The sequence below is a fragment of the Haloarcula sp. H-GB4 genome (assembly GCF_030848575.1).
Lineage (GTDB): Archaea > Halobacteriota > Halobacteria > Halobacteriales > Haloarculaceae > Haloarcula.
Window position 1 is genome coordinate 1 of record NZ_JAVDDX010000005.1, and the last position, 57,671, is coordinate 57,671.

At 53.9% G+C, this 57,671-nt stretch carries 52 protein-coding genes and 4 pseudogenes (1 of these 56 running past the window's edge); 24 read left to right on the forward strand and 32 right to left on the reverse strand.

Translation table 11 applies throughout. The annotated features are described in order from the left end of the window. The 8 genes and pseudogenes from RBH20_RS19285 to RBH20_RS19320 form a co-directional block, all read left to right on the forward strand. Positions 1–357, forward strand: a pseudogene (locus RBH20_RS19285) (hypothetical protein); the annotation flags it as partial. Next, the gene (locus tag RBH20_RS19290) at positions 354–1,202 is read left to right on the forward strand and encodes a hypothetical protein (RefSeq protein WP_306711747.1); all 849 of its coding nucleotides are present in this window, start codon (positions 354–356) and stop codon (positions 1,200–1,202) included. The pseudogene RBH20_RS19285 and the gene RBH20_RS19290, both read left to right, overlap by 4 nt. 2 nt (positions 1,203–1,204) lie before the next feature. After that, on the forward strand, positions 1,205–2,914 hold the full coding sequence (locus tag RBH20_RS19295) for a hypothetical protein (RefSeq protein WP_306711749.1): 1,710 nt from the start codon (positions 1,205–1,207) through the stop codon (positions 2,912–2,914). Further along, positions 2,914–6,168 carry a VirB4 family type IV secretion system protein gene (locus RBH20_RS19300; protein WP_306711751.1) on the forward strand — a complete coding sequence of 1,085 codons (3,255 nt, stop codon included), beginning with the start codon at positions 2,914–2,916 and terminating at the stop codon, positions 6,166–6,168. The genes RBH20_RS19295 and RBH20_RS19300 overlap by 1 nt, the downstream gene beginning before the upstream one ends. A 5-nt stretch (positions 6,169–6,173) precedes the next feature. After that, complete coding sequence (locus RBH20_RS19305) at positions 6,174–6,551, forward strand: hypothetical protein (RefSeq protein ID WP_306711754.1); 378 nt, start codon at positions 6,174–6,176, stop codon at positions 6,549–6,551. Further along, positions 6,548–7,012 carry a hypothetical protein gene (locus RBH20_RS19310; protein WP_306711755.1) on the forward strand — a complete coding sequence of 155 codons (465 nt, stop codon included), beginning with the start codon at positions 6,548–6,550 and terminating at the stop codon, positions 7,010–7,012. Before RBH20_RS19305 ends, RBH20_RS19310 begins: the two co-directional genes overlap by 4 nt. After that, positions 7,009–7,764 (forward strand): relaxase/mobilization nuclease domain-containing protein, encoded by a 756-nt coding sequence (locus RBH20_RS19315; protein ID WP_058992357.1) that lies wholly within the window; start codon positions 7,009–7,011, stop codon positions 7,762–7,764. The genes RBH20_RS19310 and RBH20_RS19315 overlap by 4 nt, the downstream gene beginning before the upstream one ends. Then, on the forward strand, positions 7,761–9,980 hold the full coding sequence (locus RBH20_RS19320) for a type IV secretory system conjugative DNA transfer family protein (RefSeq protein ID WP_306711758.1): 2,220 nt from the start codon (positions 7,761–7,763) through the stop codon (positions 9,978–9,980). The genes RBH20_RS19315 and RBH20_RS19320 overlap by 4 nt, the downstream gene beginning before the upstream one ends. Positions 9,981–10,610: 630 nt before the next feature. On the opposite strand, the gene RBH20_RS19325 is transcribed toward RBH20_RS19320, so the two are convergent. The 8 genes from RBH20_RS19325 to RBH20_RS19360 all read right to left on the reverse strand — a co-directional run bounded on the left by RBH20_RS19325 (position 10,611) and on the right by RBH20_RS19360 (position 17,622). Then, on the reverse strand, positions 10,611–10,901 hold the full coding sequence (locus RBH20_RS19325; protein WP_058992359.1) for a hypothetical protein: 291 nt from the start codon (positions 10,899–10,901) through the stop codon (positions 10,611–10,613). 124 nt (positions 10,902–11,025) lie between these two features. After that, positions 11,026–11,574: a hypothetical protein gene (locus RBH20_RS19330; RefSeq protein ID WP_306711761.1), complete on the reverse strand. Its 549-nt coding sequence runs from the start codon at positions 11,572–11,574 to the stop codon at positions 11,026–11,028. 177 nt (positions 11,575–11,751) lie between these two features. Beyond that, positions 11,752–12,147, reverse strand: coding sequence for a hypothetical protein (locus RBH20_RS19335; RefSeq protein ID WP_306711763.1), 396 nt, complete (start codon positions 12,145–12,147; stop codon positions 11,752–11,754). A 38-nt stretch (positions 12,148–12,185) separates the two neighbouring features. Next, on the reverse strand, positions 12,186–12,419 hold the full coding sequence (locus tag RBH20_RS19340) for a hypothetical protein (RefSeq protein WP_050038651.1): 234 nt from the start codon (positions 12,417–12,419) through the stop codon (positions 12,186–12,188). A 138-nt stretch (positions 12,420–12,557) separates the two neighbouring features. Further along, positions 12,558–13,127, reverse strand: coding sequence for a hypothetical protein (locus RBH20_RS19345; protein ID WP_306711766.1), 570 nt, complete (start codon positions 13,125–13,127; stop codon positions 12,558–12,560). A gap of 160 nt (positions 13,128–13,287) precedes the next feature. After that, a complete protein-coding gene (locus tag RBH20_RS19350) occupies positions 13,288–15,135 on the reverse strand; it encodes a hypothetical protein (protein ID WP_306711768.1) in 1,848 nt (615 codons plus the stop codon). A 59-nt stretch (positions 15,136–15,194) separates the two neighbouring features. Further along, entirely contained in the window at positions 15,195–16,571 is a 1,377-nt protein-coding gene (locus tag RBH20_RS19355) for a hypothetical protein (protein ID WP_306711770.1), read from the reverse strand. A 52-nt stretch (positions 16,572–16,623) separates the two neighbouring features. Further along, positions 16,624–17,622: a hypothetical protein gene (locus RBH20_RS19360; protein WP_306711772.1), complete on the reverse strand. Its 999-nt coding sequence runs from the start codon at positions 17,620–17,622 to the stop codon at positions 16,624–16,626. A 95-nt stretch (positions 17,623–17,717) separates the two neighbouring features. Between RBH20_RS19360 and RBH20_RS19365 the strand changes: the two genes are divergently transcribed. The 3 genes from RBH20_RS19365 to RBH20_RS19375 all read left to right on the forward strand — a co-directional run bounded on the left by RBH20_RS19365 (position 17,718) and on the right by RBH20_RS19375 (position 20,710). Beyond that, on the forward strand, positions 17,718–18,446 hold the full coding sequence (locus RBH20_RS19365) for a S16 family serine protease (protein WP_306711774.1): 729 nt from the start codon (positions 17,718–17,720) through the stop codon (positions 18,444–18,446). An 80-nt stretch (positions 18,447–18,526) separates the two neighbouring features. Then, positions 18,527–18,880, forward strand: a complete 354-nt coding sequence (locus tag RBH20_RS19370) for a hypothetical protein (protein ID WP_306711776.1) — start codon at positions 18,527–18,529, stop codon at positions 18,878–18,880. A 438-nt stretch (positions 18,881–19,318) separates the two neighbouring features. Next, the gene (locus RBH20_RS19375) at positions 19,319–20,710 is read left to right on the forward strand and encodes an Ig-like domain-containing protein (protein ID WP_306711778.1); all 1,392 of its coding nucleotides are present in this window, start codon (positions 19,319–19,321) and stop codon (positions 20,708–20,710) included. Positions 20,711–22,060: 1,350 nt separating this feature from the next. Here the strand turns inward: RBH20_RS19375 and RBH20_RS19380 are convergent. From RBH20_RS19380 to RBH20_RS19390, 3 genes are read right to left on the reverse strand one after another with little or no spacing between them, the layout of a single operon-like run. Further along, positions 22,061–24,457, reverse strand: a complete 2,397-nt coding sequence (locus tag RBH20_RS19380; protein ID WP_306711780.1) for a VirB4 family type IV secretion system protein — start codon at positions 24,455–24,457, stop codon at positions 22,061–22,063. Between the two features lie 7 nt (positions 24,458–24,464). After that, entirely contained in the window at positions 24,465–25,586 is a 1,122-nt protein-coding gene (locus tag RBH20_RS19385; RefSeq protein ID WP_306711782.1) for a hypothetical protein, read from the reverse strand. Positions 25,587–25,590: 4 nt separating this feature from the next. Beyond that, positions 25,591–26,088, reverse strand: coding sequence for a PrgI family protein (locus tag RBH20_RS19390; protein ID WP_306711784.1), 498 nt, complete (start codon positions 26,086–26,088; stop codon positions 25,591–25,593). A 1,659-nt stretch (positions 26,089–27,747) separates the two neighbouring features. On the opposite strand from RBH20_RS19390, the gene RBH20_RS19395 reads away from it, so the two are divergent. The 3 genes from RBH20_RS19395 to RBH20_RS19405 all read left to right on the forward strand — a co-directional run bounded on the left by RBH20_RS19395 (position 27,748) and on the right by RBH20_RS19405 (position 29,650). Then, entirely contained in the window at positions 27,748–28,428 is a 681-nt protein-coding gene (locus tag RBH20_RS19395) for a nucleotidyltransferase domain-containing protein (RefSeq protein WP_306711786.1), read from the forward strand. Next, positions 28,421–28,921: a hypothetical protein gene (locus RBH20_RS19400; RefSeq protein ID WP_306711788.1), complete on the forward strand. Its 501-nt coding sequence runs from the start codon at positions 28,421–28,423 to the stop codon at positions 28,919–28,921. The genes RBH20_RS19395 and RBH20_RS19400 overlap by 8 nt, the downstream gene beginning before the upstream one ends. 423 nt (positions 28,922–29,344) lie before the next feature. Continuing rightward, on the forward strand, positions 29,345–29,650 hold the full coding sequence (locus RBH20_RS19405; RefSeq protein WP_306711790.1) for a hypothetical protein: 306 nt from the start codon (positions 29,345–29,347) through the stop codon (positions 29,648–29,650). 10 nt (positions 29,651–29,660) lie between these two features. On the opposite strand, the gene RBH20_RS19410 is transcribed toward RBH20_RS19405, so the two are convergent. From RBH20_RS19410 to RBH20_RS19420, 3 genes are all read right to left on the reverse strand, one after another. Next, positions 29,661–29,813, reverse strand: a complete 153-nt coding sequence (locus tag RBH20_RS19410; protein WP_306711792.1) for a hypothetical protein — start codon at positions 29,811–29,813, stop codon at positions 29,661–29,663. A gap of 716 nt (positions 29,814–30,529) precedes the next feature. Continuing rightward, positions 30,530–31,132 carry a hypothetical protein gene (locus RBH20_RS19415; protein WP_306711794.1) on the reverse strand — a complete coding sequence of 201 codons (603 nt, stop codon included), beginning with the start codon at positions 31,130–31,132 and terminating at the stop codon, positions 30,530–30,532. 42 nt (positions 31,133–31,174) lie between these two features. After that, positions 31,175–31,537: a hypothetical protein gene (locus RBH20_RS19420; RefSeq protein ID WP_306711796.1), complete on the reverse strand. Its 363-nt coding sequence runs from the start codon at positions 31,535–31,537 to the stop codon at positions 31,175–31,177. Positions 31,538–31,863: 326 nt separating this feature from the next. Here RBH20_RS19420 and RBH20_RS19425 point away from each other — a divergent pair, with 326 nt between their 5' ends. Then, on the forward strand, positions 31,864–32,040 hold the full coding sequence (locus RBH20_RS19425) for a hypothetical protein (RefSeq protein WP_306711798.1): 177 nt from the start codon (positions 31,864–31,866) through the stop codon (positions 32,038–32,040). Between the two features lie 216 nt (positions 32,041–32,256). Here RBH20_RS19425 and RBH20_RS19430 read toward each other — a convergent pair whose 3' ends face one another. Together RBH20_RS19430 and RBH20_RS19435 are read right to left on the reverse strand one after the other, a co-directional pair. Further along, entirely contained in the window at positions 32,257–32,766 is a 510-nt protein-coding gene (locus RBH20_RS19430) for a hypothetical protein (RefSeq protein WP_306711800.1), read from the reverse strand. After that, positions 32,763–33,359 carry a helix-turn-helix domain-containing protein gene (locus RBH20_RS19435; RefSeq protein ID WP_306711802.1) on the reverse strand — a complete coding sequence of 199 codons (597 nt, stop codon included), beginning with the start codon at positions 33,357–33,359 and terminating at the stop codon, positions 32,763–32,765. The genes RBH20_RS19430 and RBH20_RS19435 overlap by 4 nt, the downstream gene beginning before the upstream one ends. 146 nt (positions 33,360–33,505) lie before the next feature. Here RBH20_RS19435 and RBH20_RS19440 point away from each other — a divergent pair, with 146 nt between their 5' ends. Then, positions 33,506–33,631 (forward strand): hypothetical protein, encoded by a 126-nt coding sequence (locus tag RBH20_RS19440; protein WP_306711804.1) that lies wholly within the window; start codon positions 33,506–33,508, stop codon positions 33,629–33,631. A gap of 103 nt (positions 33,632–33,734) precedes the next feature. Here RBH20_RS19440 and RBH20_RS19445 read toward each other — a convergent pair whose 3' ends face one another. Together RBH20_RS19445 and RBH20_RS21395 are read right to left on the reverse strand one after the other, a co-directional pair. Beyond that, on the reverse strand, positions 33,735–34,814 hold the full coding sequence (locus tag RBH20_RS19445; protein ID WP_373567988.1) for a PQQ-binding-like beta-propeller repeat protein: 1,080 nt from the start codon (positions 34,812–34,814) through the stop codon (positions 33,735–33,737). 364 nt (positions 34,815–35,178) lie between these two features. After that, a pseudogene (locus tag RBH20_RS21395) lies at positions 35,179–35,406 on the reverse strand (hypothetical protein); the annotation flags it as partial. A 16-nt stretch (positions 35,407–35,422) separates the two neighbouring features. Here RBH20_RS21395 and RBH20_RS19450 point away from each other — a divergent pair. Together RBH20_RS19450 and RBH20_RS19455 are read left to right on the forward strand one after the other, a co-directional pair. Next, on the forward strand, positions 35,423–35,743 hold the full coding sequence (locus RBH20_RS19450) for a hypothetical protein (protein ID WP_306711809.1): 321 nt from the start codon (positions 35,423–35,425) through the stop codon (positions 35,741–35,743). Positions 35,744–35,777: 34 nt separating this feature from the next. Next, positions 35,778–36,143, forward strand: coding sequence for a hypothetical protein (locus RBH20_RS19455; RefSeq protein WP_306711811.1), 366 nt, complete (start codon positions 35,778–35,780; stop codon positions 36,141–36,143). A gap of 10 nt (positions 36,144–36,153) precedes the next feature. Here the strand turns inward: RBH20_RS19455 and RBH20_RS19460 are convergent, their stop codons facing one another. Continuing rightward, positions 36,154–36,306 (reverse strand): hypothetical protein, encoded by a 153-nt coding sequence (locus tag RBH20_RS19460; RefSeq protein ID WP_306711813.1) that lies wholly within the window; start codon positions 36,304–36,306, stop codon positions 36,154–36,156. Between the two features lie 260 nt (positions 36,307–36,566). Between RBH20_RS19460 and RBH20_RS19465 the strand changes: the two genes are divergently transcribed. Both RBH20_RS19465 and RBH20_RS19470 read left to right on the forward strand, forming a co-directional pair. Then, positions 36,567–37,397: a type IV toxin-antitoxin system AbiEi family antitoxin gene (locus RBH20_RS19465; RefSeq protein ID WP_306711815.1), complete on the forward strand. Its 831-nt coding sequence runs from the start codon at positions 36,567–36,569 to the stop codon at positions 37,395–37,397. A 5-nt stretch (positions 37,398–37,402) separates the two neighbouring features. After that, positions 37,403–38,206: a nucleotidyl transferase AbiEii/AbiGii toxin family protein gene (locus tag RBH20_RS19470; RefSeq protein ID WP_306711817.1), complete on the forward strand. Its 804-nt coding sequence runs from the start codon at positions 37,403–37,405 to the stop codon at positions 38,204–38,206. 692 nt (positions 38,207–38,898) lie between these two features. Here the strand turns inward: RBH20_RS19470 and RBH20_RS19475 are convergent. From RBH20_RS19475 to RBH20_RS19505, 7 genes are all read right to left on the reverse strand, one after another. Beyond that, positions 38,899–40,038, reverse strand: a complete 1,140-nt coding sequence (locus RBH20_RS19475; RefSeq protein ID WP_306711819.1) for an SOSS complex subunit B family protein — start codon at positions 40,036–40,038, stop codon at positions 38,899–38,901. A gap of 1,537 nt (positions 40,039–41,575) precedes the next feature. Next, a complete protein-coding gene (locus RBH20_RS19480; RefSeq protein WP_306711821.1) occupies positions 41,576–42,226 on the reverse strand; it encodes a restriction endonuclease in 651 nt (216 codons plus the stop codon). After that, positions 42,226–44,253 carry a hypothetical protein gene (locus RBH20_RS19485; protein ID WP_306711824.1) on the reverse strand — a complete coding sequence of 676 codons (2,028 nt, stop codon included), beginning with the start codon at positions 44,251–44,253 and terminating at the stop codon, positions 42,226–42,228. Before RBH20_RS19485 ends, RBH20_RS19480 begins: the two co-directional genes overlap by 1 nt. Before the next feature lie 67 nt (positions 44,254–44,320). After that, a complete protein-coding gene (locus RBH20_RS19490) occupies positions 44,321–46,108 on the reverse strand; it encodes a DEAD/DEAH box helicase (RefSeq protein ID WP_306711826.1) in 1,788 nt (595 codons plus the stop codon). A 212-nt stretch (positions 46,109–46,320) separates the two neighbouring features. Continuing rightward, entirely contained in the window at positions 46,321–46,458 is a 138-nt protein-coding gene (locus RBH20_RS19495) for a hypothetical protein (RefSeq protein WP_306711828.1), read from the reverse strand. Positions 46,459–46,753: 295 nt separating this feature from the next. Then, positions 46,754–47,902 (reverse strand): hypothetical protein, encoded by a 1,149-nt coding sequence (locus RBH20_RS19500; RefSeq protein WP_306711830.1) that lies wholly within the window; start codon positions 47,900–47,902, stop codon positions 46,754–46,756. Positions 47,903–49,226: 1,324 nt separating this feature from the next. After that, positions 49,227–49,877 carry a metallophosphoesterase gene (locus tag RBH20_RS19505; protein WP_306711832.1) on the reverse strand — a complete coding sequence of 217 codons (651 nt, stop codon included), beginning with the start codon at positions 49,875–49,877 and terminating at the stop codon, positions 49,227–49,229. A 664-nt stretch (positions 49,878–50,541) separates the two neighbouring features. Here RBH20_RS19505 and RBH20_RS19510 point away from each other — a divergent pair. Both RBH20_RS19510 and RBH20_RS19515 read left to right on the forward strand, forming a co-directional pair. Further along, the gene (locus tag RBH20_RS19510; protein ID WP_306711835.1) at positions 50,542–52,011 is read left to right on the forward strand and encodes a hypothetical protein; all 1,470 of its coding nucleotides are present in this window, start codon (positions 50,542–50,544) and stop codon (positions 52,009–52,011) included. Positions 52,012–52,211: 200 nt separating this feature from the next. Beyond that, positions 52,212–52,637, forward strand: a complete 426-nt coding sequence (locus RBH20_RS19515) for a hypothetical protein (RefSeq protein WP_306711837.1) — start codon at positions 52,212–52,214, stop codon at positions 52,635–52,637. 125 nt (positions 52,638–52,762) lie between these two features. Here the strand turns inward: RBH20_RS19515 and RBH20_RS19520 are convergent, their stop codons facing one another. Beyond that, entirely contained in the window at positions 52,763–52,996 is a 234-nt protein-coding gene (locus RBH20_RS19520; RefSeq protein ID WP_306711839.1) for a hypothetical protein, read from the reverse strand. Between the two features lie 157 nt (positions 52,997–53,153). After that, positions 53,154–53,519 carry a hypothetical protein gene (locus tag RBH20_RS19525; RefSeq protein ID WP_306711842.1) on the reverse strand — a complete coding sequence of 122 codons (366 nt, stop codon included), beginning with the start codon at positions 53,517–53,519 and terminating at the stop codon, positions 53,154–53,156. 192 nt (positions 53,520–53,711) lie between these two features. Here RBH20_RS19525 and RBH20_RS19530 point away from each other — a divergent pair, with 192 nt between their 5' ends. Further along, on the forward strand, positions 53,712–54,260 hold the full coding sequence (locus RBH20_RS19530; protein ID WP_188854077.1) for a hypothetical protein: 549 nt from the start codon (positions 53,712–53,714) through the stop codon (positions 54,258–54,260). Between the two features lie 12 nt (positions 54,261–54,272). Here RBH20_RS19530 and RBH20_RS19535 read toward each other — a convergent pair. Continuing rightward, positions 54,273–54,634: pseudogene (locus RBH20_RS19535) on the reverse strand (hypothetical protein). Positions 54,635–55,210: 576 nt separating this feature from the next. On the opposite strand from RBH20_RS19535, the gene RBH20_RS19540 reads away from it, so the two are divergent. Beyond that, positions 55,211–56,089: a hypothetical protein gene (locus tag RBH20_RS19540; RefSeq protein ID WP_306711845.1), complete on the forward strand. Its 879-nt coding sequence runs from the start codon at positions 55,211–55,213 to the stop codon at positions 56,087–56,089. 27 nt (positions 56,090–56,116) lie between these two features. Here the strand turns inward: RBH20_RS19540 and RBH20_RS19545 are convergent. The 3 genes and pseudogenes from RBH20_RS19545 to RBH20_RS19555 form a co-directional block, all read right to left on the reverse strand. Next, positions 56,117–56,368 (reverse strand): annotated as a pseudogene (locus RBH20_RS19545) (hypothetical protein). Then, a complete protein-coding gene (locus tag RBH20_RS19550) occupies positions 56,365–56,655 on the reverse strand; it encodes a hypothetical protein (RefSeq protein WP_306711847.1) in 291 nt (96 codons plus the stop codon). The pseudogene RBH20_RS19545 and the gene RBH20_RS19550 overlap by 4 nt, the downstream one beginning before the upstream one ends. A 33-nt stretch (positions 56,656–56,688) precedes the next feature. After that, positions 56,689–57,671, reverse strand: the 3' portion of a protein-coding gene (locus RBH20_RS19555; RefSeq protein WP_306711848.1) for a PAS domain S-box protein. The gene runs 1,531 nt beyond the window's last position; 983 of the gene's 2,514 nt are visible here — the last part of the coding sequence; the start codon falls outside the window, past its right edge — the gene reads right to left on this strand; the stop codon is at positions 56,689–56,691.

Sequence of the window (57,671 nt, forward strand, 5' to 3'; positions counted from 1 at the left end):
ATCGAACCGAAGGCTGGCTTCCCGATTGCGGCAGGGAACGTCACTGTCGCAACGGGACAGTCTCGGGTCGAGCGATCACTCTCTGGCGATGATGAGATTACGGTCACCGTCGACCAAGGCGAAGTCTCCTCGGCGATAGTCACCTATCGTCCGACCCAAATCTGGTGGGAGCAAGGGCGTGCTGTCCCGGTTCGGGACACGCAAGAACGCGTTGCGTATGAGGTGGATCTTCCGGACCTATCGGAGTTCATCGACCTCGCTGTAGTGACGCTCCTGACGCTGTTGCCGGCTGTGCTGGTACTGTACGGCTACGACGTCTGGACAAGAGGCAAATTCATCGGTTGGTATAATCCATGACAAAGCAAGATATACCACGAAATAGCAGTATCGACCGCAGAACCGTGCTTGGACTCCTCAGCGGGGGTCTTGCCACGCTTGCAGGATGCAGTGGCGGGCTGTTTGATGACAGTGGCGGAGACGGCGGAAGCGCCAGCCCGCCAGAAGAGCAGTCCGACTACATCGAAGAAACATCGATTGAGATTGTCGAGAACGGCCGCCAATTGGCTCTGGAAGTGGCTGTGACCGATGAGATCGAGCCGTCATCGGTCAGCCTCATCACAGAGTCCGGGCGGGAGTTCTCCAGCGACTATTTCAGTTCTGGTGAAACCCGGATACGCCTCTCACTAACAGAAGGAGAGGACTCGAATGAACCGCTGCCTCGGGGCCAGCACACACTCTATCTCCGTGGTGACGGCGTCGAAACTAAACTCCCACTCGAACTGGGCACCACGTTTGAGTTTGAAGAAACTGTTCCTGGGACTGAGCACAAAAATATCCGCGACGATAGCTTAGGGGTGGTTGTCCGGAATGTGGGCCAGCGAACCGGCGCAGCAACGCGGACAATCCTCAATGGAGAAAACAAAGACAGCGATCCGTTTGAACCAATAGAACCTGGTGAGACGGGAATTGTCGAATTTACTTTTCTCCTCGCCAACGGCTCACACTGCGTAAAAGTTGAAGAAACGACGGTAAGGGAGGAGGAATTGACTGTTGGATTCCTCTGGAGTGACCCGGTTATCGTCACCCAACCTATCAAGTATACCGACAGGTTTGACAGCACCGGTAACGGGTGCAAACGAACCCTAGCTGGTGAGCCAGAAAGGGTCACCACAACCCCGAGAAAGACGGAGACGGAGACGTAGCAATGCAGTCGGAAATTGGTGAAGAAATCGTTAAGGAAATCGTTGAGAGGGCGATTAGAGAACTCGCGTCGGCAATTACAGCTGGCATCAGTGGTTTCCTTGCTCAAATTAAAACGCAGATAATCGATTATCTTGACGGGTTTTTCGAGAGCATTATCGACCCAATGGTGCGGACGCCTGCTCCAGAAGGGCCGAATTCAGCGGCCCCCGTCGACATTGCATTTGAGTCTGCGAGCAATGCCCCGTGGGACGCGTTAATCTCAGGCATCTACTTCGATGCAATCGTTGGGCTAGCACTCGGTATCCAGTTTTCTGTTCTAGCGATGATTGGGCTCAGGTACGGGTCGATGAACCCTGTTATCCGGAAGAAGCTCCTACGTCGCCTCGGAGTGGCATTTCTTTCGCTGTTCTTCTGGCTCCCAGTGGCCTCACTGGGGACGCAATTCTTCGACGCTATCGGAAAAGCAATCTACCGCTCCGGTCAGTCGAAGACTGAGGCAGCCGCACTAATCGGCTCAGTCCAGACAATTGCGGATCTCAGTCTGGGGATATTCATTGTTCTGATGATCGTCGGACTGTACGTCTACCTGAAGGCGGCGTTCATCTTCATCACCAGGTGGCTGCTGGTCTTCCTGATGACCCTCTCGATGCCGCTGGTCGCGACATTCTGGGCAGTGGAAGTCTGGCCGCTGAACCGCTTCTCGGGACTGGCGAAGCAGGTCGCCGGCGCGTATCCCGGCGTCCTCGCTGCGGGCATTCCACCTGCAATCCTGATCCGGATGAGCTTCGAGGCGACAAACTGGGGACTGGCCTCTGACCTGTCGCTGTTCATTAGCCTCGTGACGCTGTACCTGGCGGCAAAATCACAGAAGGTCCTCATCCAGCGCAGTAGCCGCGTTGCGATTCAACTCAGCGAGCAGGCCCTTGCCGGTGGCAAAAAGCCACTCAAGGTGGGTGCGGCGGCCACTGGTGCAGCGGCGACGGCTGGCGCTGGAGCGGTCGGTGGACCCGGCACAGCGATGGCGACCGGGGGCACGATTCGAGCGGCTTCAGGTGCCGCAAAAGGACGCGTTGGAAGCGCTGCCACGGGTGCCCAAATGGTCCACCGTCAGATGGCGGCCAACCCAGCCGGCATGAAGAGCGGTTCCAGTAGCAGTGGCTCCGGGAGCGGTGGTAGCGGTGGAAGCGGAACCAACGGCTCCGGTGGTGGCGGAAGCAGTGGCGGCGCAGGCGGTTCCGCCCCGCCCTCTGGTGGCAGTGGTAGCAGCGGGTCCGGTGGTTCAGGCGGTTCAGGTGGCTCCACTTCCCCCGTCAGTGGGGGCGGCGGGTCCAATGGCGCGTCTGCCGGAAGTGCCCTTGACAGCCGGTTCACCAACTCCAGTAACGGGAGTGCTCCATCTGGAGACTCCGATAGCGATGCTGACCCGATAGAGGAACGCCAGACAGAGGTTGAGCGGCAAACAGAACTGGAGCCTCAGACCAAGATCGAGCGCCAGACACAGGTCAACTCCGGTGACACCAGAGTCTACGAGTCTGGCTCGGACCCGCCGTTCTCCGACGAGGACAGTGCTGCAACCGGGACCGACACCGACAGTGGGTCCGATGGCTCTGAGTCGTATGACTCGCTGCAGGACGTGTTTGCGACTGATGACGATGTATTAGGGCCGGATGTGTACCGCGACGGCCTGCCCCACCGGGAGGATGACGACTAATGGCTGACTCACAAGACGAATACAACACGAACATCATTCACGAATCTCTCGGAGATACAACCAACTTCTGGGGGGACTACACGCTGGGGGAACTCATTCTGTTCCTCATCCCACCGTTTGGCTTCCTCGTTGCGATGGGGATGCCATTCGTGCCAGCAGCGCTGTTCTTCCCAACGTTGGCTCTTACAGCGGTCATCGAGGTCTTCCTCTACATCCTGCATAAAGTCCGCCCGGACCACTACCGACTGACTGAGTGGTTACGAGTCAAACTGTTCTGGCTCGTCAAAAAGCGTCAGTACACTCACGGGCAGGGCAATCAGGACACTCGTCAGGTCACACGCCTTGAGCGGATCATGCCCCACGGCGTTGAACGCGTCGACGGAGCATACCTCGGAGCAGTCGAGGTCGAACCCGCCAATATGGCCCTGCAGGATGATGAGAAGTGGCGCAAAGCCGTCAAGTCACTCACACGCCTGTCAGAGTCGCTGACTGGGCGAGCGAAACTCCACGTCACGACGGCAGAGGTCGACAACGAATCCCATATCCAGGCACACATCGACCGGCTCGAAGATCCTGACGCGAAGAGCCACTCGATCTTCCGTGGGGTATTAACCGAGTTCGTCAACCGCTACACCGACGATAACGGTAGTGTCGAGACTGAGACCGAGATCCAGCGCAAGTACTACATCATCGTCTGGGTGACCGACGATGATATCCACGACCTCCAGATGGAAGGTGACTCTGTCACGGATTATCTGGCTGGGATTCCGGTTATTGGCCGACTGTTCGGCCGGTTCGACAGTGACACACTCACCGATGCCGAGCGAGAGGAATTCAAGGCCAAGAAACTGCACGACCGGCTCCAGACTGTCGACAGGGCGGTCAACAACATGTTCCGGTGCCGCAGTCGGTCGGTCAGCCCGCACGAGCTGGCACATCTGACTGAGGACTACTGGGCCTGTGAAACCCGGTCGGAACGTGAGTACGAAGAGGCGGCCTCGGTCTCCACGGTGACGTACTCCGCACGGGAACTCATCAAGCACGGCGAGGGTGCTGCAGCCCACGACGCTGCGGAGGGCATGGACACTGACGACGTTGGCGGGACCGACTACGAGGTCGACGAGACAGACTTCGTCTCCCAACTGCACCGGCCCGGTGAAAACCACCGGTCGCTGGTCGCACCGACAGATATCGAATGGGAAGCCGAGCATGCTCTGATCGATCAAGAGACCTACACCCGCTGCTTCTGGATTGAGACCTACCCAGAGCATCCGACCAGTGGTATGCTGGAGCAACTGCTACTCGATACGGACCTTGCCGTCGATGTCTCAATCTACATTGACCCTTACGACTCGGATGCAGCGGTCTCAGTGATGAAAGAGTGGATCTCGTCGCTGAAGATGCTGCAAAACGACAAGGGGGAGCTGGAAGCGGAAGACATCGAGCAGGAGGTCAATCAGGCGAAGTACATCCGGCAGATGGTCCGGCGCAACCACACGTCGCTGTTCCGTGTCGGCGCGTTCATCCGGTTGACTGCCGAGACCGAAGAGGAACTCCGAAAGCAAACGAACCGGCTCGAAACGCTGCTGCGAGATTCACCATCGAATTGCGGGGTCAAGCGAACGACCCGCCGGCAGGAAGCAGGACTGGTGACAGTCTCGCCGATCGGGGCGAACGAACTCGGGCAGAACCGGCTCTCGTCGATGACCGGGGAAGCGCTCGGGTCGCTGTTCCCGTTCTCGTCGAACTACCTGCGGATGGACGACGGCATCGAGTACGGACTGCACGGGCACAACGACTCCTCGCTGCTGATCGACCCGTGGGAACTGGAAACCGGCCACTCAGAGCTGGTGACCGGAATGCCCGGCGGCGGCAAAACCCACGGTACGCAGGCTCGGGCGATGCGGATGCTGAAAAAGCGGTCGGACGTCAAGCAGATCTACGTCGACCCGGTCGGGGATATGCACGGCAGTGCGAAGATGCTGGATGCAAAGACGATCACAATCAGCGGCGAGACGCCGCTGAACCCGTGCGAGATGCATCCGACGCCGGACCATGTGCTCGAACAGTCTCCGGATATGCAGCCCGTCTCCGCCAAGAAAGACGAAGTGTACGGGGTCATCGAAAACTTCCTGCAATCGCGGGATGTCGATCTGGAGATGCACAGCGGCCTGATCACGTTCCTGATCGACAAGATATTCTCGGAGTCCGATATTGACCCGGCTGACCCGTCGACGCACACGCCAGAGAACTCGCCGGACCTGAGTGACTTCTTGGAGGTCGTTGACCGCCTCCAGGAAGACCCGGGAATGTTCCCGGGAGCGACAACGGAGTCCTCTCAGGAGAAAATCCAGCAGTACGCAAACGAACTCTCGATTGCGCTGCATCCGTTCCGTCCGGGGAGTACGTTCGGCAATCTCTCGAAAGAGTCTGACTTGCGGCTGATTGATGACAGTAGCAAGGCTGTCTATCTGGATCTCCAGCAGGTCGAAGGCTCGGGGAGCGGCCTCGGCAAGCAGTCGTTCATCATGCAGTTGCTGTTGTCGACGCTGTACCAGCAGGCGAAAAACATGGAACAGAAGGTAGAAATCATCATCGACGAGGCCCACTATCTGTTCAACGACGACGCGAACTTGGAGTCGCTGAACCAGATTGCCCGCCACCAGCGCCACGCCGGGCTGCGGCTGGTGATGCTGTCTCAGACTCTCTCGGAGTTCGAGGACAAGGGCGCAGCCGAGGAAATCGCGGGGATGTGCCCGATCAAGGTGCATCACCGCGAGCCAGAACTGGGCGACGAGACAGCGAAAAGCGCTGGACTGACGAGCGAACAGCAGTCCTACATCCAGCACGCGGAAGCCGGGAAAGAATCACTGGGCGACGGTCAAGGCTACTCACAAGCGCTAGTCCGCGTCGACGAACACGGCGACTATCCGTTGACGATCAAGATGTCGTGGGAAGAGAAGCAGATTATCGACCTCGACGCTGATGCGGAAGATGCGCTGGACGTTGTTGCTCACGAGGTTGATCCCCACGTTGCTGACTTCGAAGAGTTCGTCCATTCCAAAGCAGTCGAGCAAGAGCTAACGAATCACGGATTATCGCCTGAGAAGGCTGAACACGTCCTCAATGATCTTAGCGAAGACGAGTTGGTGGACGTGGTGTCTGTAGCACTCGACCAGGCAGAGCCGGATGCAGTTATTGCCGATGGTGGTATCGAGTCGCAAGAGAGCTCGGAGTTTGACAGTACGGAGTGATTCATATGAGTGATGTCATCTCGCTACGGCTGAGTGAAGAAGAGAGAGATCAGATAGTACGGCAGGCTCGGAAGGTAGATGAAGAGCCATCGGAATATGTTCTGAACGCTGTTGAACAGCGAATTGACCGTGAGTTGAAAGAGCAACGAGCCAATGAGTTGAATCTTGAGTCGGAACTTGGTGATCTAGCAGATATTGTCGCGGCAGAGGTTGACGGGGCAACAGACATCGACACGGATCAGGAACTGTTCTACTCGGTAGCGCTGTGGGACTTAATTTCATCTGAGTTCCCAGCAGACAAGCGCGCTGCTGCGATGGAAGGTGCGTCAAAGAAAGTCCAAGAAGAGGTTGCAAACATCCGAAACAAGGAGGGTCAGGAATGACTGAGAGAGATACCCTACTCCAGATTTATACGACCGAAGCGTACAAAGAGTGGTTTGACCAGTTGGCTGACGAAGCGGGCACGTCCACCTCGAAATACGGACACGAGGTAATTGAAGAACACATCGACCGAGAAACTGGGGAGGACCAGTATCGCCGGTACAACACTGACACGAGCATAGAGCTACTGCTAGAAGAGGCACAGCGCGAGGTGAAAGAGCTGTTAGCGGAGTTTGAGTCTGGAACGATGGAGGAGGTGAAGACCATTCAGGAGGTCAGAACAGCATACACCATCGCGATCTGGAAACTGCTCCAAGATGACTACTCAGCTGAAAGGCGACGGCTAGCGCTGAAATTTGCTGGTGAGCATGTTGGACAAGATCCGTGCCTCGAATCAAGAGAGGAAGGCAACTCTGAGTCAGCTTCCCCGTCTGCTGTTGAATCGGCAGGTGAGAGCGCATGATGCTGAAAACAGACTATCAAGAAGGTGGTGCAGGGAACCTCGTCGATTACATTCAGCGTGATCGTGAACAGGACGCCGGAGCAACAGTTGACCTACGGAATCCCGCTGGCCGAGAACTGTCCGATCCAGAGGTGAATCGGTTTGTCGACAAGAGCCGAGAGTTCGGATTCCAGCGGCACATGATCGTCTCTCCTGACCCCACGGGACAATATTCGCCAGAAGAAGTCCGTGCCAACACCCGGGAATTCATGAACAGTGAGTTCGCCCAGCAGCCGACGACTGACTACGTGTATGGGGTCCACCGGGACACAGAGTTCCCACACGCACACATCGCGGCGACTGGCGAGCGCGCAGAGTTGGAGATGGACCGGGAAGACATCCGACAGCTACGCGAACAAGCAGCCACCGCATACGAAGAGCCCGCTCGAACGCGAGACCCAACGGCCGCTGCTCGTGACTCACCAGACAGTCCCGTCCGAGTCGTAGATCAAGAGGCCCGGGAGCAATACCACGAAGCGGAATTGTCGCTGAACCCCGAAGCTGAAAAAGCGCTCAAGCGGGCGACTGAGAAGAGTCAGCAGAAAGACGCCGGACAGCCCACGGCTGAGAAAGCGACTGGTGAGCGCCAAACTGAGCCACTCTCAGAACGTGCTGCGGAGAGGGCCGAAGAACAACCGGAACCTGAACGCGAACCCGAAGTTGATCTTGAACGCGAGCAGGAACCCGAGCGCGAAGTTGGGTGGTGGCAGTGAGTTCGAGTTCCTCTGCGCCACTAGGACAACGCTCTGGGGAGGTTCCGAATAGTCTCAAGTACGACAACGTCGTTGGGTTCGTCTGGGCCGGGTTCATGCTGCTGTTCCCGCCGATGATTGTCGATAGCGACAAGATCCTCCCGAAGCGGTTCTGGGCGTGGCGCTACATCTACCTCGGGTTCGGACTGATTAGCGCGGCATTCTTCTATGACGTGCTGGTCCAGACACCCAGCGTCGCACTGCTGTTCCCGTTCGCACACGTTCTGGCTGCTATCTCGGTCGGGACACTGTTCGCTGACTTCACCGTGCCCGGATTGTCGCTGCCGATGGTCTCGTACTCGACGACGGTGATTCTGTATGCTATTTCAGTCGGCATCGTGTTCTCCGGAGAACTGCTCCGCCGGACCTCGCCGGAAATGCTCGCGATGAACCGGTGGGACCACGACGACGGGGAGTCTGTCGTTCCACTGGAAGAGGTCTCTCACGAACACAACGAGGCTGAGATGCCGTTCACGCTCGATCAGGATGTCTCTACAGCCGTTGTGGGCGAGACTGGTTCGGGGAAGACGTCGATGATGAAGCTGCTGGCTTACCAGTTCCCGTACTACAGCGACACGGCGGTCATCGCCCACGATACCGGCGAGGACTTCCAAGAGTTCTACGCGGAATTAGGCTTTGAGGTTCAGCGCATCCGCCACGAAGATAGCGATGTGGTCTGGAATCTGTTCAAGGATGCTGATTCGGAGTCAGACTTCCGTGAGGTCGCCGGCGCGATCTTCGGTGAGGCCGACGGCCATGACCCGTTCCACCGACCCGCCAAACAGACCTTCGCAGAGATGCTGATGTATCTCCATCTCAGTGCGAAAAAGAACAATCGCCGCCATGCGCTCTGCCATGCCGATATCGTCTCCTTGCTCAACGAGGGCCACATTGCCCTCAAGAAAGCCCTCGACGAGTTTGACCGGCTGGACTCGGGTCACATTGACCCTGACAAGGGGAAAGGCGCACAGAATGTCTACCAGACGATCAAGGAGAATGTCGACCCTGTCTTCACTGGCGACTTCGGGGAGTACGGGGAGTTCTCGCTGCAAGAGTACATCGAGAACCCGGAGGGGCGGGTCCTCATCATCGACTCGAACCCAACGGAACTGGAAACGCTCGGGCCGATGTACCAACTGCTCGTAGACTGGTCGATCCGCTATGCGATGAATTCTTCAAACCCGACGGTCCACATCCTCGACGAGATTGACGCGCTGCCGTCGCTCACGCAGGTAACGAACCTCACGGCCCGGGGACGGAAGCATAAGGCTCGCGCACTGGTCGGCGTCCAAACCATCGGCCAGCTCAAGGACACGTACAGTACTATCTCTGGGATTGTGGGCAACTGCCCACAGGGAGTCTATTTCGGCCCGGGTGACACGGAGTCGACGGACTTTATCCTCGACGAACTTGGCGAGAGTCGTCAGTACGACCGTTCTGAGATGGTGTCGATGAGCCACCAGGGGCGCGGCGAGAACCCACGAACGCAGGCTCGGGACACGTACAAAGAGAAGGATAAGACGCCGATCACCTCTGGTCTGCTCCGAGACTTCCAGCCCGGTGAGTGCGTTGCCGTCTCTCGAACGACATGGGTCCACGGCCAGTCGTATGAACTGGAGGACGTTCGCGATAGTCTTCCGGAACAGGGTGCGGAGTCACCGGGCAGTTCGGAACCGGAACCTTCCGAGGATGACACCGAACTGGAAGAACATGACAGTTGGCTCTCGCTCGCTCAGTCGCAACTCGGGGAATTGGTTCGTGAGTCAGACGATGAGATTGAAGACGACGACTCGACGAACAGTGAGCCGGATCGTGACCATGACGTCGAGCCGACTGTCGACGCGACAGATGGGTTGGGCGACGACGATTCGAGCGACCCACTCGACCAGACAACAGCAAACACTGCTGTCACGTCTCCGGATGCAGACCACTCAAACCTATCAGATTCAGAAGACAAATCTACTGGTGTCGATCAAGGCCCAGACTCGGACGACAACACTGGGGGACTCTTCTCTGAGTCGGAGCCAAATCCCAGCATAGGCGGAACGGAATCTGCCGAGCAGGAAGGCGGTGAATCACCAACTGAATCAGACGCAGAGGGAGACTCAGATGAGACTGAAGATCGGGACGAAACCGAATCGAGAGAGCAGGGGCGAGACGTATCTGAGTTTATGTAACCGATCACTGCTATTGGCTCTTCTCTTTTGATAATAAAGCTAACACTTAGCTACCATTCTACGATCAGAATATCTGCCCTCTTCCTCATAATCAAATTTGTTCTGGGCGACTCTCCGCTCAAATATCAAAATTTGGTAAATTCCTTTATTTCTATCACTATCACCTCGAAATCGCAAGATGGCGTCGGTTTTGCCCGGTTTGAATCACCGGCACTGAATTATCACCCTCCGACTGAACTAGTACCAAATCGCAAGACGGCGGCGGGGTAATTCACCGATATACCCGGATTGTTTACACTCTTTATCTTGTCCGCAGGGATTCAGTCGTGAGGCGGATGAGTTTGACGAGAATACATAAGAAATAGAACATAGATATCGGTGGCGCATCGCGGAACTCGGATGGGGTGAGAGCTGCCCGCACAGTCCTCGCAAGCACCTATTGGAATACAGATATATCTCGGCACACCTGGCAGTGTCTGAGTGGAACTGCACACGACGGGCCAACCCACACGAGAGTCATGCGATTCCGGTGCCCCAAGCACGCCATCGGTTCACCGACGTCCAGCGCCACGCCGATCACGGACCCATCCGAACTGAGCCAGAGTTGGCAGACCCACGTTCGAGTCGCGCTCACTTCGAGCCTTCATGGCGCACAACTCGCCACTCACTGACTGAGGTCCACACCACCTTGTCCGGAGCTTTGTATCTGAATCCTAATAGGTTAACCTCGCATTGGTTTCGTCGCAGATATTCATCGTAATTCGGGAGTTCGTTTGTGATGCCATTCCGGTTCTGGTAGTCTTGGTTGGCGTATTTATTGAGACCAATGGACTTGGCGACTCCGCTCTTGAAGCCGCCTGCGCCGCCGATGGCTGCAGCGGCGGCGATGGCGGGGAGGCCACCACTAGCCGTCCCAAGCATGAGACCTGTACCACCACTCGTTGAGGTGGCTAATGGGTCCTGAACCGTGGTATTGGTCGCTGATGAACGGACACGAAACGGTCGCTGACACCGGTTTGGAATGGTTGCCGTCGTATTTGGTGCTCTATGTTGCACCGATACCATCGCCGACGATGTTGAGTTTCCCGATACCTTCGACGCGATACTCTGCCGGTGGGTCTTCGCCCATGTTGAGGTAGATATCCCGAATTTGGGCCATCAGGTGTGACATAATCACATCAGCGAATTCTTCTTCATACTCGAACCCGTCAGCGAATTCCAGTTCCGGCATCGCAAAGATGAGCTCCTTGTTGGGGTACGACGGATTCGAGCCGATGCGGTGCTCACTACCATCGGTGAGTTTGTAGTCGATAACCACGTCTGACACGTCGAGTACTTCGCTATCATCGAAGTGGACGGCTAAGTTGACGATAATCGACTCTTGGTTGACGGGACTATCGTCGATGTACTGCATCGGGTTTCTGAGCGCTTCGTAGTACTCCCGGAAATCTTCTAAGAATTGTTCCATGGGGTAGTTGCTGAATGCCTCGATACCAGCCTTGATGTGTTCTGGCCGCCACATCGGGCTCAGGATATCCGCCTCCGGGAACTCCTGTTGGGCCGCGAACCGTGCCCGAGCTTCGACCTGAGTCATTATTCGCTGCTCTTCATCGGTTCGTTCTTCTTTTTTATGTGGGTAATCTTCATTCTCATGACCTCGGACTGTACCATCCCACATTACAACTATCCAATGCCGTGAACCGTTTTCATCATATACCTCTACTCCAATTCCCTGTTCTGAGTCAGAACCAGTTATTTTTGTTTTCATGAATTATCGAAGCTCATCAGTATCTGTTGTGCTACCGAAACCACTGGCACTCTCAGCAGCCCCTTGCGCTTCTTCGGCAGCCACTCTGGATTGAGCCATGCTTTGCTTGAAGTCTGAGTAGGCGCCAACGGTCAGGTCTGAGACAGCAGAGGCCGTGTTGGAAATGCCGTCCCGAAGGCCTTGCTTGTTCATTTGTTTTCCAGCGAAGGTGATTGTTCCGGCGAGGGCGACAGTCCCGGCGGCAACGGCGAGACCGCCAGAGAGTCCGACTGCGGTGGCAGCGGCTCCGGCCACTGCGCCCCCGGCTGGCCCCATCATCTCCCCGAGGAGTTTGCGGCCCGACTGCATTGAATCCTGTTCGTAGTCTCCCACGCCGACCGCATCGTGATTTGAGTTCATTAATCACTGGTGTCTCAAACGGAGCCGTTGGTTCACTATTACTCCATATGCCTGTCATCCCAGACGTTGGTCACCGCCCCTCCAAGCATGACGAGAACCGCCCATTGAAGCGTCCAGATAAGCCCGATTACAGTGCCAGCGATGATCAATAAGAGCGAGACAATCATGTCGGGCACCTCGGGCCTGTCAGTCAAGTGCCGAACGTACATTCCAGTCCCAATAAACTGTGCCACTGCAAGCAGCCCGAATAGCCCCCAACTGTATTCGACCATTAATTCAATACAGCATTTATTTTGGAATATAATTTCTGATATTATCCTGCTAAAAACTCTGATTGCGTCTGTCTCTTTGCATCAGTGCCAACGAGTCGGCCAGTCAGTGTTGGACTCTTCGCTTGTTCAGGTCTTGTATCAGCCATCCGGCCGGGAGACAAGGCCATCGTGAAGGGTCGCCGTTTTGCCGATGCCTTCGACCTGGTATTCGGTGGGTGGTTCTTCGCCCATGTTGAGGTAGATGTCCCGAATCTGGCACATGAGATTGCTGACGACGAGTGCTTGGAATGACTCGGGGAACTCGAAATCATCACGTTCGAACGTTAGTGCTGGGAGCGTGACGACATGCGAGTCAGCGTGTGCAGGTTCATCAACATCTCGATTCGTTACCTGCGTTTCCCCATTCTTGTCCGTGTATTGAATGGTTGTTGCTGAGGAGCCGATAAACTCATTATCATCTGAAATGTGGATGAGTTTTCGAACCCGGTCAACGGATTGGACATCGTCGTTGATGCGCTCGCCCGTGTGGTCCCGAACGGCATCGTAATACTCGCGAAAGTGTTCAGCAAATGTCTCCGTGGGCAGGGTACGCATAACTTCCATCGCTCGCTCTATCTCGCCCGGGAGCCAGGCCGGGTCTTCAATAATGTCTTCGTCTTCGAAGTGAGCGTGTGCCGCGTATTCAGCGCGTATGCGGACCTGCTGCATGATCCGCTCTTGTTCGTCCGTGCGCTCTGAAGCCTCAAGAGGGTATGTCTCTTGTGCGTGATTGAGTACTGTCCCATCCCAATTTATTCTGATTATGTGTCTGTCGCCGTTATTATCGTATACTTCTACACTGCAATCTTCCTCGTCATGGCCGCGTATTTCAGTTTTCATAATCTTTCACATTTTCACTGTCGAAGCCACTACCAGCTTCAGCATCGCCAGTCGCTCTCTGAGTGTCTTTCTGGCCCGGTGAGAAGCCAACCCAATCGCGGACACTGTCAGCGACATTGCTGGCGTCTTTCGGAACTTCGTTTTTGATACCATCCAAGCTCTGGTAGTCTCTGTCGAGCTTATCGAGACCAATGGACTTGGCGACTCCGGTCCCGAAGCCGCCTGCGCCGCCGATAGCCGCAGCGGCGGCAATGGCGGGGAGGCCACCACTAGCCGTCCCAAGCATGAGACCTGCACCAGCAATCCCGCCTTTTGCGATTGACTTGAACGCACCTTTCTTGCCGCCGGCTTTGAGGTGGTCGCTGAAGTCTTTGTCGCCAATTTCGCCGATGCCTTCGCTCAGCGCATCGATGTTGTCATTCTCGAAGGCCTGTTCGATAATTTCTTGTTGGACCTCCTCTGATTTCTGGCGGAACTCGTAGCTGCTCATCCCGTCGAGGTCATGTTTCTGGGCAGGGTCCTCATCCGTCCCGTGGCCCGGTTTATCTCTGATGTCCCGCACGGACTCCATCTGGTATGAGGAGTCGCTGACCGACGGCTCTGATGGCTGTGAGTCAGCACTGCCACCATCCGGAGCCACTGCTGAGGTGGCTGACAGCTCCTGGGCCGTGGTATCGGTCGCTGCTGAACCCGGCTGGCCGTCATCAGATCTCCCACCCGTTGGGTCGGTCGAGGGGACAACGCCTCCAGACGACGGCCCGGAGCCGCCACCCCCACTGCCACCGATGCCGACCGCGCCAGCAACTGTGTTTTTGCCCTTCGACAGGCCCTTCGAGGCACTCCCCATAGCCATCTGGGCAGCGCCACCCAGCGAACCAGCGAACATCGACAGGGTGTACATTATGGTCAGGCCAGCCATCGCAGCAATTGTCATGGCTGGCATTGCCATCTGAATCAATGGGTTCGGACCGCTGGCGAAGACCGCTGTGGTGGTCCCACCTGTTGCTCCGCCGCTGAAGGTTGAGAGTGTTCTGGAGGTGAATTTTGTGCCAACGGCGAAGATACCCGCGATGAGTATCCCACCCGGAATCAACATCCCGGTTGCTTTGAACAGTTTCTCGGCCAGTTCTTTCCCGTACTTGAGCGGCCCAACGTCAGCCACCCAGAAGAGTATCAACAGCGGGAACAGCCCGTATGTGAGACACACCACCACCTGTCTGGCGACCAGGACGACGAACAACAGGACCTGTGAGAGCACCACGACGAGCAAAATCGCGATTCCGTACAGCAACAGCACAAACGACCCTGCGGAGGTCTGTGCAACAGGATTGCTCGGCAAGTTAGCGTTCAGACTGACGCCTTTGAGGAACAGGTCGATACTCTCATTCGAGATCGCAAACGCCCACGCGAAGGCGCCACGACTAAACAGCGTGCCAGACCCGGGTGGGTTGACGATGAACAGCGACAGTGTCGCCGCCAACGCTCGTGACATAAACCGATACGGGTCCATCTTCTCGTTGTCAGGGAACAACTGGAACAGTCCCAGATATGCCAGTCCGAAGACTCCCAACAACGAGAAGTAAATCACCATCGAGAGATCCCACATGCTCTGGAACTCGTCAAGCAACGACGGCTCCAGTTGTAGCATCTCGGAAAGGACGCTCGAAAACAGGATCTCGATCAGCTCGAACACTGCTTTGAACAGTTGTTCATTAATCCACGTGATGAGACTCTCAAGCCCGATGTCAACGACCAGAAGCGGAGCTACGAGTGACACAGCCAGCCGCTGACCGTGCGTTGACTCGTCCTCCAGACGCCCTGGCCCCGACCCTGCCATCTACTTCATTTTTATATTTCTTTGTATTAATATTTTCTATACAATACTAAAATAATTCCTCAGTCGGATGTCCTTCGCTGTGATCGTGAGCCTGTTTCGGAGTCCGCCGCGGAATCACCTGATTCGGCCTGCTGTTCGGATTGAGCGGTCGAGACATCCGTCAGCGATTGTGCGCTTGGGGACATGGTACTGGCAGACCTACCCGAGGCTTGATTGCCAGCAGTTCCACCCGGCTTAACGCCAGCCTTCGCTCGCTTCTTGACGCCTTTTTTCGCTTGGTTCATCCCTTTCTTTGCAGTCGCTTTCACGCCCTTCTTGACTCCCTTCTTTGCAACCATTTTCCCGCCCTGTCCAGCGAGTGATGCGGCAGCGCTTGCACCACTTGTTGCAACCGCGGCACCGACCTGTGCGATGCCTGTGACAGCACTTCCCACAACGCCTAACATCTGTGTCAGCATCAGTGTCGGGAGGACGAGAATCCCGATGATGATGACGGCTTTGATAAGGAAATTAAGGATCACATCGCCACCACCTGAGCTAGCGAACACACCGCCCTGGACAGGCGGTCCACTTACTGCTGATTGAGCCGGTGGCGTTCCACCAGCGAATATTTGACTACTTCCACTGATGAGGCCGAGTCCGACGGTAAATACGGCCGCTATGAGGATACCACCAGCAAGAAGCATCGTCGAGGTCTTGAACATTTTCGACGCGAGCTTACTCCCGTATTTGAGCGGCCCATGGTCGACTACCCACAAGATAATAAGTACCGGATACAGCCCATATGTGACCAGAACTATCACTTGTCGTGCCACGAGCAGGACTAGCAAAACGATTTCAGCAAGAAGTATTACCTTGCCGATGAGGATGCCCGCTGCAAGCAACATAAAGGGACCGCTCAGCGCACCAGCGATTGTGCCACTCTGGAAGGAAATAGATGTGCCAACCTGACTGAGATACCATTCGGAGAGATTATTTGTGACGACAAAGGCCCACGCAAATGCTCCCTTGCCGAAGAGATTCGCACCCCAGCCCGGTGGATTCACAATCCAAATTGATGTCGTTGCAGCGAGAGCACGAACACCAAACCGGTAGGGATCCGTCTTCTCTGTACTGGGGAACAACTGGAACGACCCAAAGATTGATACTGCATACAACGAAAGCAGCGCGAGATGGATTGTCACGCTGACCTGATATATTGATTCGAACTGCTGGAGGTACGAAGGATCGATCCGGAGAAACTCTTCTATGATATCTGAGAATAGCTTCACTATAAGATCGAATATGGCGGCGAATACGCTGTTAGCGAAATCTCGAAGGGGATCTCTGAGACCGGCAAGAACCAGTGGGACCGGCTGGTCGGTAGCGGCGGGGAAGACAGTTAGCGGCAACTGAGTGTGTTCTAGCACAGACCTGATTTGAAAGGTGAAACTCATTGTCTTCCCCCGGAGCAGAACTGTCGATACGCGCTGGCTGCACAGGTACCTGTCATAATAGATCCATGACTAGTTTGAACCCGATGAAGTCGATTATCAGTAAGGGTGTGATGAGGAAAAAGAAGTCCTCAATATACTGTATGAGCTGTCCATGAGTCGAGAACTGTCCATCAGGGACAGAATCATTGACCGTGGCCCCACCGGCAAACGTTCCGCTGGAGGCACTATCATACGTGCTGAAATCAGTTAGCAGCGTACTTGACCAAATTAACGCAGTCACTAGTATGCCAAACAACATTAACTTTGCACTCACTTTGATGAATTTTTCACCCATGGCATTGACACGCTTCCATGGCCCGACGCTCACGAGTTTAAATGCAAGTAATAGCGGCAACAGCGCGTACGTTACGTAGATAATCAACATACGCAGAACGAGTATCAGTATCAGGCCAAGTCCAGTGATGAGCATAAGACCTGCAGCAAGTAATCCCCAGTTGTAGCCGACGTACAATCCGACTTCGTCCATTACAGCCCGGGTAATTGTTACGCCAATACTGAGATCATAGGATGTTTGATAGTACAGCCCAGTGAGTGTGTGCGTGAACGCAACAAAAAACGCTATCAGCTCACGTGACATCAAGATTGCTACGAAGTACTTTGTCACCTTTTCCAGATGCAACTGTAGATCAGCTGAATCCGCTCCTGGGAAATACTGCGCCATCAAGAGGATATACAGAAACGACAGGCCAGCCACTGCCACATACGCACTGAATGATATCTTCCAGAGCGTATTTAATACGCTAACGTTCGCCGGATTGGGGTAAAAAAGGAACATCTCATAACCGAGAGAGAATATCATCGACAGAGTGTCCAGAAGCCCCGAAACGGCGTTCGTCAGAAACCATTCGATTCCGTTTTTGAACAGTTGGTATAGGTCGGGGATGCCCGGGAAGTCAATCTGAAGTAGCAACAACGCAGCCACTACCCCACGAGTGACAGTGGCTTGCTCTGCAGTCCCTTCCGATTTTTTTCTCCTCCCGTCAATTACCATTTCAAATATTCGGTCCGTGAATTTAGATGTTTATTCCACTAAGGTAAAGGTTATTATATACCAGATACTTCTTTGTATATGCAGAGGATTGTCCTGTGAATACGGACCGTACACTCATCCTATTGCTGGTTGGCATCGTTGTTCTGAATCTGAGCTGGACAGGCGCAGTCAATAACCGGACCGGATCGCTTGAAAGTCGCGTTGAGACTGTTGAACAGGATCAAGAATCTATGGCCGTCTTTGCAGGTACGAACCAATCACGCAGTGATACGACATCTGCCACGGCGTCATTGTATGCGTACAACACAGCCACAGGCAAGGCAACGGTCGTGCCGGCGGAAATAGATGCTGTCCCAGCCAGCGGCGTATATCTGGACGTAGCGCCGGTCGCACATACTGCTACGGTTCAGCGTTCCATCGTGCATGCATGGTCAGTAGCCAACGAGAGCCAGTCTCCGCCACCATATCGTGGCACTGTCATCAGGATCAACCCGCCAGAGAGTTGGGATACCGTTGGCGGTGGGAGTGCTGCACTTTCATTGGCATCTGGATTTGCTGCAACGAACCCCTGTATTGAATTGAACGGAAGCGTCGCCATGACTGGCGGTCTGACGCGGTCTGGGACGGTTATTGAGGTGCAACACGTGCGTGAAAAGGCCGTTGCAGCAAAAGATCGGGGCGTTACTGTGTTTGTGGTTCCACAGGGACAAGCAGTGGATGTGGATGGCATTCGAGTCGTTGAGGTCGCAACCTTCGCCGAAGCGACCAACTACACTCTGGGACGAACTCCCGTATGCCGGTCTGAGGCGGCAAAACTAAATTGAGTATGCCGGATAAATGTTAATGCATGCATGATAGTTCAAAAACCACTAGACTTATTTTATAGCAGCAAAATCTGTATAATATGGCACAGTGGAGTGCTGGTATGGAAAGAATTGACACGAAAGAAATATTCAAGATCATGATACTGACATTCGTGGTCTTGAACGTCTTCGTAAGCCCCGTCGCAGCAGATACCGCCGATAAACAGAAAAAAGAGCTCAAAAACCAAATGAATCAGGTCGGTGATTTCCTTGCGATTGTCATCGCTGCAGTCGCAATTCCGAACGGTGCTTTCGGTGTGTTCCAGTACATGACAGCTGGCACCGACAGCGAACAGAGCGACACGGGACGGAAACGAATCCGAAACTCCTTCATTGGCGTGGCAGGGGCTACCGCTGTGATGACAGCTGTACAGTTGTTGAACGCTCTCATCTAAGGTGTAGTAAGCGGTCACGTCAGTTTCAATATCATGCATCAACTTATCTGGACCTCAGGAATCATTTTTTTCGTGGTCCTTGCCCTGTCGCTACCTGCACAGGGGACGTTATCAGGGGCAGAAGAGCGAGTTTTCCTCTCCGGAGATGTCGACAAAGACCCAGACTCAGTGTCCGGTGACCTGAGTGACGGGGGCAAGACATTTGCGAAGATTGGCGATTTGACATTCCGTACAAGTAAGCCCCAGTACGAAATTACGGACACCACTTTGCATGATTACCAACGGAACAGCTTAGATCGGTTAGACACCGGTGTGCGCCACGCACGGGCCATGCCGCAATCCGATCAGCGAAACACTGCACTAATAAAAAATGCACACGTAACGTTACTCGGGATTCACGGTGGTGCACAACCGCAATTCAGTTCCAGGTCATCACCGATGTTTATTGGCGCCGACGGAACTGTCCTGAACCACGCTGACTACCGCGTTCCAGAAGACATTCCTAGAGACGGTAGCTGTTCTGGCAAAGATTACGACACTTCTGACTGGGATGTTGACGAAGACGGGAGAGACGAGGAAGTCTACATCGATGGCTCCCAGACGTGCTGGGAGTACGAACTGCACACAGAGATGAAACGCTGGGTTACTGTTGATGGGAGGCGCATATCCGGAGGTGATACGATCTCTTACAGCGGCCTATCGTCGAATTCACCCCAACAACTCACTGTCCACGCCGAAATCTCAGTCAGAGTTGAACGCACAACAAAAAAATACAACTGGGATCCACACGATGGATATGGCGATGCTCCATCTGATGGAACTTGGCAGCGATCACAGACGGATGTTGATGACCGGTACCGGTTCGATCAGATCCAGGTTAGTGATAGTCAAGAAGTCGTTGTGACAGACGCGGGCGAGATTGAGGTGGAACAGACTGTTGTTGAAACCGATGGAAATATGAAACATCTTATTCTCACGATACAGGGACCACGGAACGGGCAGACTGTGTCTCCATCGAAACTCGAAGACCGGAAACTCTGGAGCTATCTGGCGATGGGTTCCGACTATTCAGTAGATGGCACGTGGCGGACGTATTCAACGCGCCAGTATGATTCAGTGAATCTATATGAGCCAGATGGTGATGTTTCGATGGATTCGAACCCGCCACACGTTCCACAGACGCAGCTGGTTGGGATGGACAGAAAACCGACAGTGACAGCGGTCGGATCTGGCTCCGCTAAGACTCAGGTTATCGGATATCAAGGGCACAACATCGATGTTTCACAATCCCTCCAATCCGGCGTGGAGATTACACCAAGACAACCAGTTGCATACCACCGCATTGTCATCACCAATGCTGAACAGCCTGTGACAGATCTAGTCACGATTCATGGACAATCGGTACCCGTAGATGTTGATAAGCGAGTGGAACGGCGCAAACCGAGTGTGAAAATAAGGCAAGTCGGCTCCGGTAATTCGTTACAGATTCACGTTGAGGACCCTGAGACAGGCCACCCCATCTCAGGCCGCAAAGTGAACCTTCAGGGAGCAGTCCCTAAGTCACCTACTGCCTCAGGCAATGCTGTAACAGACGCAAACGGAGATGTGGAAGCCACCCGTGTGAACGCATATGTCCAAGCTACTGTTGACCACGACGACTTTCAGTCCGTCTCGAATAGAGCGTTCTATGACAAGTCGACAGCGGCAAGGACATTCCTTCCGGATGTCCTCTTGCTGTCACGGCTCCATTCGCTTGTATTGACGCTTTCGTTGATAACACCGCTTCTGTTCTTGTACGGTTACATCCGGCACTTTGGCTTCTTCGAGTGAGTTGTCTCAGGACATTACTCACCCAGTTCACACACGGCTGAAAGCGGGGTCAAGCGTTCATTCGTTTCTCGTCAGCTCATGCGACAACCCGGCTACACGGACGAGTATAGTCTTCTTACTGCGACCGGCCTCAGACGCCTTCTTCAGAACGTACATGTCGCGACTTCCTGTATCGAAGTTAGATACGTTTGATGATATGGTATCCAGCTGGCGGGAGCTAACCTGTGACAGTGGGGGCTGCATAAGTTCTGAATAAATCGGGAGAGATGACGTGAGCACAACTATCCTGGTAGTCTGCTGGTTTCCACGCACTGCTGTCGGCGTTTTTCATTGGGTCTAACAGTCGCACTAATCACTCAAGCGGTAATTCCCGATCGAGCTGACTCACTGGCAGGAGATTCATACTATCCGTTCGCGTTCATCAGTGCCTTCACAGATGACTGGATATATTCGACAGTCTCTACGAAATACAGGTGGCCATCACTGGTTGACAGTCGAAACTCTGTGAGAGACAACGCCGCAGCTACTGGATACCGCCGGTTGTATCGTAAACGGACGAGACGACGTGGTTGCCAAAGGATACGCTGAGGATTTACTTCCTGATACAGTGGTCGATCAAAGGTTCGCCACTGTGTCTGTGGCTGATTTTCTAGATGTTCTCTCAGTGCACTGGTGCCCCAATTCGGATCCAGATATCCCTGTGGGTCTTTAGCAATTATACGCTGTTCGGTGTGATCTGTACTGTTGCATAACGGTACCTGAATGGGGAAGCGGTAATTAAGCCGCCGTGTGCCCGGCTGGGACTTATTCTTTCAAAACTGGTATCACTTCACTCTGGCTCAGAGGTCGCGTTTCAACACAGCAGCGTGCTCCGCTGAAAAATATACCATTTGACGGTAGTAGCAGACACTAACATACCAAACTTCTCGGAGTGTATTAGGTAAGCAAACACGGAGTGTGTGAATGACGTGTGTTGGTATCTCTACCGGCGGAGTGGGTGAGTGGACGGGGCTTGACCCGGAGCAGTTCATAGGCGCCTCTGGTATGCTGGCCGGTATGCGTTTCACATACGTCGTGACGGTAAACTGACGAACGGGGAGTTTGCTGAATCGCTCTACCTGTGGACCGCAGGTGCATGACTATACTTAGTCGGAGATTTCACACTGCTACCGGGAGATAGTCGCTCCCAACGAAGGCCAACCACTGGACTATTAACACAGAAACGATGCCATCCTGGGTATGTTCTGACTGCCATCGCTACTAGAAGAGTAACACCTGTGAAAGAGTGTGAACGTGTCGAGCGTTGCTCCAAGTCAGTGCATACCGACGAGTGGTCATCGCCATTATTTTTCAGGAGAGAGCGCTTGAAGCATTCACATTGAGTATCTGTTCGACTGCCTGCTCTTCGTGGTCCGGAATGTCGCTCCATTCAATAAGATCGTTATCGTACAGGAAAGCCCACACGTTCATATCACCATCTATGACGTGGTGCTCGAAGTCATTCGACATCACCCGCATACGCATTTTCCCAGCATCAGACACGGAGAGAAGTGATTCGGAGTAGTCTGCCGAGTTCCCGGCCTGAGCTTGGAGCACGAAGTCCCGTTCACGAGGTGTCAAGTCAAGAGCATCGATGGCTTCTTCGCCGATATCTTGATGTCGCATCAGTGCCCGAATATCACACTGGTCGTAGATTTCTTTCGCCTTCGGATCAGTCATGAACTCATCGACAGTCTGACTGATAAGCGTCAGGCCACTTCCGTAGTGGCGGCTGTGCCGGGCAAACAGGTTCAGCATATCCAGCGCCTGTTCATGACCGAGCATATAGTGTGCCTCGTCAATCATCACGACCATCTTCCCAGTACTGGCCTTCGCCCGCTGGAAGAGCCAGTCAAGCACGATGTGCATAATCAGCCCTTCGTTTGACCCATCAGCAACGCTCGAAAGATCAAACTGAACAACCCGGTCTTGCAGATGAACGTTCGTGTCTCCATTGAGGTTTGCGCGCTGTCCACCCTTCTTGAACTCTTCTAATCCAAGGAGAACACTTTGGGCATAGTCTGCGAGCCGTTCAGCTTGTTCGCGGTCCTCGATACTAGTTTCAGTATTGATCGTTGTAATTTCTGACTGAACGGTTTCTGGCACGTTGAGGAACTCACCAGGTGGTGATCCATTTGCCATTCGTGCAAGAACGTCTAACACATCCTGAATTACAGGGCTTTGCTGATTGTGCGTACTCACGTCTTTAGTAATACCCTGCTCAAGGTACGCGTAGCGGATTGCACGGCGGAGTACGCCCTCCTCCTCTTTACTGAGTTCTCGTTTCCCCTGGAAATGTGACTCGAACAGCCCCATTACACTCCGGATTTTGTCATCGTATGGGTCTCCCTCAACGTCATCAATATTATCGACCTGTTTGATGTCTAAGGGGTTAATTCGCGACCGCCCGTCAATGGTCACGCGCTGGCCGTCTACAGCTTCGACAACATCGCCGAAACCACCGACGGGATCGATAATCAGGACTTCTGTCTCCGGATCCATCATTAGGCGCCGCCACAGAGTAAGCTTGGCCAGATATGACTTCCCAGACCCGATCTTTCCGGATATCAGCATATTATGGCCCGACTGTTCGAACCGGTCCACAACAATAGGCGCATTTGTCGACATATGGAACCCCATCAGAACACCGGTCGATTCCACGACTGATCGATCAGTGAAGGGGAATGCAGTACCCAATGCATCAAGATCCATAATCTGTGTGTTCCGGATCTGATCACTCGCTAACGGCGCCATTGACTGTTGTGCCTGTAGCTGCCGGTCGTAGAGTGTTGTCACCTTTGCGTTCACTTGTGAGAGAATCTGCTTGAGTTCCTGCGTGCCTTCGTTGAGAGTGTCTTCGTCGTCAGCCAAAATCTCGAAATACACGCCGAAGTCGAATAGCTTTGTAGATCCCTCTGTTAGTCCCTCTCGGAGTCGTTCAACGTGTTGCAACTGGTTTTCTTCTTCGATGGTGTTGAGTTTCCCATCGTTCTTTTTCCGCCGGATCTGCGAGGTAAGCCGTGTCGCCCGAACATTGAGTTTCTGTTGCATCTTGTCAGAGCTTCGAGGAAAAATGTGGTATGACACACGGAGTTCTGTTCCATTAACTGACAGCCCGTTAGTGAAGAGCTTATCCAGCCAACCGGGGGCCACACGACTCGGGTAATCCGCGATAATAAGTGATCGAGCATACTTTTCAGTTCCTTGATCGCCGAGCCGTTTGATGTAACTCTTTGACTCGATTATCCGCTCAGGAGACACGGCCAACCCGGCCGATTCAGAGCGCTCGATGGGGTCATTGATTACCCCAGTCCGCCCGTTTTTGACGCTGTTTTGGTCCCGCTTGACGTTTTCAATATATTGTGCCAGTTTTTCTTGAGTGATTGTTTCGCCTGACTGCTGTAGCCGGCGTGCGGCCTCAGTCACTACGTCATCGTCAGCAGTATCCACTGACGTGTTAGAGTCGTCAGAGCTTAGTATTGAGGAAAGTGTGCTATCCGTTGGCGCGGATTGGTTCCCATCCCGAGATAAGACGGCTGATATAGCGACACCCGCTGTTCCAAGTACCATCGCCCCGCCAAACAGCAGTCCGAAGGATGGCCAGACGCCATACGTGCTAATCACCCATTCGAGCCCAAGCAGTGCATACACGGATTTTGTCATTGATGCGATGCCACCGATCTGGAACAGTATTAGCAGTTGTTGCATCGGAACTTCAGTTATTCATGTAGGTCCTCAGTGTTTGCTCATCCCCCGACTCAACAGAGTACGGACCATTCAGGAAGACGTCGTTGAGTGGTTGTTCGTTGTTGTAATAGTGGTATAGCACGCTCATGACTTGATCACGGTCGTCCAGGCGCTCAGTCTGCACATCGAACCGTTGGAGCGCTCGCTCAACTCGATTTAGGCGCGTATCAAGCTCCCGAAGGCATTGTTGCGTACTGATGTCTGTGTTGTCTGAACTGCTGAAGAAGTCGGCTATTGGCGCCAATGGACCGAACTTTTCAGCGGCCATGTCCAGTAATCCTGAGTCAGTGTTCTGGAATTGGTTTATCTGTTCGGCCGATATTGGAATCACGATGAAGAATCGTCGCTGTTTCATATCGTTATCGAGAATAAAGCGCTCAAGCCAATTCGGATACAGCCGACGACCAAGATTCACCAGTTTGCTATCAGTCGATCGGTGTCGACCCTCAGATATTACATCGTTGAGCCGTTCAACGTGATCCGAAATATCGAATTTTGTCGGATACGCAACGATTTGTATCGGGAAGTCAAGTGTTGCAAGGAAACTTGACTTGAACGCCTCGATAATTTCGGACTTCTTTTCCCCCGTGTGTATCGACCATGAACGGGGGCGAACCTCAGTAATACCGACGTACTCATCCTCACCCTTGACAATCATTCCAGCACCATCAACCCCAGTTGGGAGAGTGTCGTCTTTGGCTTCAAGTACAAACTCGAAATCGATCAAATCCTGCGCGTAGTTTGGTATCGATAATGCACCTAGCTCTGTTGGATCGGTCTGCTGAGGTGGTGCAATTCCACTCGTCTGTGTCGCAGAGTCCGCACCCTCAACTGCCCCGAAACTGTCGGCCTCAGTCGAACTCTCTTTTGATCCTCCGGACGCTGAGTTTGCCGAATTTGACCCATTGTGAGATTGACTGTCAGTGGCTTCGGATACTCCGTCGAAACCGGTTCTGGTTTTTTCAGATATGGCCTCTTGTACTTCCGTGCCACTGTCCATAGCTGCTCCATCCCTACCGTGCTCTTCTGATTTCTCGGTCACCGTTTTTTCCTCCCCTACAAATCCCGAATCTGACTCATTGGCCGTCATAGTGTTATTGTGTCTTGTCGCCGCTAATTGTGCCTATCTGCTGTGCCCTATCTGAACTCTCTTCATTGGCAAAAGCACCTGTCGCATCTTGGTAAGGAATAGGGGTCCCGTCAGACACGGATGTATCCCATTCAAAATCTTCCTCACATGTTTCTGACTGAATTCGCGAGGCTGTGTGAACCCTATTTTCGATTGAAACAGAATCGCGCTCACGCGTCCGTGGTTTCAAATAATACTCGTTTGGTGTAAGTCGACGCTTAACCGCAGCAGGTGCCCATTCTAGTGGTTGCTGGCCCTCAGGTGTCCTGATTACGACTGCAATTACACCAAGAAGCGACACCCCGATCAATGCTAGGGTTGCCACCAGCGGAATTTGGTCTATGAACAAACTGGGAAATACCATTACAAGCGGCACTGCTCCAAGTATGACTAACTCGTCAAATGTCAGTCCCATAAAAACATCTGTCCGGAGTATCTCTCCTGGAATCGGTACCGCTTTCATCTATACTCTTCTAGAACATACCTAAATTAATAAAATCTTCTGTTCAATTTATCCCATTTCATTCAGAGGGATTATCGCTAATTCGGTAGAGGACATGGGAGTGACAACCCGATAGCGTAGACGCCCGGTGCTGTCTCTGTACTATGTTATTATCCGTAATCTCCTGAGCAATCGGCACAATCTCGTCAGTGAAGCGGGAGATTTGCGTCATGGACAACCGAATCACCCTGCTTCAACTCCTTCGATTTAGCCAACTATACCGACGGTATCTAGTGATTCAACAGAGCCGACGAGAATGAAGATCGGGACGAGACTGAGTCAAGAGAAGAGCGACATAGACCATCGGAGTTCATGTAACCCATATCAATTAGCTCGCCTTCTAAACCTAAGAATTTCTATACATTCCTATTTCTGTGACGTTGTGATGCTACTCTTCAAGTTGGTAACTGGGTACTGTCGAGACTGCGGTATTCCAATTACATCAGAAAAATTGAAATTACCTTATTCCGACCTATATATGCGAAATCGCAAGACTACGTGGGTATAAATCGTGCAAAATCCGACACAGACTACACTCTTTACCTTGCCATGCACATCTCGGCGGAAGCGCGATAATCATGAGCAAAAATCCATAAGATGTGGAACATAGAAGTAGGTGGTTGATCGCGGAATCCTACCAGAGCGAAGACTGGCAGACTCACCCCCTCAAGAGAACCTATTAGGAGAAGGATATGTATCCCACAACCCGGGACCCTCATCGTGACTTGGACACCGTGGGCAGCCCTCACATGAGGCCGTCCGATCTCACTGAGTCACGCGAGTGACCGACTCACAGATGTCCAGCGCCACGCCGATCACGGTCCCATCCGAACTGAGCCAGAGCTGGCAGACCCACGTTCGAGTCGCGCTCACTTCGAGCCCTCGTAGCGCATAACTCATCGCTCACTGACTGGGGACCACACCACCTTGTCCGGAGGTTTGTATCTGAATCCTAATAGGTTAAAATCACGTTGCTTTCGTCTCCTTCTGCTATCGTAATTTAGAGCGCTATTCAGCCGGGACCCGGACAGTTCTCGGCAGGGATCGCGCCCGCTACTGCAGGCACGATTGGACCGGCGTGAGGCGCGCGACCGCGCCGAGCGCAGCGCCCCGTCGTCCGAGTGAATGCAAGCGAACGAGGGCACGACAGACGAGCATCGCGAGTCTGTCAGTGGCGTCGCGCGCTGTCGCGACACCCACTGTTCATTCCAGTTGGTCCCAAGGCAGTGGACTCATGCCTGCAATTCATTTCACCCACTCCGAGACTGTCGACTCACTAGGTATTAGCTGGAGGAGCCACGAATCAGCAACTGGTTCCTGATCTGGGAGCGTAAATAACGGAGCAACGACCAAGCTGATCGTCTCCCTCGCAGACCCACTCGGGATCGATCCTCCCACCCGCAAAGCTCTCGTCGAGTTGTCTAGGAGTCGGGACTCTCTGCTGGTTCTGACTCAGTCTGAAACTGGCCCAAGCAGTAGCACGTATCGTCTCCAGATCAGTGTCGAGCCAGCGACGCTGGAACCGACAGCGGGCTTGAATTACCCGTATAGGATACCGCCCTATTACTCGACGCCGCCACTTATTTATATGCTGTTGCACAAAATCAGATAGTGTCTGAAATGGCGAAACGAGATATAACGGTCAGCATCGATGCATATCCTGACCCGGATACCGATGTCTTTCGTATCAGTGCCGCAGACGACATCCTACGACTGCTCGTCGATGCCCACGATACGGAGTTTACGATTCCCGAACTCGTCGACGCCACAGGAGTCACCCGCTCGACAGTCTGGCGGGCTGTCAGCCTCCTCGACAGTATTGGGGCTATCCAAATTCGAGAGACGCCACAACGAAACTACATTACAATCAACCCAAACCGACTCCAGAAAGACGACCCAATCCTCGCCATTCCGCAGTCTGAGTTCCATGCACCGATCCGGACATTCGTTGACCGCGCGCAAGCCGCGCTGACTGACGCCGACGACGTCGACGAACTACTCGGCATCGTTGTCTTTGGGAGCGTTGCTCGGGGCGAGGCTGATCGCCAGAGCGACATCGATTGTTTCGTTGTTGTCGATGGTGATCGGACGACAGCACGCCGGCGGATTACCGACGTTGTTGGTGATCTCCAGTCCGACCGCTTCGACGGTGAGCGGTTCGCGTTCGAGCCGTATGTCGAATCTGCGGAAAGCGCATATAGAGCCGGGTCAAAACTCCGTGAAATCTTCGCCGAGGGAATTACGGTGTACGGCAGCGACCAACTCGACTCAGTCCGAAAAGAGGCCGTCGCCGATGAGTAGTACGCGAATCGAGCAACTCATCGATAACGTGCAAGCCGCGTTCGACCGTCGTCCAACAGAAATCGAAACCGGACTAGATGTTGAGGGTGCTGCCATCCTCCAATTGCGGAAGGCCTGTCGCTTACTTGCCGGCGCTGAGGCACTTCAAAACGCTAGCTACTACACGCTCGTCATCGAAGCGTCGTTCGTCGCTATCGAACGGACTGTGGAATTCCGGCTCCTCGAACGCGGAACGATGCAGCCGGATGATCTCCCCGGGACGCATCCTGGGGTCTACCGGGAGGCGGCAGCAGCCGGTGTCTTTGGAGAATCAATGGCCGCGGACCTCGCAGATCTCTGGCGCGATCATCGATCAAAAACCTATTATCAGGATGGACTCGCCTCAGCAGCGCGTGCCGAAGCGATGTACGAACTCGCAACTGAGATTCATAGATACATCACTGGGCGATCTCGAAATGGACATGAGTGTCTCTGTGAAGAGACAACACAGTAATCATTCCTGTCGAGAAATGCGGCTTCCTCGTTCCCTCCTCTTTGTCGGCCGGGATCGCGCCCGCTACTGCAGGCACGATGGACCGCCGCGAGGCGCGCGACCGCGCCGAGCGCAGCGCCCCGTCGTCCGAGTGAGCGCGAGCGAACGAGGACACGACAGACGAGCATCGCGAGTCTGTCAGTGGCGTTGTGCGCTGGGACGTTCCACCTGCCATCCAGCCCCAGTTGCGTCCGGGCCGGCAGACCCACGCCTGCGATCTATCCAGAACTCCGTGGGACCAGTACCTCGACGTGTGACAGCTTGAGCCACCCCGACCCGGAGCTTTTTGAGCGATGACGGACAAGCATGGATCGCACCGTTCTCATGCCACAGCCACAACTTTCCCCAGAGCAACAGCCATCCAACCAGCGTCAGATTCCGAGTATGGAAACGATTGGGCCAGTCGTCGACGAAGTGATCGACATTGCCCGCCGAGAACTCGATGCACCGCGTTCGGTCGAGATTGAGACGTGGGAGGACCGCGAGTTCTTAGTACGTATCAAACACTGGTCAGCACCGGGCGTGAACACTCGGTACGGATACGAGACAGCAATCCAGTATCACAGTGATCGGGAAACCGTCGAAGCCTTCCTGATCGAAGAGGATACACACACTGACGAGCGAGAGCGACTACTGAAGATGGAACTCGGGACAATCTCTGACCCAGTCGACGAAAAAATTGCGGAGTAGGCGACTCGGATTACTTGTCTGTCAGTTCTCGATGACAGCCCTCACAGACTTGATCGTACTCCTCATCGCGCTCTGAGTCGTAGAAGGTCCCCGCGCGAAACCGTTCGGGGTTATATTCGGTCTGGAACGTCTTCTTACAGCGTGGGCATTGAATCTCTCCCATTTAAAATATCACCTCCCGGCGGCCCTGAGTTGGCCGCCACCTGCCTGCGGCCACGCAAAATTGAAGCTGAGTACTGTCTGGGATACCGGGCCCAGATACCGACTAACCAACAGGCACGGGATCAGATCTACCAATGTTGGTTAGAACAGATCGGCACGCCCACGTTGGCCCCCGATTCCAACCACACTCACGGTCGGGTCCGTGCTTGTCGCGTACCTTCTGAGAGGATATCATAGAAATATGAACAGCTGATTTACTTTGACGCATCCTGACTGGTGAAGGGTTGAGATAGAGATGGTTATGGAAGCCGGTGTAAGATATAGAGCGTGAAGTCAGCACAGCAAGTTCATTTCTTTCAGCCTCACACCCTTGAAGTACCCGCTCGATGTGGATGCATCCCGATTGCGACGAATTCTATCAGTTGCAGTTGATGTTTTCAGCGTCCTGCTGAATACAGCGCGCATATTCAGCACACCCTGAGAAATGGTCGGATGTTAGTCAACGATCAGTACATAGTACATATCTTGAGACAGTTCAATTGCGGTCGGTTGTTCTGCATAGTACACCCTTGATAGAATGACTGATCCCCTTTCCAACATATGGTTGCTACTTACCGCTCGCGGGCACCAGTAATCGTCGCTCCATTCAGTGTTTTATCACCCAGGGGTGACCCAGCTCGTCTCAGGCAGAGAAAGAGAATTATAAACGCGTATCGATCATATCGAACGGATGTCGTATTGCGGAAGCCGCATTCGAAACGGCTTGCCGGACGTTCCGAGGTTAATCCTGGCGTCGCCTACGATGAAGTACGTTATTTTGACCTTGAGATCGATATGTATCGCATAATTCGGATCGAGATAAAACTGGATCTCTGGGAACGACGTACTCCCGAACTGACCCGATTCGTACTCCCAAGAATTATCTCTTATATCGACGAACGTTCCGCTGTCTGTCTTCTGTTGGCTGAACTGACCGTTATTCACCGAGTGACTGAGTTCGTAACCGACCTGTGCACTTGGGTGATCTCTAAATGGCCATATTCCTTGGGGGTCGTCGGTGCTAACAGAGATGCCGCTGTCGAATACGACGTCAGGAGCAGAGACGTACCGACCGTACGAAGGCGTTCGATGCTTCGGGACGACGAAGTGCCCAAGAAGCCACGTTGCGGTCTCGTTGGTTCGGAGGTAGCTAGACGACCACTCAGAATCAAAGTCTCCGTCGTACGCGAGCCACCGCTTTGGTCCTGACTGGCGCCTCAGACTGGTCCAGTGCTCCCACCACCAGCGCGAACGGGCCCACCAGGCTTCCACACTTGACATTACAGATCCCCCCGAAGTGAAGTGAGTACGGCGACGGATCGGTCACTCATTGTCACCCTCTTCTCCAGCGTCAGCGCCTCTCGTACCGCCATCGTTGCTCTCTTGAGCCGTTGATTGCTGGCGGTCCCGAAGATTCTCAAACTCCTCGGTCAGATTTAATTCAGACGCGAGACGTTCGGCTACCTGTTCGCGGTAAGCGGCGTGTTGTTCGAGAAGTTCAGTGTCAGGTTGTAACTCACGCTTTCTCTCCTGTATCTCCCGTTCACGCTCGACGATTGCTCGCATGTGTTCAACTGCTCGCTGCTGTTCCCCCGCTGGTATCGGCATTTCGTCGTTGACTGCCATTGCCGATTCCATACCCTCGAGTTCGAACTCGTCTGAGTGATCTGAATTCTTGTCAGCCATACCAATTTTTGGCATTATCGTGCTCTTCGATAAATCTTGTGGGCTGTTAACATGACTCACTTTCACTGTACGATATATGGGACGAAGGACTGAATCCGACTGTAGAGGCAATATCGTCAACGAGTTCAGAGGAATGATCGGATAAATCTGGAAAAAATTTGATGCGGTCCACGGTCCCAAATAGCGGATGCCCGCTCAGAACGAGAGCTTAGAACCGGTGGTACGTCGCTCGTGGACTGATGAATCCATCCTCTACATCTTGCACGCAAGTCTTGACAAGACTCGGATAGATAGACTATGAGAACTGTTCTATGAGATGCTCCTCGATGCGGTTTCACGCACCTGAACTCCAGTTGGGGCCGCACGCTGGTGACAGACTAGCGAAAGAGCGGTTCCTGTCCACATCTCGGCGGCGGGCCGGGATCGTGCCCGCCACTGCAGGCACGATGGACCGCCGCGAGACGCGCGATAGCGCCGAGCGCAGCGCCCCGTCGTCCGAGTGAGCGATAGCGAACGAGGACACGACAGACGAGCATCGCGAGTCTGGCAGTGGCGTCGCGCGCTGTCGCGTCCACCAGTAACCCAGCCTCAGTTGCGCCCCGGCCGGCAGACCCACGCCTGCGACATAGCCGTGAGTCTGTGGGAACAATCGTACCGTAATTGGAATGCGGGATGTCGAAGGTACGGTTCGGATGTCCCGACAGGGCGTTGAAAATCGACTAGCTGTCGTCTGGGAGTAAATCTTCGAGGAACCGGAAGCCGTTCACGAACGTCACCGAGTCTCCATATCCCTCACTGGCGAGTACGGTCTCGGTCCCTTCGCCGGCCGCGATATCGGTCGTGTAGATGTACACTTCGCTTACCGTCCCCGCGCTGAGATGCTGGACAGCTAGAGCCGCAAGCGCGGCGTCGGCCTGCTCAATCTCGTCCGCGGGTCGGTCGTCGGCGTTCGCGATGTATCGCTGGACGCCATCCATCGCCCGCGAGACGATGGGCTTGGAAAAATCAAGTGACGCTGCGACGTCAGTCCACCCCTCGTCGATTGCGGCGTCGACCGGCGGTGCTTCAACGTCGGAGTCATCGACCGTCAACTCTTCGTACACCCGCTCTGGGAGCATGAAGATGATGTCGTTCTGGCGGGCGAATCGACGAACAGCCTTGTACCGGTTGTTCGACAGCTGCCCCATGGCGACGAACAGGCCAGTGTCGACGATATGGAGGCTACTCACGTGTCGTCAGCAGCGCCGTCGTCGATGTCCAACTCGTCAAGCGACGCGCCCGACGCCTCGATGTCGGAGTGCTTGTGGACGACGGGCCGGAGCGCCTGCAGGATCATCTCCGCAGCCAGCGGCGAGATATCGAGGTCTTCGGCCATCAGCCGATGGGTCACTTCCCCACGTTCGCGGGCGACCGCGTAGGTGAGCGCCGTTGCGAGGCCGGCGACGCCGTGGCGGTCGATGTAGGTGTCGATGTCGTCGTTGGTCTCACGGCGACCGACTGCGTCGATGAGCGCTGGCGTGATCGTGTACCCGCGGTCGCCGGCGGCTGTCGTCACAGTCAGGTTGATCTCGCGGGCTGCATATCGACGGGGCTGTTCATCGTGAGTGACCTCGACGACGCCGGCATCGACGATCCGGTTGACGTAGCTGTAGGCAGTTCCTTGTGCGATGTCGAGGTCGTGCATTACGTCCTGGACGGTCGCCTCGTCTTCGTGAGCGAGGTACGTGTACAGCTGGGCAAGCTGTGGCTCTTCGAGGATATCCGCAATCGAGAGGAAGTCGCGGACGATATCGCCGTCGGTCTGGTCTGAGGTGCGTGACATAGTGCGCTTTGATTACAGTTTACAGAGAAACAGTAAAGAGTGTTCTGGTCACCAGTACGATATCGCGATAAGGTGCTCTTTGAGATCGTGCGTTCAGTAGCTGGCTGGCCCACCGGGATTCTCTCTTGACCGACGGTCGACCAACTATGAGCAAGAGCGATCCCAGTCTCTGTTCCCGGCGGCGGGCCGGGATCGCGCCCGCCACTGCAGGCACGATGGACCGCCGCGAGACGCGCGATAGCGCCGAGCGCAGCGCCCCGTCGTCCGAGTGAGCGCTAGCGAACGAGGACACGACAGACGAGCATCGCGAGTCTGTCAGTGGCGTCGCGCGCTGTCAGCATTTCCGGAAAGCAAATCAAAAATGAAGGCTGACCTTCAGCGCTCAATCGCGTACACGTACCCATCGTTGCTGCCGAAATAGACGGTGTCGTCGGTGATGAATGGTTTAGAGAAGACAGCGTTGCCAGTCTTCACTGCCCAGTGCTGTTTCCCTGTCTCGGCGTCAAAGGCCCGCATATAGCCGTGACGGTCGCCGACGTACACTACACCATCGGCAACCCTCGGATTGCTGTTGAGTGGACCTTCTGTCTTCTCTGTCTTCCAGCGGACCTCGCCCGTGGCTGTATCCACACCATAAAAGACTCCAAGATGATTACCGAAATAGACTGTCTCATTCCAGACAGCTGGGGTAGAATTAATATCAAGATCAGTTTCCAGTGACCAGATCAGACTACCGTTGTGACGGTTCAGTGCGTACAGCGTGGCGTCAGTTGACCCGACAAAGACATGATCCCCAGCAACTGCAGCGTCTGCCCAGATATTGTCCTCGGTCGGGAAGTCCCACAAATGCTCACCAGTCGTGGCATCAAGCGCGTAAAATGAATTGTCACCACTACCCACATACACAATATCTTTGTGTACAGTTGGACCTGCCCCGACACGGCCCTTGGTCAGGTACTCCCAATGCTTGTCTCCTGACTCGGCATTGAGTGCGTAGATATGGTTATCGGAACTTCCAAAGTACACTGTTTCATCATCAGTGGTTGGACTACTGGTGATATCGTCGCCAGCTTCGAAATGCCAGCGCTCCGTTCCGCTGGAAGTTACTGCGTAGAGGCTATTATCGTCACTTCCAACATAAATAGTATCGTTGTTCACCTTTGGACTCGACCAAATTGGGCCGTTGGTTTCAAACTTCCAGTTGAGCGATCCATCAGCCGGATTTAATGAATAAAGGTGGTGATCACCGCTTCCAACGTAGAGTTGGCCATGCCTACTGCGTACTGCGGTGGGGACACGGCCGTTTGTTTTATATCGCCACCGAAGCCGCTGTGGCTCAGGCACACGGTTGCTCTCAACTCCTTGATTTCGGCCCTGGAAGGAAGCGTAACAGCCGGCGCTCCCAGCCACACCGCCAGCGATCAGCGTCAAGACCTTCCGTCGAGTGTATGCCATGTAGATTCCTGGTTGTACTCCGTTCGTTCGTAGATGCGGTGTAGAGGTTTCTAGTTTAGGTTTAGTTCATCAGTGAGTGGGAGTAAAATATCTTCGATTGATCCGAACGATTACTTATTGGGGTCCTCACAGTTTCATTCCCCCAGTGTTGATTTTCAGGGTGTAGTTCGGAACTGAACGAGCGAGTCTGCCAGTGGCGTCGTGCGCTGGTGCGCTCCACCAGTAACCCCACCTCAGTTGCGCCCCGGCCGGCAGGCCCACGCCTCCGACATATCCGTGAGTCTGTGGGAACAATCGTACCGTAATTGGAATGCGGGATGTCGAAGGTACGGTTCAGATGTCCCGACAGGGCGTTGAAAATCGACTAGCTGTCGTCTGGGAGTAAATCGTCGAGGAACCAGAAGCCGTTCACGAAGGTCACCGAGTCTCTAGATCTCTCACTGGCGAGTGCGGTTTCGACCCCTTGCCGGCCGCGATTCGGTCCTGTAGATTTACGCTTCGGTTACCGTCCTCCGCTGAGAGGCTGGACAGCCATGGCCGCAAGCGCGGCGTCGGCCTGCTCAACCTCGTCTACGGGTCGGTCGTCGGCGTTCGTTGGTCGACCAACTATGAACAAGAGTGATTCCAGTCTCTGTTCCCGGCGGTGGGCCGGGATCGCGCCCGCTACCGCAGGCACGATGGACCGAAGCGAGACGCGCGACCGCGCCGAGCGCAGCGCCCCGTCGTCCGAGTCAGCGCTAGCGAGCGAGGACACGACAGACGAGCACCGCGAGTCTGTCAGTGGCGTCGCGCGCTGGGACGTTCCACCTGCCACCCAGCCTCAGTTGGCCCCCGGCCGGCAGACCCACGCCTGCGATCTATCCGGGACTCCGTGGGACCAGTACCTCGACGTGTGCCAGCTGGAGCCACCCGGACCCGGAGCTTTTTGAGCGGTGACGGCCAAATCTGAATCGTACCGTTCTCATGTCACAGCCACACCTTTCTCCAGAGCAACAGCCATCCAACCAGCGTCAGATTCCGAGCATCGAAACGATCGGGCCGGTCGTCGACGAAGTGATCGACATCGCTCGGCGAGAACTCGATGCACCGCGGTCAGTCGAGATCGAGACGTGGGAAGATCGCGAGTTCTTGGTACGTATTAAACACTGGTCAGCACCAGGTGTGAACACTCGGTACGGATACGAGACAGCAATCCAGTATCACAGTGATCGGGAGATCGTCGAAGCCTTCCTGATCGAAGAGGATACACACACTGACGAGCGGGAACGACTACTGAAGACTAAACTGGGGGAAATCCCTGATCCAGTCGACGAAAAAATTGCGGAGTAGGCGACTCGGATTACTTGTTTGTTAGTTCTCGATGACAGCCCTCACAGACTTGATCGTACTCCTCATCGCGCTCTGAGTCATAGAAGGACCCCGCGCGAAACCGCTCAGGGTCATACTCAGTCTGGAACGTCTTCTTGCAGCGTGGGCATTGAATCTCTCCCATTGTCACCTCCTGGCGGCCTTGACTGGCCGCCACCCGCCTGCGGCCACACAAAATGGAGGTGTTCCGCTTGGGATACCGGGCCCAGATACCGACTAACCAACAGTACCCAGAATGCGCCGACTTTGTTGGTTAAGACGAAGACACCTTTACTCACTCAAGAACTCAGTTTTGTATGAGAGCGATACTGGTTGTCCTGTCAACCAAGGGAGTCACAAGGCTAAAGCCAGCCTAAGTTTATACTCTATGTACGAAACGCAGTCATGAGTTCAATAGATCAAACAGAGACTATACGCAAAGGGCTCTCGACTCGAGAAAGTCGACTCCTCTCACGACTCGCTGGCGCGGGCCACCAGATCATCTCCGTCGACGACATCGAGACGACGTTGGAGATCCCTCCGAACACTGCCCGAGAGATTGCCTCCCGCCTCACTGAGAAGGGGTGGCTTGACCGACTCTTCCCGGGTACATATCTCATTATCCCACTGACTGCCGGTGAGAAGGGCGTGTACACAACCCACGAATATCTCATCGCCGCCCACGTCGCTACGCCGATGTACATCGGCTATTACAGCGCTCTCAGCCACCACGGACTGACCGACCAAGTCCCCCGGACGGTGTACGTAGTCACGCCGGCCCGAGCCCAAAGCCGGGAGATCCATGGTGTTCCGTACCGCGTCACGACAGTCACTGAGCGGAAGTTCTTCGGCTTTGAGCCGACATCCATTGAAGGCACGACTGTGCAGGTCAGCGACCTAGAGAAGACACTGGTTGACTGTGCAGATCACCCCGAATTTGCTGGTGGCCTTCGAGAGCTCGCGACTGCAATGCGAACCGCCGACCAGCGGGGCTGTGCCTGGGACACCGTCGGCGAGTACCTCGAACAACTCGATAACGGAGCAGCGACCAAGCGGATCGTCTACCTCGCTGACCAACTTGGCATCAATCTTCCCACTCGCGAGGCCCTCGTCGAATCGTTCACGAGTGGGTACTCTCTGCTGGACCCAACGCAGCCTGACGCGGGCTCAAACAACAGCACGTATCGCCTCCAGATCAACGTCGAACCAGCAACGCTGGAGCCGACGGAGGCCTGATCGAAGTGATCAGTCAAGACCGACTCCGAATTCTCGCTCGCGAACTGGATGTTCGCCAAGGGTACGCCGAAAAGAACTACGTTAATTCGTGGCTCCTCTGGGGCATCTTCACGAGCGCCTACGGTGACAATCTCCTGTTCAAAGGCGGAACTGCGCTCTCTAAGCTGTACTTTCCGCAGTCATGGCGGTTCTCAGAGGACCTCGATTTCGGCGTCGAAGGAGAGTATCAGGGATCCAAGCGAGAGCTACGGACAGTCCTCGATACGATTTCCGACCGCTCTGGTATCGAGTTCGAAATTCGAGAGCATCATGAATCGCAGCAGGATCACTATCCGACCCACTACGTCGACGTTAGCATCCAGTACCGGGCAGTCCTCAACCACCCCAATACGACCAGTATTGACGTGATGGTCGACGAGCATGTTGCATTCGACCCGGTTCACCACACCCACACATACGAGGATATCCCCGAATTTAGCCTTCAGGCGTACAGCGTTGAGGAAATCTTCGCCGAAAAGCTCCGGGCGATCTATCAACGTGGGGCCGCTCGTGACTACTACGACCTCTACCAGTTGCTCGAAACTGATTCAGTCACGACTGACTTTGCTGACGTGCGACCCGCCTTCAAGGCGAAGTGCGAACACGACGAGCTCACAGCCACCCTAACAGATGGGTTGCCTGACGAGCAACGAGAGACTATCCGCCACCAGTGGGAGACCATCCTGCCGGACCTCACCGGTGATCCGCCGGCGTTTGAGATGGTCTGGAATCAATTGGACACGACAATCTCTCAACGAGAGTCGAGGTAGTCAAGGCCCGATATTGGCATCAGTGACCGGCTGCTCTCTCATTCGGAACTCCGGTCCTCGCTCTTCTGTAGAACAGTAGAAAGGCCTGATAACGATACAGCCAATGGTTGGCTCGACGAAATCACCAGGGATTGGGCGACCGAATGATACGAAGTGTAACTCACGCAGCGGTGCGAAACCCATCCACTGTTGGTTACCCCGCTGAAGAGGTTTCCGCCCACTCACAATATCTTAAACAGCGATGCAATGCGGCTTCTTCCTTTTCTCTTCGGCGGCAGGCCGGGATCGCGCCCGCCACTGCAGGCACGATTGGACCGGCGCGAGGCGCGCGACAGCGCCGAGCGCAGCGCCCCGTCGTCCTCGTGAGCGGTAGCGAACGAGGGCTCGACAGACGAGCATCGCGAGTCTGTCGGTGGCGTCGCGCGCTGGTACGCTCCACCTGCCATCTAGTCCAGTAGCTCCCGGGCCGGCTGGCCCACGCTTACGCACACACCAGAACATCAGCCCTCTCACAGCCACCGCCAGACTGACCCACGTCGGCGCGCCGTTGCGGTGGCGCTCCAGTCCGTGCGCGCGGTTGTCTCGCCGCCGCCCGGCTCGCCGGAGGCGGCGGCGAGGCCGCGTGCGCGAGCACCGTCGCACCGCCCGAGGAAGCCCCCCGCTCGATGGGGTGACGCCCCCGCTATCGGGCGTTAGTCTGCGGAGTGGACGAGACCCTGATGGGTGGCGGCCCCATGCTCAGTGTCGAAGAGGTCCGAACACTCGGGACAGCGGGCCTTCCCGAGCGTCACGGCGACCGCGCGGTCAGTGTCCCGCTCGTTGGCCCACTGATGGGTGTCCGACTCTGCTTCCCACGACGCCACGGTCGGGCTATCGCCGGAGGTGCTAAAAGCACAGCCAGCGTGTCCGGTGGGCGCGGGACCGTCGCCGCGCTCGATGATGCACATGAGCGTGTCGCTCGTGACCGCCACTGTCGCCATGCCGTTGTACTCGTCGGGCTTGCCCCCGGAGATTCGCACCCGGTCGCCTTCGTGGAGGGTACGGACCATTTCGCCGCCGTGCATGGACTTGCCCCAGACCGTGACCTTCGCGCTCGTTCCCTCGTCGTCTTCGAGGTACAGCACTTGATACTGGTTCCGAGCGTCGGGGTCCTCGATGATGTGGGTCACTTCCCCCTCAACGGTACACTCGTAGCCGTAGGGCGAGACATCCGCGATAGGCGTGGGTGATTCCAGTTCGTCGCGGGCTTCCGCAAGCACGGTAAAGGACGCCTCATACAGGTCGTTGCAGTCGCCCATCTGCCCGGAGACCAGGGCCGCGAGTCGGCGAGCCTCCGCGGCTTGTGACAGACTGGTCTTGTCTGCCAGCGTCGCGGCCTGCTGGTTGACTCGGGCCAGCGTGTCGCGGTCCATCCACTGCCGGGGGTCAGCCGGCGAGCGGAAGCCGTCGGCACGTTCCGTCTCGGCTTCGGTGAGCTGGCGAGCCGAGGCTTCGCGGTCGGGACCGTCGACGTGAGCGCGTGCGACCTTGGAGTGTCGGGCTTGCTCGGCTTCGCGTGCGTGGCGCTTCTCTTGCTGTTCCAGAGTTTCGCCAAAGTATCGGTCCGGCCCGACTTTGGTCGAGCGGGTCCAGTCGTATGCCTCCTCCTGACGGGCGTAGTAGTTGCCACGGCTATCGCTCCCTTTGTTCATCCGGAAATCGAGTTCGTCGCCGTTCTCGGTCTCTGCGACCTCCTCTAGAAGTTGCTCGGGACCGCCGTCGACGTGGGCGGAGAGGGTAACCGTCCGGTTGCTGGGCGATGCTTTCTTACCGCTGGAATTGGTAGCGTACATTGTCTTTCGGGTTCCTACGGAAAGACACTTGTCGGGTGTTACAGCACCCGATTTCTGCGGCGTGAAACTGCTTCGTGAGCGCCGCGTGCGTCGTGCCTTTCCGTACTTAAGGACACGGGTGCATACAACTTAAAGATAACGGACAAGATTGATTGTTTCAAGTGCAATATTCGGGTGTCTGAGTGGTGTCTAAGCGGTGTATTGCGTTTTTGTTTTTGAGGGAAATTAGTATATAAGGGCGGTGTGGGTTTGACACCCCGGCGGGCGGTCCTATTGTGTGCGGTTGCGGTGAGCCAGCATCCCGCGCGGCCAAGCGAGTGCCGGATGGGTGAAAGCCCGGCAGCGCAACGGAGTGAGCAGCCCGGAACACAGGGCACTCCGTGCCCGTCCTCGTTCCGGCGAGGGAGCGCCGGCCGCGAGGGTTCCTCATCCAGACCGCGCGCGACTCTGACGCGTGCGTCGACTACTGCTGTGCTGCAGTAGTCGGGTGGGACTGAAAGGGGCACGCCGCTGGCGCTTGCTGGAGTCGGTTCAGCGGCCCCTATCCGAACGGAGTGAGGATATGTCGCTGAGCGACCGCCAGCGGCGTGGGGCTTTCAAGATGTGCTGGTCCGACACCGAACTCGTCGTCACGATACTGTTTGGAGTGGTTCCAGTACAGCATGCCCCAGCAGTCTCATAGCAGTCAGTAGTGCCTCCGAAGTTAGTGTTCCGAGTTGCGCCGCTAGCAGTGCCGTGATTACTACTGTCTGTACTTTTGCCTCCCTCCAGACCGTCACGAGTGCCACACTACTCGACTCCAGACATAGCAATGCCAGAAGCCTTCCCCCGCCATGCACGCGACCCTTCCACTTTGGACCCGTTTCGTCCCTTCTCCGTCCTCGTCCCGGCTTCGGAAAGAGCGAGAGTGCCGCCCAGCGGCGGCTGCCCGGGGGCAGAGCGCACACCAGCCAGCCATCCGTTCCTGCCCGGCCCGTCAGTCCCACTCCGACACACGCTCGTCTCTTGTGTTCTCAGCCGGCCTGCCAGCCCCACGCTGTTATCCACCAGCCGTCCGTCCGTTTCGCCCGCCTGTCTGCCCCACGCTGCAAGTGGTCGACTGCCAGCGCAGTGCAGTCGTGTCCCTTGCGTCTCCAAGCGTGGTCGGGGTCTCAATGTGGGCGTCTTCTGCGTCGGGGAGTACTAAACAGAAGGGATGGCGACGATCAGACTAGCCGAAAACGCTCTCATAAGTCATCATCGTGGACCAGATTTGGACCTACGAATCTGGTGATCGAGTTAACGTCGCTATCGAGCTTGAGTCGGTGAGTGAGGCCAATGAATTGGCTGGAAAAGTCTGGATTGTCTAAGCACCGTTTAGTCCAGCGATCGGACCAAAGTATCTAATCCTCAGGGAGCCCACCCAGTTCTCAGGCACTGAACGACTATGTCGAAAGCCTCTGTGAACTTCGATAAGCAATCACTGCTGTCGAGGCTGACGCCCAAAGATAGGTTAAATCATCGAATAGTAGAGTGGGAATGCTATCTAGAGACTAAACTACCGTATTTCAGCAAGAATCTTACCCATACCGTCGGCATCTAGCTCGGCATCGTCGAGCCATTTTTGTAGCTGCTTTCGTCCGTAGAGAGTGACGTCTGAGTTGTCGGCGGCTTCTCTAGCGCTGTTGGTGTATTGTGAGGTGGTGACTACAGCGGCAGTATCGAATTCGTATTCTGGGTTCCGCACTGTGGCACCGGTGTATATTTCTTGAACTGCGCTGTTACCAACCGGGTTCTGTTTATCGTAAGCTTTTGCTTGAATGCCGACTGTCTCCGATTCACGAAACCAGACGACGTCGACGCCTTGGTCACCGGAAGCTTCGGTGACCTGGGCTTCACCATCGACTCGACTAAGAATCTCGGCGAGAATGTGTTCGAACTCGTATCCAGAAACAAGTTCCAGATCGGTGAGATCCATGTACCGGGGGGAACGAGCAGACGAATTCCTTGAAATGCTATCGTAGGCAGTAACTCGTTCAAGCTCTTCACGCACAATCGCGACGGCGCGGTCGTGAGGGACCTCTCTGTCCCAACGGCCTTCGATGAGCGCCTGTGCTTGGGCGTTGACAGATGCGTCAGTCGTCTCTAAGAATTCCGCAAGTGAGTCCGAAGTTTGGAGTTGGTCCTTGAGAGTGTGCTGGTCGGTCATTAATAATCCCCAATAAGCTGTTTTAGCATCCCTGCGCTGTGTCGATGAGCTTCTTCGTCAGATTGGATATCAAATACGATCAGTTTGTTGCGGCCAAGCAGTTGCTTTCCAAGAATCACCATGTACCTCTCGTTCCTTCCAGCCTTCACTGAGCGAAACTCTTCGACGACATTTTTTGGAATCTTTTCAGTGTCTGTCTCACCTATTGAACGACAGGCAGAGCACCATCCGTCATCTAATTCGTTGCTGGCGTAAGCTATGTCACAGGAACTGCAAACCTTGCGATGGGACTCACACACCTGCCCGGAGCCGACGATTTTCATGTTGCGATGTTCACTGCATAAGGCTTCGTTGCCGACTGAGCAGTGGACTACGTGCGTACCACAGAAACCACGGCCGGTCTGCTCTAACTCATCAGAACACGGTGTGCAGTACTCGATGTGGGTATCGCAGAGAGTGTCACCGCACGTGACACAGGCATCACCGTGGTCGGAACAAACGCTATCTCCACATTCGTTGCACTGTCTGACGTGCGCTTGACAACGAGTGGATCCACAATGGTCACAGGACTCAGTATGAGTGTCGCAATGATAGGTATCGCAGTCTGTGCAGTGCGTTAGATGCGTGTCACAGTGGAACTCGCCACAGGTATCGCACGCTTCACCACACAACCGGCACTCTGTACCTCCACAGGCTTGACATACCTCACTGTGGTCAGCACAGATCGGTGAGTTACAGGATGAGCATGTCTGCCGACAGTCGCTGCACACGGGCTCCCAGCAAATTTCGCACTCAGAGAATGTAGAATCTCTTTCACAGGCGTCGCAGTACGATAACCCGCAACTACGGCAGGTTGTCGCGCATGGATCACCCACGAGATGTCCATTCACACACAACTGTGGTAGGACTCCATTGGTGAGATCTTGTGAGCAGACTTCACAATCCAACCCTTGGAAGTCATCGGTAGCGGGGAGATACGACACTTCAATGTTCTGCTCAGTGTGTGACGATTTTATTTTCAGTGCCAGTGTGCCACGGGCGTACGTGACTTCGGTGACGCCGAGCAATGACACATCAATGTCGACCTCATTCCGTTCGATTACTTCATCAATTTCTTGACTCTCCTCTGAATCTAATTCGCGTTTTTTCTCCTGTACCTCCCCCTTGAGCTGTTCTAACTCTTGTTCAGCTTCCTTTCGGTTCTTGATGTACCTGCGACGCGTCTCATCCTTTCGCGCTTTCCGGCGCTTTTTCTTCCATTTTTGAATTTCTTTCTCTTGCTCACTGATCTGGCTATCAAGTTCGCTCCGGCGTTGTTCGTACCAGTCACTAATTTCAGCTATCCGTTCGCCCGCAGTCTCATCAGCCTCTTCGCGAATATCGGAGACGATAGGCCTCGAGCGGTCAATTACCGCCTGCTGTGCTTCCTCAAAGGCCTGTTGAACCCTCCTCTGGGAGATATCACGTGCGGTGTGTTCGTTGTTCTGTTGGAGGAGTTGCGGGAGATGTGCCGTGAGCCGGGCAGTAAGGTCTGGGAGCCGAGCCCCGTTCTCTGGGTCAACCGTCACGGAAAACATCTCCTCAGTGTGGAACGATGAAGGCGTCTCGAACTGCACTTGGAAATGGAACGCCAGCGCAAAGTCGGATGTTCGTTTGCTGAAATCAGTGACGCTCACACTCAACGACGATTCTTGCAGTACTAATGGAGGTTTGACCTGTAATTCGTCTTCAGTTAAACGCAATTGTCCAACTGTGCCCGGTTGCTCCACTAAATCCAGGAGCGCTGAAAACACACGCGTGCCTGGTTGGACGAGCAGGTCACCAGCGCCTAATTCGCGATCTGCGGGGTCGAATACAAGGGTACCGTTTTCACGGTCCAATCGGTTAGCGAGTTCACGTGGGAATGTGACCTGCCACTTTGCACTGTTAGATTCGTCAACCTCTGCACCGTAGTTTTCCAGTACTGTCTTTGTGAAACGCTTGATATTGACGCTATTCAGGATTGACGTATCTACTTCTGAGTTCATACGTCCCTCCGCATCACAGCGTTCAGAATCTGTGACCGCAGATGACTTGTGTAGAGATATCTATAGGTCATGCCTTGTTATCTCCTGTCTCAAAGCCGTCGAACACTTCTTCGTTGAATTCTTGAGCTTTCTTTGCGGCCTCTTTATCGTCTTTGAGGTCAACAGCCATATCTTCAAAGTTATTCTCAAGCTCTCGCTCTGAGCCGGCTTCAATGAGTTGTTGGAGGACCTCCTGTTCGAACTGCCCACTGGACTGCTCCCGCTCAGAGAGAATTTCTTTTAGCCCCCCGACAGTTTGGTGGAAGACATCAATTTTCCCATAAAGCTTTTCGAGAACGTAGTCTTCTACCGTCCCCTCCAATGCGAGGTTGTATACGTAGACGTCCCGGTCCTGACCGATTCTATCGATGCGCCCAATCCGTTGCTCAACGCTCATCGGGTTCCAAGGGAGATCGTAATTGATGATAACGTTGCAGAACTGAATGTTTCGACCTTCACTAATTGAGTCAGTGGTGACGAGGACACCCCCACGTTCCTTGAATCGCTGAATCTGGTTGTCTTTCTCTTCGCTTGATAACGATCCACTCACACGGTGTACTGGGACATCGTTGCCGCCAGCGCCTGCATGCAGCGCGTCCACGATAGCGTCTTGTGTGGCGCGAAACTGGGTAAATACGATTGTCCGACCAGTATCCATCCGCTGGTTTACACTACGGATGATTTCCAAGAGCTTCTCCTGCTTCGTGGTTCGGTCGATTTGTCGTGCCTGCTTTGCAATTGAGAGGAGCTCATCGCGCTCTTTACCTCGCACATCTCGTCCATCACCGTCCAACCATTTTTCAACAGTACTGAGAACCGCCCACGGTGAGCTCACCACCTCTTTCTGCAGCATCAGCATTACGAGGTGCTGTCCAGCCTGTTTTGAGTAGTGATTCTTTACATAGTCTGTGACAGCACTGTACAGGGATTGCTCCTGCCGACTGGGTTTGAATGTCTTTGTCCGCACTTGGCGATCTGTGAAATCAATCGCGGTGTCCCCACGCTTGTGACGAATCATCACCGACCGAAGTTGGCGGTTCAATTCGGCAGCATTTTGCACCCCGCCAGAATCATCCTTCGGAAGATACCGCCGTTCAAATTCACTCTCGGTGCCAAACAGCCCGGGCTGAATTAGATTTGTCACATTATATAGGTCTGTAATGTCGTTCTGAACGGGTGTTGCAGTAGCGAAAAAGGCATATTGATATTCGATGTCGTCTACGAAGTCGTAGCGGTTGGTGTCTTGGTTACGCAGATAGTGTGCTTCGTCGACAATTAGTGCGTCCCATGAACGCTTCTGAATCTCGTTGGCATAGGAATCCCGCTTTGCAGTGTCAATGCTGGCCACGATTTTATCATACTCGGTAAAACCTTCGAACCCATCATCATAGTTACAGACGAACTCAAGCCCGAATTTTTCACGCATTTCTTTCTGCCATTGCGTCGCAAGCTGTGCTGGTGTGAGGATTAAGAATGTATCATGGGCCTCACGAAACACCATCTCTTTCAGCACCATCCCAACTTCAATCGTTTTTCCCAACCCAACCTCATCTGCAAATAGTGCTTTTCCGTCCATCTGGAACAAAGCTCGATGTGCGGCGTCCAGCTGATGTTCCAGCAGCTGGACTTGATCCGAAATCTCTTCGAGAGATTGTAGCTCTTGTTGGCTTTGTGCGATTGAAAGTCGATTTGCTTCGATGTTAAGCAGATGGTCTGAAAGATCTTCGTCAGTCGATGTGCCGATCTTATCGAGTATGTTGGGGGAGTCTTCTAACTCGAAAGTGGTGTCGACGAGCGATTGGTCGTCTGTTGCCATCTAATTACGATATAGAATCATTAGGTGGAATTATAAGTTGTGGCTGAGAATGTCACCTCGATTGTATTTCCCGGTTCTATACCCCTCTTATCGGCTGTAACTTAATTTAAGCTCAACTGCCAGGGGGAGGTCTTTTTATATGCCGGCCACTGTGAGAGCGTTTGGATATTCGCAGCCACTGGGTGGGGCTGCCGTCAGTTGAGACAGGGCACCTATTTGCCGCCGTGTGGTTGGCCTTGGAAGACCTCACCACTGGTCTGCGCCTGTCGATGCTGGGCACGAACGTCTGGTTGGTCGTCGGCTTCGGTATCTGAAGACTGTTCGTCGACGGACTGCTGTTCGGTGCTCATGATCGGGAAACCCCTCACCCAGTGGGGGGTCACAAAATCGCCTCTAATACTGCCGTCAGACTGGTATCGCTACGGCTCTATACGCTTGTAACAACCACCAAGTTGGTCCGTTGACGCTGTACTTTCTATACGACCCCGTTAGATGACGAAATCGATCTGACGGCACCACCATGGTTTAATCACACAATGCACTAGAGAGGGCTTACACAGTAGCGTTAATTTGTAGTCGGCCAAACATCACCAGTGGGCAGAAGACCTGCAGTGAATGGCAAAACACTCCGCACTTGCTGAAAATCTATTTTGAGGACTCAAATACTCTTTCTGGGTCCGTGAATAGCTTCGTAACAGATGATTCAGGCCCAAACATCTCTGCAAACTCATTTTCGTCGTACATGGGGATGTCCTGAATATTACCCCCACGTGCTGTACTCTTGTTGAGATGAAGATAGGGTTCGTTATTTTTCTTCCCCCGATCTCCATACCGGATATACTTTTTATCCCCAGCAGAATTTGTAATCTCTGCGACTGTAATCTGTCCACGCCCCGATTCATAATCGTCGGCAATGCACGCTAATTCCCCCTTTTCAAATGCCTTGACATAACACTCATCCATCGATGAGAGTAGTTGTCGCCATTCTTCAGGGCTAAAGAACAACCGGCCACCGTTCTTAGACCCCTCTTCATAGACGCTCTGAAATACGACCGCTACAGGAACCCTTTCAGTCTCTTCGTAGGGCTCGATCGCTTTATGAGGGATTTCTACATCCTTTTTGAGTCTGATTGAATTCTCACCCGCCGTATAGGATGACGTTCCAATCTGTTCCCATGATACGACCAATTCATTCTTCAGTAACTTTCGGTATTCAGAAAGCAGCAGTCTAACTGTTTCTCCACTAATTTCCTCCCCTGAGATCTCAGTTTTACCGATCTCATCAACAGGAGTATTCAACAGTGCCCCAATTTGCTGACTGAGTGCTTCCCATGTTACAAGATCGAACTCTGACGCTTCCAACTCGCGGGCATGATCTTGTAATTGTGACTGATTGAATGTACTGCCTTCTTTCGCTTCTACTCCGACAACGAGTTCATCATTAATCTCGATCGTTATGTCTAGCCTCCTCGGCTCTTTCGGTGGCTGTGACGGATCAAGCTCAGTCACATCTGGTTTGTCGTAATCATGGCCCTGGGTAGCTAATCCTATGAGCGCCGCGTCATCTGACCGTTCTGCCGACACTGCAGTATTTTCTTGAGCTTTCACCGTGACACTACTTGGATCAATAGTCTGTAAATTGATATCGTGGTCTACTGGGTCAACTAGTGTTTCCAGCATCTTCCGTGAGATATCCCAAGGAAGTTTGTTCAACAACCAACAGAGGTTCTTCGTTGCATTATCTTCTTTGTGGCTCCCGTGATGTGCGAACAACAACTCTTCTGCACGTGTCATAACTATTTCTAATAAGACAGCGAAAAAAACCTATTGGTACACAATTGTATTCGATTGGGTATTTCATATATGGATATTCTAACTAGTTAGTATGTAGCAGAAAAGTTACTTGATAATGAACCCAATTTCAAATCTTCCATCTCACATTTCGTCCAATTTCTATATAGTGAGCACCCCCATGACAATTCGCGTCGTCTATTTCGGCTTTTGCACGAGACGTCAGAGCACCCATAGCGATCACCAGCCACTCGGTTCCAGCGGGGAGGTCATGCAGTCGGTCCTGCACTGTCGGCCAAGTCACTGGACCTCCACGGTAGAATTGCACTCGGAGGTCTTTGTGTGCAAACTGGAGTTCGACCTCATCTTTAACGAACACAACCGTGGCCTCTCTCGCAGATGGAGTAAATGCGTCATAGTCACGCACCAACGCTAGAAGGACCCCTGCTAACCCTCGTGCTGAGAGGGTTGCAACCGTGTTGTCGAGCAATACAGTACCGGGAGAGTTAGGAAGTGTAACGCTCTCGACAGTGAAGTCTCTCTTGGAGTGGGAATCATCGGAGAACACGCACCCCTCAAACCGAAAGAGACATTTAGCACTTTGGGTTTTAGCAACTGAATAGTCAGACGTACCGTTGTACGTCGAATCTTTGTATAATAGTCAGAGTTAGATAATGAGTTGATGAGGGATATCGCGGCAAACTGCTATACCCGTGGTTGTGTCTTCAATGGTTTCTACTGGGTATAAAATCCAGCGGTTTTAGCGTTCATATTGGCATCCTTACTGTTCTATGATGCTGCCTCTACACTCAATCCGATACACAAGAATAGTCCGCCGAGTTGCAAAACTTTAATATACTAGTTTCGCCAGAACCGCCAGCGATATACATCACGTTTCAGTCTATTCGAATAGATGTCTTGGCCTGATGAGAGAACCCAAGCGTCTGCTGGCACCTCAGATGAGACCTTCGTGAGCTGGGAGTTGACGTATGAACGGGGGTTTGCCTCAGCACCCGATGATTCCGAAAGCGCACTTGGGATGGTCCTCTTGATGCTGTTGGACACAAATCGAACAGACGAGTGGGAGGACCGCCGGAAGTGCGCCGCCATCGCACGAGACCACTCTGATCTCAACGTCCCAGAGATCGCTGGTCTGCTTGGGATGGAGCCGATGGGAGTCCACCATGTCTCAGCCGTTAGTGAGCCGCCTTGGACGTTAACTCACCCGGAAGAGAATCGTCGGGTGCGATTACGTCGAGAGATCGAGACGAGGTAGCCAACGAGGAAATCGTGACTCTGAGTTAGTTTGATAGCTGCTCCTCACATCCTACTCGAACGCCAGTCGCTCTCCATTCCGGTCAGAAATCGAAGTTCCTTCGATACGTTGTTGAACGCGTTCGATGTCGTACGGAACCCGATAGAGATCGACAGACAGGTCGGATAAATCGACGATTGCATATGCGGCATCTGGATTGCCGTCACGAGGCTGGCCAACACTGCCGGGGTTGATCACGAGTCCGTCATTGAATGTTTCGGCGTGTTGGATATGCGTGTGACCTAAAACGAGGACATCCTCATCCTCAAGTAGCGTTGGCACAAAGTCAGCCGGTTCTGTGTATCGGTCTTGCTCGTCAGGAGGGTCATGAACGATTTTGAGCCGCTCGTCGAACAGTCGGAGTTCGCGAGGAAGATCTCCCAACCATTCGATATCATCCGCCGAAAGGACTCGCCGGGCATATTCGTCGCCAGATTCCCAGGTCATCCCCCTGACGACCTCGCGGTCGTGGTTTCCCACGACGGTTGGGATCTCTCGGTCCCTGATCATGTGTAGACACGCCTGAGGCGATGGCCCGTAGCCGACGATGTCACCGGCACAGACGAGCGCATCAACAGGTTCCATATCGTCGAGGACCGCTCTCAATGCGACAGCGTTGGCATGAATGTCGGAGAGTAAGCCGATACGCGTCGTCTCGGTCATCGTGTCTCTGAATTTGGCATGTGGATCGTGATTAACCTACGGGCCAGCCATCGGCGTCTGATCATTGGTCAACGGCTGAGTCCGGGGTTCTGAGTTCCACATCGACATGGACCACAGTTCGGGTCGTGCGACTACCAATCGGTATCCGTGTAACCTCGCCTGAAAGAGTGCTGCTTCGGCCCTACCTACTCGCCTTCGCAGAGTAGGTAGACGTGGTCGGCATCGCTAATCTGGATCTGAATCTCGCCGAGCGGCTCGTAGGTTCGCTCCTTGCCGAAAATCCGGTAGAGGTTGCCTTTCTCCAGTTCGAGCGATCAGAACGTTCCACCACAGGCCGGACAGGAGGGTTTGTCACCATCCGTCGACGGAACCACGCTGAGCTGGCAGTGGTCACACCATAACCGTCGCTCGCGGGTTCCATCTGGTGTGTTATGGGTCATGGTTGGATATACGTCTGCTGGGATAAGAGTTCCACTACCCGTTAACCAACGCAACGGAGCCGAACGTCCCTGTGTTGGTTAACCCACAGTCGGGCATTGACAATTTCGGACCGATCTGGAGTAATCACCCGGTCAGTAGTAGTGCAAACGACCCAATAATTAACTTTTCAACTGAGTTAAATTATGTCCATAATGTCTAAGTGATTTTGTGCTCCTTGTTAGCCATGGATCGATATATAGCGAGATTCGTGAGTTATTTTCCAAAAATTTTCATTCTTTGTATCGGGGTCCTCCTCATTACGAATGCATCGCTGATTGGTGTCATGGGGACAGTGTCTGGGAGACCGTCAGATGAACTGCAGCAAAACACTCCTTCACAGAGCGCCTCACAGGCCATCCCGATGGAAAGCGATTGTGACTTTTCCGGCGAGTACCGGTTCGCTGTCGAAGATGGAAAGGTCGGTGAGGTCAGAGTTGAACGGCCCAAAAGCCTTGATAACTTGGAACACCCTCGAAAGACGGTCACAACGTTTGCAGATGTGACCCGATTGCTCAATGTTTCTGATTCAGATCAAAACACAACCGTTGGAGTCGTTTCTTCAGAAAATATTGACAGTTGGGGATTTGCATCAGGAGATAACGTGTGTCTTAAAGGGGATAGTCGGGCGCTCTGGGATGGGTTGATGACCCACGAGTATCTCCATACTCGGCAAGAGTTTGCAGTCAATTCGGAGATGGAATGGATTATCGAAGCAAGCGCATTCTACTATATGGCAGTACTCCCGTATGAACGTGGGACGATGAGCCAATCCCGTGCTAACGAACGACTTAGAGAGCCATCATGGAAAGAATATACCGATGATGGCAAAGCACCAGTGTTGAAAGGCAATTCAAGTTATCGCGTGTGGTCTGGACGGGGTGCGCCAGTGCTAGCTGCCTTGGACCGAGAAATTCGAAATCGAACGAATGGAGACCGGACCCTTGAGCATGTCTTTCAGCGAATGAGCGAATCGGACAGAGAGATTACATTTAGTAATTTCAAACGAATTGTCGCAGAGGTTGCGGGTGAGAACATGGATGCTTGGCTCAAACGCTACGTAGCGGGCACAGAACCTGTCGGCCCACAGCAATCACAAGTAAATGGCCTCACATTGACTGCTCCTGCTGCGAATCCGGAGGTGGACATTGAGAGTGTCAGCATGAGCGGGAAGCAAACTAAGGGAAATCCAGAATCTCCGCACCTCACCATCCCCGAAGATCAATTGGAGTATCTCGCTGTTAACATCAGTTCCTCGGCGGAATATCCGACCTACCCAACAGTTCGGGTCTTCGCGACCGATTCGGAACAGGGCCAGACAGAACTCGGAACCAGACGGAATACTGGTATCGAGGGGCCGACAACCCTTGTCTTCCCACCTAGTTCAGAGTCCGCAGGGTCAGTATCCAATCTTGAGCCAGGAGAGTATACTCTGAGGATAATAGCAGGACAAACCAAGATGTATGTGACGCTAAGTGTAGTTCAGGAAAAGACCTCAAGTGCAACGTCTACGCCAACAGAAACCTCAACCAGAACATCTCCGCCAACAGAAGCACCTACACCGACCACAGAACGTACGGAACAGGTCGAGGAACCTGATGACAATCTATCAGATTTGATTGATAGAGTGTCTCGGTGGTTTGACTCACTGTTCTAGGAGGCGTTGGTACTCACTGTCGAGGGCCCCGATAGAGTGAGAGCAACGATGCCACAAAGAATATGCGCATTTGCGCGGGACATGGAATCACTACCTCGCTTGATGAATTCCGATACTAACAGTAGCTCTTTGATCTGTTTCAGATAGTCTCTAATATGGGCACACCAGCAGGATTTCGATTCAGTGGCCGCGCACTAATCATGATTGCAGTCGCAGCGTTCGTCATAGCTGGCCTATTCTTGTTCGTTGCCCCGGATACGGGGACCCAAGTTCTCGTCACGGAGGTGGATGACTCGGAAGTCTCTCCGGATGAGGAGGTGCTGAGGTACAATAGTCTTTCAGAAGGGGGCCAGGAAGTATTCGACCAAGGACTGCGTGCTGATGGATTTCTCAGGGTATATCAGTCACCGTCAGATTTCGACTATCCAACGGGTGATACAGTGGCCGCTGCCCGTGTCGAAAAGAACGGGACGATATACAGTATACTCACCGCCTCAAGATGCAAGCTCTGTGGCTTCGTGGATGTGTTTGGCTACGGGGTTGGGCTCGCTGGGATCGTCCTGTTAGTGTGCGGGGCGTCTCGCTTGGTGAATAGGGAAGCCGACGCACGAGCTGATGATCGGTAGCGTGTCCGCTTGAGTTTCCGAAAGAGAGGAAATACTGTCGTTAGCGAAGAGCCTGAATAGCAGGCAACCGAGGTGAAAATATCTGAACGGTTGTTCTTTGGTGTCGCTACGTGGCCATCAACTACTCAGTGCGCTCCGAGTTCTTCGCGAACACGGAATTCCAGCAAGTCTACCCGCTCCTCTAGGTCGGACACTCCTTCGTCAATCTCGTCCTCAATCTCTCGAAACCGGCCAGAAAGCGTTCCAAAGGATGAATCTGGGTCCGGATCCTTCACACCGTCAATTTCTGCGGTCGGTGATATACCTGTGCCGTCGGATGGAAAGTATAGTCCAGCATCTGCCTCGTCTTCGGGAGACACACGCCGGAACGTAACCTCGGAACGCCAGTACATCCGTTCAAGTAGGGTTGCGACTATAGACTGGCGAGCGGCTTCGGCTCCGTCAACAGCACCCTCCCCGACACACGCTTGTCTCTCGCGTTCTCAGCCGCCCTGCCAGCCCCAGATTGCTGTACAATCACGCCGCTAAGATGAACACGCTCCCGATAGCGTATACTGAGACAGATTTCAAATCAGTATAGTTGAAGTAATCAACCGAATAGTTGAACAGCAACATCGCGCCAATGATCATCGCACCTAGCCGAGTCGTGGAGGGTACTGCGTACACTACATCTGCGACGACTGGCTCAAGTTGTTGGAGTCCCCAACCGAGGATAAGCATACCAGCAAAGAATGGGAGTGCTTCTACCTTCCCCTTAAATTGGTTACTACCGGCAGTTTTGACGTATCGTTGGCCACTTTCGAACAGGAACCCGCCACCGATCAGTCCAGCGGCACCGTACAGAAATGCGTTGAATATCTCAGCTGTATAGTGTGCTATCATGCAGGAGAAACAAGCATATCACCTGTAAAAAACCGTCATTACTGTTCTAGTCGATATCCGGACATATATCGCTGTACACGCCCGAATACGATGGTTTAACCGGCTGTGTATTCCGACTCACCAGGCGTATGAATTTTCTCAAGTACTAAATCTTACTTACCATTTATTATGCTCGGACAAAAGTGAATAGCCATGCCGATTCCAGAGGAGGTTGAAGACAAATTAGATGCAGATCCAGCGTGGGCCGTTCAGCACGCGGATATCATTCAGGTAATGGACGAAACGTCTAAGTCCAAACCGTGGTCGCGGTATATGATCCAACAGCATCTTGACTCAGACCCAGCAAAAAAGACAGTCCAAGACAGACTTGATGAACTAGTTGAGTTGGGTGTTCTTGAACGGTACAAATACTCTAATCTGACATTGTATGATTTAGCATACGACCCGATACTGACAGACGGTGGCCGACTAAAGGATGCAAATTTAATTGAGCTAGCGACTCTCCGTGATCGAACCGGTGCCCGAGACCTCGCTGCGGGTGCAATTCTGTCAAGCTTTGCGTTCCTTGCACTTGCAGTGTTGGCTGAAATGACGACACTGGCATCAGAATTCAGAATTACCAGTAATTTCTATGCAGACACAGCTATAATTTTGTACGTGTTCGGATTTCTAATCATATTCATATTAGGATCCATACAGAAGGTTGAACCATGGCTTACATCGGTTGAACTTCCTTGGTAGTGGGGAAGCTTGTCAGAAGAGGCCGAGTAACCTTTTGAAGCGGCCTGTGATGCTGGACATCGCGATAACCTCGATCTCGACAAGACAAGAACACAGTAGCAGCTGCTCGCCACACGCGGGGCACTCCTCGTAGTCACACAACTGATGGTGGAGCTCGCCTTGCTCGACGCCACAGGCAGGACATGAGCGGTTGCGCCACCGTTCGGGGTCGATCACAGCAGTTGGCTCACCACTTTCGAGGGTTTGCCGCTCGTAGGTGAGATACTGGCTGCCCTCGCCCCACGGAATCGGGTCGAAAGCCTGTCCGTCGATTGGTAGCGTTTCTGCATACATGCCGACGCCGACTGTGGCCGACGGCAGTCGGGGCAATACATCTACCTGTCATCCCGGGGACGGCCTGAAAGACCTCGCCACTGGCCTGCGCTTGTCGATGCTGGGCACGAACGTCTTGCTGGTCGTCGGCTTCGATATCATTGGCCGACTGTTCGTCGACGGACTCGGTAGCCAATTCGGCTTGAATCGCTTGTGCCGCCCGCCGTACTCGCTTGCGCTCTTCCACAGTGCCACTCACGCCTCAACACCCTGGACAAGATCACCGACGAGCGACCCACCAACGTGTGGCCCAGCGTCCCACCCTGTTTCAAAATGTTGGTCAGTTAGTCGAGTGATGTGCCATAGACATTTGCTATGGTGGGGGAGGAGAATACAGGGCACATCACGGTACACGAGTTCTCTGACTGATCGTTAGGATTAAATAACGAACTCGCCTGTCATTGAGTCACTTCCTGACCTACGATGAACGTCTCATTCAGACTCTCGATACGCAAACCAGAGATCATCAATTTTCAATCGTGAATCGATCACTGCTTATCCCCGTCGCGTGCATCCTTCTCCTGTTATTGGCAGGCTGCTCAAGTACTCCGGACTCGGTCGGAACAGAAAACACGAGTGTGCAGGAAGCCGACGGTAAACTGACAGACGAAAAAAAGAACCAGACGAACGATACCAGTAACAGCCGGACTGAAGACACCGTTACATACCCTTCGGGGACGGACGAACGGCAGATTACGAATGTCTCCATGCTGTTCCAAGAACACTACCGCGTGCTTCTCGGTAGCGATTACGAGGCGAGGTTTGACTTCACTGGCGATTACTATCTCAGAGACGCTGGACAGTACTCCGAAGTCACCCAGATATGGACGATACAGAGCGATCTCGACGACAGAGACCGAATGTTCGCGCAGACAAATACATTCGGTGATGGCAACATCTCCAGCCGAACCTGGTACGATGACGGAGGCGTTCTATATGTGCAGGCAGGTGGACAGTCCGCCGACGGGACTGAGCATGAGCCGTACTACTACGTCGACCGGCAGTGGACGGAGTACGGATTTGACGTGCACCATACCATGTTCACCCGTATGGTAAAATACCCAGTCTACGACCGATTCTTCACCGAACACACTCCCCGTCACTCCAACACTGTCGTCCAAGATGGCGACACCTATCACGTCTACACGGTTCCGAAGGCCGAAGATGATACGTCCGGGCGCATCCTTGTCAGAGAGGACGGGTTCATCAAGTCCATCCAGATCAATACGACAGTTGACGACCATAGAGCGACGTTTTCGAGAACTGTGACGTTACGCGATGATGTCAACATTGATGAACCGGATTGGAAACAGAAAGCGATACAGGCTGAACAACGACACAACAGCGGCAGTGGCGGAGGTGACACGGCTGCTGACGGGTGCGGCACGAACGACGGAGATCCAGATTACAACGAAGACAATGATCGTGACAATGACGGCCTCTGTGACGAGAGCTGATCTCCGGTGGGGTAGTGTTTTGCTCACTTACACCGTCGATACCACGTGCTGATACCCGGCCTGTGACGGCGTCGGTTGTAACGGCAACTCAGCCTGCGCTAACTCCTAGAGCACTTCTAGCGGGAGACCCCCCGGACCACATGACACAGCATCCAATGTCCACTGAACGTACTGACTCGCGCTCGGCGCAAGCACGTCCACGGACTCAGTCGCTACGTCATCCTGAATCGCCCGAGCAGCACGCCGCACTCGCTTGCAATCTTCCACAGTCCAACTCATGCTTCCACCGCCCGAACGAGATCCCCGACCAATAACCCGCCGACGTCCGGGCCGATATCCCACACTCGGTCACCACGCGTATATTCGCACCACTCAGCAAGCATCTCGAACGGCGTCTCGGCTAACACAACTTTCTCAGCGTCGCCATCAACCGCCACAACAGCCACGGCAAACTCATAGCTATCCCAGTAGTGGGCTGTACCCTCGCCGTCGACGCCCAGGAAGAGCGGTCGCCCTTGGGTGAGTGTTTCGCAGAGAGTTAGGCAGTACAGACAAAGGATTGACAACTCAGAGGTGACCGAGATGGGGCAGGGACGGTTCTATGTATAAGCTGGTATATGAAGTGAGATGATACTACCGGTGGGTTCAGCATCGTTAAATTGGATATCGCCGTCCAATCGAGACATGATTCGTTTGACTAACCACAACCCCATCCCACTGCTGTGTGTCAACGAATCAATGTTATCTTTCCCTGAAATCACGCTTCGTTCTTCCGGTGGGATTCCCGGCCCGTTATCTATAATTTGGAGTTCAACCATCGTGGCGTGTTTTGTTGCCGTTATCTTCACCTGTGCTGGCGCGTCGCCAGTATGTACAATTGCGTTCTCGACGAGTTCTTCGATGCCCCGTTGTAACTCAGGGATCAATAGTAGCTGTACGTCCGCCGGGACTTCGACTGTAATCTCTACGTCTGGATACTCTGTCATCACTCGTTTGACAGCGGTATCCACAACATCGGCGATGTTGAGGTAGGTTGGATCGGATGGGTTTACAAGAATTTCAACGATTTCGCGCTGCTTGTCAGCCTGTTCAAGGATGCGATCGGCTACTTTGTCAATCGTCATAGCTAATTCTGCTACCTGATCTGAGCCCTGATCTTGAATCATCTCCGCGTGACCCAGAATCACGTTCAACTCGTTGTGAAGGGTGTGCCGTAGCATCCGATCAAGGGACGCAATATGTTGTTCTCGCTCGATCTGGTCAGTCAGATCATGCATCGTCGCAACGATCCCCTCAATCTGCCCAGTGTCGTCTTCAAGCGGATAATATCGGATATCAAACGTGCGGTCTGCTCGTGCCGGTCGTGTTCGTGCCATCCGGTATTGGACTGTCTCGCCATCAAACGCTTGCTCCAAGTATGGTTCGACCGTCTCGTAGGTCTCTGAGCCGATGCCGTCGCCGAGCGTCATCTCGGTCAGCGACTCGTTATCGAGGCCGTGGAAGTCGCGGTATGCCTCATTAGCAAAGAGATAGTGCTTTTCTTCACCGATTGCGGCGATCAACTCCTCGGAACCTTCAACCG

Excerpts from the sequence above, each read along its gene's own strand:
- RBH20_RS19305 (WP_306711754.1), top strand. The coding sequence starts at position 6,174 with ATGAGTGATGTCATCTCGCTACGGCTGAGTGAAGAAGAGAGAGATCAG.
- RBH20_RS19295 (WP_306711749.1), top strand. The coding sequence starts at position 1,205 with ATGCAGTCGGAAATTGGTGAAGAAATCGTTAAGGAAATCGTTGAGAGG.
- RBH20_RS19395 (WP_306711786.1), top strand. The coding sequence starts at position 27,748 with ATGGCGAAACGAGATATAACGGTCAGCATCGATGCATATCCTGACCCG.
- RBH20_RS19325 (WP_058992359.1), bottom strand. The coding sequence starts at position 10,901 with ATGCTTGGGACGGCTAGTGGTGGCCTCCCCGCCATCGCCGCCGCTGCA.
- RBH20_RS19310 (WP_306711755.1), top strand. The coding sequence starts at position 6,548 with ATGACTGAGAGAGATACCCTACTCCAGATTTATACGACCGAAGCGTAC.
- RBH20_RS19505 (WP_306711832.1), bottom strand. The coding sequence starts at position 49,877 with ATGACCGAGACGACGCGTATCGGCTTACTCTCCGACATTCATGCCAAC.
- RBH20_RS19445 (WP_373567988.1), bottom strand. The coding sequence starts at position 34,814 with ATGGCATACACTCGACGGAAGGTCTTGACGCTGATCGCTGGCGGTGTG.
- RBH20_RS19475 (WP_306711819.1), bottom strand. The coding sequence starts at position 40,038 with ATGTACGCTACCAATTCCAGCGGTAAGAAAGCATCGCCCAGCAACCGG.
- RBH20_RS19390 (WP_306711784.1), bottom strand. The coding sequence starts at position 26,088 with ATGAAAGCGGTACCGATTCCAGGAGAGATACTCCGGACAGATGTTTTT.
- RBH20_RS19525 (WP_306711842.1), bottom strand. The coding sequence starts at position 53,519 with ATGATAGCACACTATACAGCTGAGATATTCAACGCATTTCTGTACGGT.
- RBH20_RS19370 (WP_306711776.1), top strand. The coding sequence starts at position 18,527 with ATGGCACAGTGGAGTGCTGGTATGGAAAGAATTGACACGAAAGAAATA.
- RBH20_RS19500 (WP_306711830.1), bottom strand. The coding sequence starts at position 47,902 with ATGACACGTGCAGAAGAGTTGTTGTTCGCACATCACGGGAGCCACAAA.
- RBH20_RS19300 (WP_306711751.1), top strand. The coding sequence starts at position 2,914 with ATGGCTGACTCACAAGACGAATACAACACGAACATCATTCACGAATCT.
- RBH20_RS19415 (WP_306711794.1), bottom strand. The coding sequence starts at position 31,132 with ATGTCAAGTGTGGAAGCCTGGTGGGCCCGTTCGCGCTGGTGGTGGGAG.
- RBH20_RS19385 (WP_306711782.1), bottom strand. The coding sequence starts at position 25,586 with ATGACGGCCAATGAGTCAGATTCGGGATTTGTAGGGGAGGAAAAAACG.
- RBH20_RS19485 (WP_306711824.1), bottom strand. The coding sequence starts at position 44,253 with ATGAACTCAGAAGTAGATACGTCAATCCTGAATAGCGTCAATATCAAG.
- RBH20_RS19440 (WP_306711804.1), top strand. The coding sequence starts at position 33,506 with ATGAGCAAGAGCGATCCCAGTCTCTGTTCCCGGCGGCGGGCCGGGATC.
- RBH20_RS19290 (WP_306711747.1), top strand. The coding sequence starts at position 354 with ATGACAAAGCAAGATATACCACGAAATAGCAGTATCGACCGCAGAACC.
- RBH20_RS19335 (WP_306711763.1), bottom strand. The coding sequence starts at position 12,147 with ATGAACTCAAATCACGATGCGGTCGGCGTGGGAGACTACGAACAGGAT.
- RBH20_RS19380 (WP_306711780.1), bottom strand. The coding sequence starts at position 24,457 with ATGCAACAACTGCTAATACTGTTCCAGATCGGTGGCATCGCATCAATG.
- RBH20_RS19340 (WP_050038651.1), bottom strand. The coding sequence starts at position 12,419 with ATGGTCGAATACAGTTGGGGGCTATTCGGGCTGCTTGCAGTGGCACAG.
- RBH20_RS19435 (WP_306711802.1), bottom strand. The coding sequence starts at position 33,359 with ATGTCACGCACCTCAGACCAGACCGACGGCGATATCGTCCGCGACTTC.
- RBH20_RS19350 (WP_306711768.1), bottom strand. The coding sequence starts at position 15,135 with ATGGCAGGGTCGGGGCCAGGGCGTCTGGAGGACGAGTCAACGCACGGT.
- RBH20_RS19495 (WP_306711828.1), bottom strand. The coding sequence starts at position 46,458 with ATGAGCACCGAACAGCAGTCCGTCGACGAACAGTCTTCAGATACCGAA.
- RBH20_RS19465 (WP_306711815.1), top strand. The coding sequence starts at position 36,567 with ATGAGTTCAATAGATCAAACAGAGACTATACGCAAAGGGCTCTCGACT.
- RBH20_RS19530 (WP_188854077.1), top strand. The coding sequence starts at position 53,712 with ATGCCGATTCCAGAGGAGGTTGAAGACAAATTAGATGCAGATCCAGCG.
- RBH20_RS19490 (WP_306711826.1), bottom strand. The coding sequence starts at position 46,108 with ATGGCAACAGACGACCAATCGCTCGTCGACACCACTTTCGAGTTAGAA.
- RBH20_RS19355 (WP_306711770.1), bottom strand. The coding sequence starts at position 16,571 with ATGAGTTTCACCTTTCAAATCAGGTCTGTGCTAGAACACACTCAGTTG.
- RBH20_RS19405 (WP_306711790.1), top strand. The coding sequence starts at position 29,345 with ATGGAAACGATTGGGCCAGTCGTCGACGAAGTGATCGACATTGCCCGC.
- RBH20_RS19360 (WP_306711772.1), bottom strand. The coding sequence starts at position 17,622 with ATGGTAATTGACGGGAGGAGAAAAAAATCGGAAGGGACTGCAGAGCAA.
- RBH20_RS19330 (WP_306711761.1), bottom strand. The coding sequence starts at position 11,574 with ATGACTCAGGTCGAAGCTCGGGCACGGTTCGCGGCCCAACAGGAGTTC.
- RBH20_RS19315 (WP_058992357.1), top strand. The coding sequence starts at position 7,009 with ATGATGCTGAAAACAGACTATCAAGAAGGTGGTGCAGGGAACCTCGTC.
- RBH20_RS19460 (WP_306711813.1), bottom strand. The coding sequence starts at position 36,306 with ATGGGAGAGATTCAATGCCCACGCTGCAAGAAGACGTTCCAGACTGAG.
- RBH20_RS19400 (WP_306711788.1), top strand. The coding sequence starts at position 28,421 with ATGAGTAGTACGCGAATCGAGCAACTCATCGATAACGTGCAAGCCGCG.
- RBH20_RS19450 (WP_306711809.1), top strand. The coding sequence starts at position 35,423 with ATGAACAAGAGTGATTCCAGTCTCTGTTCCCGGCGGTGGGCCGGGATC.
- RBH20_RS19345 (WP_306711766.1), bottom strand. The coding sequence starts at position 13,127 with ATGCAGCAGGTCCGCATACGCGCTGAATACGCGGCACACGCTCACTTC.
- RBH20_RS19480 (WP_306711821.1), bottom strand. The coding sequence starts at position 42,226 with ATGACCGACCAGCACACTCTCAAGGACCAACTCCAAACTTCGGACTCA.
- RBH20_RS19455 (WP_306711811.1), top strand. The coding sequence starts at position 35,778 with ATGTCACAGCCACACCTTTCTCCAGAGCAACAGCCATCCAACCAGCGT.
- RBH20_RS19410 (WP_306711792.1), bottom strand. The coding sequence starts at position 29,813 with ATGGGAGAGATTCAATGCCCACGCTGTAAGAAGACGTTCCAGACCGAA.
- RBH20_RS19510 (WP_306711835.1), top strand. The coding sequence starts at position 50,542 with ATGGATCGATATATAGCGAGATTCGTGAGTTATTTTCCAAAAATTTTC.
- RBH20_RS19515 (WP_306711837.1), top strand. The coding sequence starts at position 52,212 with ATGATTGCAGTCGCAGCGTTCGTCATAGCTGGCCTATTCTTGTTCGTT.
- RBH20_RS19420 (WP_306711796.1), bottom strand. The coding sequence starts at position 31,537 with ATGGCTGACAAGAATTCAGATCACTCAGACGAGTTCGAACTCGAGGGT.
- RBH20_RS19375 (WP_306711778.1), top strand. The coding sequence starts at position 19,319 with ATGTTTATTGGCGCCGACGGAACTGTCCTGAACCACGCTGACTACCGC.
- RBH20_RS19425 (WP_306711798.1), top strand. The coding sequence starts at position 31,864 with ATGCGGTTTCACGCACCTGAACTCCAGTTGGGGCCGCACGCTGGTGAC.